This window comes from Sedimentitalea sp. (assembly GCF_039973035.1).
Classification (GTDB): Bacteria; Pseudomonadota; Alphaproteobacteria; order Rhodobacterales; family Rhodobacteraceae; genus Sedimentitalea.
This window is the reverse complement of sequence record NZ_JBDWLR010000077.1, coordinates 1-57,671: the sequence shown is the minus strand read 5'-3', so window position 1 is coordinate 57,671 and position 57,671 is coordinate 1. Positions and strand designations below refer to the sequence as shown.

The following is a 57,671-nucleotide window of genomic DNA, read 5'->3' as shown; positions in this document are numbered from 1 at the left end:
TATTGCCTTACATGCCGGGATCAAGGTCATCCAGGCCGCCAGCGAGATCGGCGCCGAACAGATCGTCGGCATCTTCGCCGCCCCCTGACGCACCACCCGCATCAACTGCGCAGGCGTCGGTGCCACAGGCATCGGTCTCGTCAGAGCCGCCATCGGCGCCACAGGCAAATCCGGCAGCAGGTGCAGGCTCGTCGCCTTCGTCACCCTCATTGCCTTCGTTACCTTCGGTCCCTTCATTGTCGGCTTCATTGCCTTCGTCGCCTTCGTCGAGGCCCGGCTCATCGCCTTCGTTGCCTTCGTTGCCTTCGTCGAGACCAGGTTCGTCACCCTCGTTACCCTCGTTACCTTCGTCGAGGCCGGGTTCGTTTCCTTCGTTGCCTTCGTTGCCTTCGTCGGTGGTGTCACCGGGCTCGTTGCCTTCGTTGCCCTCATTGCCTTCATCAGTGGTGTCGCCCGGCTCGTTGCCTTCGTCACCTTCATTGCCTTCGTCATTGACGCCACCGCCAGTTTCGTTGCCTTCGTTACCTTCGTCGGCGCCCGGCTCGTTGCCTTCGTTTCCTTCGTTACCTTCATCGGCGCCCGGCTCGTTACCTTCGTTGCCCTCATTGCCTTCATCGAGGCCCGGCTCATCGCCTTCGTTGCCCTCGTTACCTTCATCAAGGCCCGGCTCGTCGCCTTCGTTACCCTCGTTGCCTTCATCGAGGCCCGGCTCGTCGCCTTCGTTTCCTTCGTCGCCTTCATCGACGCTCGAGGCTTCGCTGCCCTCGTTGCCTTCGTTGGCTTCGTCACCTTCGTTACCTTCGTCGCCTTCATCGGCGCCTACGAGATCGGGATCGGACGGTTCGTTGCCCTCGTTGCCCTCGTCGAACAGATGAGGTTCGTTGCCTTCGTTGGCTTCGTCGCCTTCATTTCCTTCATCGCCCTCGTTACCGGAGAAATCGGGGTCAATCGGCTCGTTGCCCTCATTTCCCTCATCGAAGAGGTGCGGTTCGTTACCTTCGTTACCTTCGTTACCTTCATTTCCTTCGTCGTTCTCGTTTCCTTCATCGCCCTCGTCGTGGATTTCATTTCCTTCGTTGCCTTCATCGCCTTCGTTGTGCTCGTCGTGCTCGTCGTCTTCGTTGTCCTCGTCGCCTTCGTCGCCTTCGCCGCCTTCGTCGCCTTCGTTTCCTTCGTTGCTTTCGTTACCTTCGTCTTCGAAGTCAAAGATGCTTTCGTTGCCTTCGTTATCCTCGTCGCCTTCGTTGTGCTCGTCGCCTTCGTCGCTTTCGTTACCTTCGTTATTCTCGTTGCCTTCGTTGGCTTCGTTGCCTTCGTCGCGCTCGTTGCCTTCGTTACCTTCGTCGCCTCCCTCGTCGCCCTCGTCGCCTTCGTCGCCTTCGAACCCTTCGTTGTTTTCGTCGCCTTCGTCACCTTCGCCGCCTTCGTTTCCTTCGTTTCCTTCGTTGTTTTCGTTGCCTTCATCCTCGAAGTCGAAAAGGGATTCGTTGCCTTCGTTATCCTCGTCGCCTTCGTTGTGTTCGTCGCCTTCGTTATCTTCGTTTCCTTCGTTTCCTTCGACTCCCTCGTTCCCTTCGTTCCCTTCGTCGCCTTCGTTGCTTTCGTTACCTTCGTCGCCTTCGAACCCGTCGTCGTATTCGTCGCCTTCGTTTCCTTCATCACCTTCATTGCCGTTAAAGTCGGGGTCGATCGCCTCGTTTCCTTCGTTCCCTTCGTCGAACAGATGCGGTTCGTTTCCTTCGTTTCCTTCGTTACCCTCGTTGCCTTCGTCATTCTCGTTGCCAGCAAAGTCGGGGTCGGCTGGTTCGTTGCCTTCGTTACCTTCATCAAACAGATGCGGCTCGTTGCCTTCGTTGGCCTCGTTCCCTTCGTTTCCTTCGTCGTCTTCGTTGCCTTCATTGGCTTCGTCGCCCTCGTCACCTTCGTCGTAGGCCTGTGCAGGGTCTGGGGGTGGCATGCCGCCGATGACTGCAGTCGCTTCTGCCACGGTCAGTTCGATGATGTCCTCGGCTTCGGTCTCAAAACCAGCCGCAGTCGAACGCAGAAATGCAAAAAGTTTCATGATTTATTTCTCCAATATGGTTGATGAAACAACCCCCGTAGGGATCGCTCCGTTTCAAGCCAGACCTGAAATTGGTCCAGCCCGTCTCCTTCTGTGCGCCAAAGGTGTTTGCCTTCAGTGCATGATGGACACACCGACGGAATCCCACGTGTGATGGCTGCCCGTCAGCACTCCATCATCGTTGGTCGTTGGACTGTTTTTCTGATGTCAGCCGTCGTGAAAGACGAACCCCCACACCAAGGTGCAAGGAAACAGTTGCTCGGCCATATTAAATCCTAGTTCGGGCAGGGCAGACTTGTTGCCAGTCCCGATGCATAGCCAGTAGATCAATTTTCTGAAGAAACAGGCGCTGCAAATTGGCAGCTTATAGCTCGTCTAAATATAGCCATGGTTCCGAGTCCAATGTCCCAGGAACGGCCCAGTCCCTTCAGTTGTGTAGGCACTATAACATACACCCCCCCAATCGCGTAGGCATGGAATCCATGACCTCACGCGGAAAATCGCATGGCTCACGGGTTGGTCCCGGTACGCCATCAGGCTTGGTGTGAAGACAAGGCTGTTGCGAGGACTTGGGATCAGGGGGGGGGCGGAAATACGACGCAAATATTCTTTGCGTCTTGTTTGTTCATTTCGCGAGCGGTCGGTCCGGTGCGTGGGGTTTTCCAAAGGTCTGCCTTGCAGGCATGCGTCAGGCCAGTCTACGGTGCCTTATGACCAAGGACCGGACGTTTGAATCCGGCCTCGACAACGTGGGAGCTGACATGACTGATAAACTTCTGAAACGGACCGTTCTCGGAGCCGTGCTAGCCGCCGCCACTGCCAGCGCTGGCTGGGCTGGCAAGGCGGATGATACGCTGAACGTGGCCTTTACCAAGGAACTGGAAAACGTCGACAGCTATTTCAACTCGTCCCGCGAAGGTGTCGTGTTGCAACGGGCGGTTTGGGACGGGCTGGTCTATCGTGACCCCGAAACCAACGAATACATCGGCAACCTTGCCACCGATTGGGAGTGGATCGACGACACCACGATCGAATTCAAGCTGCGCGAAGGCGTCACGTTCCATAATGGCGAACCGTTCAATGCGGACGATGTGGTCTTTACGGTGAATTTCGTTGCCGACGAGGCCAATGGCGTCAAGACACAGCGTAATGTGAACTGGATGAAGTCCGCGGAAAAGATCGATGACTATACTGTACGGATCATGCTGAAAGAGGCATTTCCGGCCGCCATCGAATTCCTGTCTGGCCCAGTTTCGATGTATCCGAACGAATATTACGCCGAAGCCGGACCCAGCGGCATGGGGCTGAAACCGGTCGGCACCGGCCCTTACAAGGTTGTCGAGGTCGTCCCGGGCGCGCATTTCGTGCTGGAAAAGAACGAGAATTACCATGACAGCCCCAAGGGGCAGCCCGAAATCGGCAAGGTGGATATTCGCACCATCCCGGATGTGAACACCCAGATTGCCGAACTGTTCAACGGTACGCTGGACCTGATCTGGCAGACACCTGCGGATCAGGCCGAGAAACTGGCAACGATGGATAATTTCACCGTCGCCAATGAAAGCACCATGCGGATCGGGTATCTGACACTGGATGCCGCCGGACGCACCGGAGAGGCCAACCCGTTCACCAAGTTGGCGGTTCGTCAGGCTGTCGCACATGCCATCGACCGCGAGGCGCTGGTCGGCGCACTGCTCAAAGGCAAGAGCCAGGTTATTTCCTCGGCTTGTTTCCCGAGCCAGTTCGGCTGCGAGCAGGATGTGACCAGCTATGAGTACGACCCTGAAAAGGCCAAGGCGCTGTTGGCCGAGGCGGGATACCCGGATGGGTTCGCTACCGATTTCTATGCCTATCGGAACCGCGACTATGCCGAGGCGATTTCGTCCTTCCTGAACGCGGTAGGGATCGAAACCAACTTTAACATGCTGCAATACTCTGCGCTGCGGGAATTGCGGATGAAAGAAGGCACGCCGGTGTCGTTCCAGACATGGGGCAGCTACTCGATCAACGATACCTCGGCGATCACCAGCCAGTTCTTCAAACTCGGCTCACTGGATGATGCGCGCGATGAAGAAGTCAAGGAATGGCTCGATATTGCGGACAGTTCGACCGATCCCGAGACGCGCAAGGAATACTATTCCAAGGCGCTCAAGAAAATCGCTGATGAGGCATATTGGGTGCCGATGTTCAGCTACAACACCAACTACGTCTTTAACAACGATGTCACCTACACCCCGACACCTGACGAAGTGTTGCGGTTTACCACAATGCGCTGGAACTAGGGCGACCAAGCTTGTCAAAGGGCGTGATCGCGCCCTTTGACCCTCGCAAAAAGGGGCTGTGCGCGCGTGTTGCAATTCATCCTGAAACGTCTCGGATTGGCCTTGCTGGTGGCCCTGACCGTGTCGATCATCAGCTTTTCGCTGCTGTTTTTGTCGGGCGATCCGGCGGCGGCGCTGGCGGGGGAAACCGCCAGTGATCAGGACGTGGAAGCGATCCGCAGGCTCTATGGCTTTGATCGGCCGATGTTCGTGCAATACTGGGAGTGGCTGTCCGGTGCGCTGACCGGAGATCTGGGCGAAAGTTACTATTTCAAATTGCCGGTGGCCAGCCTCATCGCTGACAGGTTGCAGATCACCATGTTGCTGGGCGTCTGCGGCATCTCCTTTGCGCTGTTGACCGCTGTTCCGTTGGGCGTGGCGGCGGCAATCCGGCCCAATTCGATCATCGACCGGGTGGCGCTGTTCCTGTCGGTTGCGGGTCAGGCGATGCCGTCCTTTTGGTTTGGGCTGATCCTGATTGTGGTCTTTGCCATTCAGCTCGGCTGGCTGCCGCCATCGGGTACGGCAACATGGGCGCATTTCGTGATGCCGACCATCGTTCTGGGCTATTACGCGATGCCCGCGATCATGCGGTTGACGCGCGCCGGGATGCTGGACGTGCTATCATCCGATTACATCCGCACGGCACGGGCCAAGGGCGCATCCGAGGGTCGGGTGCTTTTCAAACATGCCCTGCGCAACGCGATCATCCCGGTGGTCAGCCTTGCCGCAGTGCAGATGGGTTTCATGCTTGGCGGCTCCATCGTGGTCGAGAGCATCTTTGCGTTGCACGGCGCGGGGTATCTGGCGTGGGAGAGCATTGCACGCAACGATTTGCCAACGGTGCAGGCGCTGATCCTCGTATTTTCTTTGTTCTACATCGTGTTTACCTTCCTGTCAGACGTGCTCAATGCATGGCTTGATCCACGCATGAGGGCTGGTTGACATGACCGATACCTCCTCTGATCCGCTTCTCGCTGAAATCACCGGCCCGACGCCCGGGCAGTTGTTGCGCAAGCGGGTGTTCGGGCATCAGGGTCTGCTGATCGGCGCGGTGGTCCTTGGGTTGTTGGTGCTGGTGGCGGTGTTTGCGCCGTGGCTTGCACCGCATAATCCTTATGCGCAGGACCTGTTGGCACGGATGCAACCGCCTGTGTTCATGGGCGGCACATGGAACCATCCACTGGGCACCGACCATCTGGGCCGGGACTACCTGTCGCGCCTGATCTACGGCGCGCGGGTGTCGCTGTTGATCGGCACGATTGCCGCTCTGATCTCGGGCGTGATCGGCACGGCGATGGGCGTGGCCGCCGGGTATTTCGGCGGCAAGGTCGATGCTGTCGTCACCTTTCTGATCAACGTGCGTCTGGCGATGCCGGTGGTGCTGGTGGCACTGGCGGTTGTTGCGATCATGGGTGGTTCGCTTGAGGTGGTGATTGTCGTGTTGGGCCTGTTGTTGTGGGACCGTTTTGCCGTGGTTATGCGCTCCAGCACGTTGCAGGTGCGGGGCCGCGAATATGTTGCTGCCGCACGCGCGGTGGGCTGTTCCACACCGCGAATTCTGATGTCGGAAATCATGCCCAACATCGTCAACAACCTGATCGTGGTGGTGACGCTGGAAATGGCCCACGCGATCCTGTTGGAGGCGGCGCTTTCCTTTCTGGGCCTTGGTGTTCAACCCCCGACGCCTAGCTGGGGGCTGATGGTGTCAGAAGGCAAGAACATGATGCTGTTTGAACCCTGGCTCGTGCTGATCCCCGGCGCGGTGCTGTTCATACTGGTCCTTGCGATCAACCTGATGGGCGATGGGCTGCGCGACGTGACCGCACCCGAGAACCGGTGAGAATGCTATGACTGAACCTCTTCTTTCCGTGCGCGGCCTGACAATCGACATTCCTGTCGGTGGTGGCACGTTAAACGCGGTGCGCGGGATCGATTTTGACCTGAATCGGGGCGAAACCCTTTGTATCGTCGGCGAAAGCGGCTCTGGAAAATCGCTGACCTCGCTGGCGCTGATGGGGTTGCTGGGTGGCAAGATCGACCGGCGGGCAACACGGATGGATTTTGACGGCACCGATCTGGGCAGTGCCGGGCGGCGGACCATGCGCGCCCTGCGCGGCGACCGGATGGCGATGATCTTTCAGGAACCGATGACTTCGCTCAACCCCGCCTACACGATTGGCGACCAGCTCGCCGAGGCACTGCTGTTGCATCGCAACGTTGGCAAGGAACAGGCAAGGGCGCGTGCGGTCGAGCTGTTGGAAAAGGTCGGGATCACCGCCGCTGCCAGCCGTCTGTCGCAATACCCGCACCAACTGTCCGGAGGGTTGCGACAGCGGGTGATGATCGCCATGGCGCTGATGTGTGAGCCGGAACTGATCATTGCGGATGAGCCGACAACCGCGCTGGACGTCACCATACAGGCGCAGATCCTGCGGCTGCTGGTCGATCTGGGGCGCGAGATGAATATGGCGATGATCCTCATCACCCACGATCTGGGGGTCGTTGCCCGCGTCGCGGACAAGGTGGCGGTAATGTACGCGGGCGAATTGGTGGAAACCGGCAGCGCGACGCAAGTGTTCAATGCGCCCATGCACCCCTATACGCGCGGCCTGCTGCGCTGCATTCCGCAACCGGGCAAGACCGAACGCGGTGCGAAACTGGGGACCATTCCCGGCATCGTGCCAAGCCTTGTCGGAGGTATCACAGGCTGCCCGTTCCGAACCCGCTGTGATCAGGCGGTTGCCGCCTGTCGCGCCGACATTCCGCAACGCACGTTAGACGAGGCACACCTGTTCCGATGCGTGCACGAAAGTGGGTATCGCGGCGCAACGGAGGTTCCCGCATGAACGCCCCGGTACTGGAACTGCGTGGCGTGACCAAGACCTATAGCGTCAAGCAGGGTCTCTTTGGCAAACCCAAACCGCTGACGGCGGTCAATGACGTGTCGCTGACCTTGGGCCGGGGCGAGGTCTTGGGTTTGGTCGGGGAATCCGGCTGTGGAAAATCCACGCTCGCTAAGATTCTGCTGGGACTGGAGGCACCGACGACCGGCGAGGTTCTGGTCGATGGCGAGCGGATCGAGGCGACCGACCGGCGCAAGCTGGCCCGGCGCATCCAGCCGATCTTTCAGGATCCCTATTCCTCGCTGAACCCGCGCAAGAGCATTGAGGATATCGTGTCGCTGCCGCTGCGGGTGCACAATGTCGGCGACGCAAGTAGCCAGAAAAAGGCGGTGCGCGATATTCTGGATATCGTCGGCTTGCCCGCGCGCGTGATGCAGACCTATCCCAACCAGATGTCCGGCGGCCAACGACAGCGTGTCGCCATCGCGCGCGCCCTGATCATGAAGCCCGAGATCGTGATCTGTGACGAGCCGACCTCGGCGCTGGACGTGTCGGTACAGAGCCAGATTTTGAACCTGTTGGGCGATTTGCGTGATGAATTTGGGCTGACCTATCTGTTTATCAGTCACGATCTGGCGGTGGTCGAACATCTCGCGACGCGCGTTGCGGTGATGTATCTCGGGCGCATCGTCGAAGAGGCCAGCGTCGGTGGGCTGTTTGACACGCCGCGGCACCCCTATTCGCAGGCCTTGCTGACTTCGGTTCTGACGCCTGATCCGGGACAGGGTGTGCCGGACACGCATCTTGGGATGGAGTACCCGAACCCGATTGCACCGCCACCGGGCTGTCATTTCCATCCGCGTTGTCCGCGCGCGATGATGCAATGTACACAGACCGCGCCGCTGCCGGTGGCAACTGATGACGGCCATGTTGAATGCCATTTGTTCGATACCGAACGCGGCATGGACACTGGCGCCCCCCTGAAACCGGAGACCACCGCGTGATCCCTAACTTGTCGAACTGCCAGCAGATCACCAAGACCGTGATTGAAACTGAATATGGCGTTGTTGCCGCACAACATTCCCGCGCGGCGCGCATCGGTGCCGAAGTGCTTGCAGCAGGCGGCGATGCGGTTGATGCGGCGACGGCGGTGTCCTTTGCCATTGGTGTGGTTGAACCGTGGATGAGCGGCCCGGCAGGTGGCGGCGGCATGATGCTCTGGCGTGCGGACGAGGGCCGCGCCTATGCATTGAACTACGGGATGCGCTCGCCAAAAGGGCTGAACCCGGATGATTATCCGCTGTCCGGTGCCGGTGTCGCGGGCGATCTGTTTCCGTGGGAGCAAGTGGTCGACGACCGCAACGTGCAGGGCGCGACAGCGATTGCTGTGCCGGGTTTGGTTGATGGGGTCGGGCAGGCCCATGCGCGGTTCGGGCGGATGCCTTGGGGTGACCTGCTGCAACCCGCTATCAATCTTGCGCGCGAGGGGCTGCATGTAGATTGGTATGCCGCGCTCATCATTGCATCGGCCACTCGCGTATTAGCGGCGGATCCGGATGCCGCCGCGTTGTTTCTGGAAGACGGACAGTGGCCGACAATCGCCGGGTGGACCAGTCTGTCGGACAAACGCATCGACATGGACGGGATGGCTACATCGCTCGCAGAACTGGCGGAAAAGGGCGCGCGCGAACTTTACGACGGGGATCTGGGGGCGGCGATGGCTGCCGATGTTCAGGCCAAGGGCGGCAGCCTGTCCCACGCCGACCTGCGTGCCTATGAGGCGTCCTTTGTTGATCCGCTTTCGTTCTCGCACGGGACAGGGCGTTTCCATGTGTTGCCAGGACTGACTGCAGGGCCGACCTTTCGCGACGCGATCACCCGACTGGATAGGCCGGGCGGAGGCACCCCCGACGCGCGGGCCTATGCTGCCTATGCAAAGGCTCTGAATGCGGCCTACGCGGCGCGCCTGTCCGGCATGGGCGATGACGGCGAAGCGCCGCAAAGCCCCGGGAGCACGACACATTTCTCGGTCGTGGATCGGCATGGCAACATGGTTTCGCAGACCCAGACCCTGCTATCGATCTTTGGAAGCCGGGTGGTGTCGCCTTCGACCGGTTTCCTGATGAACAACGGCATCATGTGGTTTGACCCGGTACAGGGGCGGCCCAACTCGCTGGCCCCGGACAAGACCTGTTTGATGAATGTCTGCCCGATTCTTGGTGAAACAGATGACGGCACGCGTTTTGCATTCGGCGCTTCGGGCGGGCGCAAGATCGTTTCGGCGATGGTCCAGATGGCGTCTTTCGTGGCGTACCATGGCATGGATGTCGGGGCGGCGTTTCACCAGCCGCGCATCGACGTATCCGGAGGGCCAAAACTCGTCGCCGATGACAGCCTGCCAGACGATGTGATCGCCGCGCTTGCGGCTGAGCATGACGTCGTGACCACGCGGCGTACGGTGTTTCCCTATGCCTTTGCCTGTCCTGCCGGTGTCATGCGGCGCGCGGGCAAGAATTCCGGTTGTACCGAAATCATGTCGCCCTGGGGCGACGCCATAAATGAGGACCAGATATGAGCCGCGACAGCGCCATAGATCGCGTTTCCGATTATTTCGACACCGGTAAATTCCAATCTGAACTTGCGGAACTGGTCGCCTATCCGACCGAAAGCCAGAAGTCCGATAGTGGCCCGGAACTGTACCGATACCTGCAAGAGGCGATGCAGCCACGGTTGGAAACGGCCGGGTTTGCCTGCGAAATCTTTGACAACCCCGCACCAAATGGCGGGCCGCTCCTTGTTGGCGAGCGGATCGAGGGCGATGATCTGCCGACCATCCTGACCTATGGGCATGGCGACGTGATCCGTGCGCAGACGGACCAGTGGCGCGATGGCCTGCACCCTTTCGAGTTGGTGGCAGAGGGGTATCGGCTGTATGGCCGGGGTACGGCAGACAACAAGGGCCAGCATTTGATCAACATTGCGGCGCTGGAAACGGTGTTGGCCGAACGCGGTCGTCTTGGTTTCAACGTCAAGATCGTGATCGAGATGAGCGAGGAAACCGGTTCTGCCGGGCTTCCGGAGTTTTTCACGCTGCAACGCGAGCGGCTGTCTGCGGATGTGCTGATCGCGTCCGACGGCCCGCGCCTGCAACCGGACACGCCAACCATGTTCATGGGGTCGCGTGGTGGCGTCAGTTTCGATCTGTCGCTCGATTTGCGCGACGGTGCGCATCATTCGGGAAACTGGGGCGGGCTGCTCGCCGATCCGGCAATGATCCTTGCCCATGCGCTGGCGACGATCACCGACGTGCGTGGCCAGATCCAGATCAAGGAATGGCGGCCAACCAGCCTGACCGATGATATCCGCGCGGCACTGAAAGATTTGCCGGTTTCCGAAGGCGATGGGCCCGAGGTGAACGAGGATTGGGGCGAAGAAGGACTTACCCCCGCCGAACGCGCCTATGGCTGGAACAGCTTTGCCGTTCTGGCGATGACCTCGGGTGTGCCTGATGCCCCGGTCAACGCGATCTCATCCAGCGCACGGGCGACGTGCCAGTTGCGATATGTGGTCGGCACCGAGCCCGAGGATATCCTGCCCGCGCTGCGCCGTCATCTGGATCGCCACGGATATGAAGCGGTTAAGATCACACCCCATGATCGGGGTTTCTTTCGCGCCACGCGGCTTAACCCGGACCATCCATGGGTAGGGTATGTGCGCGACAGCCTGACCCGCACCGCAGGCAAATCTCCGCATGTGCTGCCCAACCTCGCCGGGTCGCTGCCCAACGACAGCTTTGCCGACATTCTCGGCCTGCCGACAGTTTGGGTTCCGCACAGTTATCGCGGCTGTTCACAACATGCACCCAACGAACATGTTCTGCGCCCACTCTGCCGAGATGCGTTGCGGGTTATGGCAGGCCTGTTCTGGGATATCGGCGAGGTGCCGACGCCTGGTTGAACCGGGTGACAGGCAGAACGCGCTGGCCGAATGAGGCGTCCCAACCTATGCTGGGATAAATAAAACCGTTCGAGTTTTGATCTTGGTAATGAGTAGTGGGACGCCGGGGGAAATGATTGAAAATCGACCTTGCGTGCGGACCCATTGGCGAAGGTTCTTTCGCATCCTAAAAGTCCCTGCATATTTGGGCAGGTCTCTTTCCCAGTATATCATCGCATCCCTGTGGCTTGTCAGTGCTGCGCAGCAGGTAGCCGCAGAAAATGACTGCAACGCACACCTATCTGCATTGAATTGGGCTCTGGTTGATGGGGCATACTACGAGCTCGGCTGGAATCGCTCGGGCGCGACCCTGTCAGGCTTGGCTTGTGATGAAACAACCCTCACGAACTGGTTTGAGACGAGCGGATGGAAATTGACCAAAGCGGTCGATCTGACGGGCGGTCGCTACGGCAGCGCCGCAGATGGATACCGTGCCGATAGGGGGCTGGTTTTTTGTCTGCCCCGCGCGTTGCTCATGCGATGGCGAACCGGCGGATGTTCTGCATCGGCAAGTGTATTGATGTTTGAAGGCGAGATAACCTGGGTCACGGCGGGACCCACCAAGTAAAAACATAACGAGGACGTGTTTCATGCCAATTTATATTGAGTCCAAAGGTATCCAGTTTGACGGAAACATTTTTGCCCGACACGAGTACCTTGTGTACGTTCCACCCGGCGAAGAGCTGAACTACGCGGCCTGGACCACAATAGGGGCCTATCCCACATCGCTCGCGAATACTGGTGCCGGATCGCTCTTGAATGCTGAATTCGTCAACGACCCGCTTTCCGTCAGCAAAGATGCCTGGCTGACCAGCAATTTCGACGATGATCTTGGAATGACAGTCGAGGAACTGGTGGCCGCCGGACATGGCGACGAAGCTGCGCAGGATCGCCGGCGCGAACTGGTGTTTTCCGGGTCCGAAGAAGGAGCCGTATGGGCGGCGCTTCAGACGGCGGCAAACGCCCGCGATGACATCTTTATCTACAAGACCGTCGATATTCCCGGTGGTGACCTTTTCTGGGGGCCAACGGTCAATTCCAACTCGTTCGTGACCTCGATCCTGCGCAGTGTTTCAGAATCCGGTTATGATATTCTTGCCTTTGAAACCGCGCTGAACGAGCCGGGGAATCAAACCTGGATCGGCACTGCAAACGCCGATGCCATGAATGCCAGCACCGTTTTTGCCGCCGGAGATCAGGTGCACGCGCTCTATGGTGGTGAGGGTGCTGATAACCTTACAAATGCGTCCGGCAGCCACGATGTCGTCATCGTCGCGGGCGATGATTATGACAGGGACGTTGTTCTGGGCGGGACAGGCGACGACACGATCGCCGGCTACTATAACCAGAACGATCTGAGCCGGTCAGACAGCCTGTCTGGCGGTGGCGGAGATGACGTTTTCATCGTTGTCGATCCGTCGATCACGCTGGCAGGTGGCATTCCGGACCTTGATGCGGCCCGCGACGCTGCCGGTGGGGATTTCACCCATGACGGAACGGTCGTGGGCAGCGGCGGCCTGATCGATGGTGGCGACGGTTTCGACATCCTTGATTACCGTTACATCACCGGCCCGGTGCACCTGCTGCTGGACGGTAACCTCATCCAGAATGTCGAGCGGATCAATCTGACACAGTTTGAGAGCGACTATGTCGAGGTTGCGGCGCTTCAGGATGGGTTGGATGTATTGGTTCATGGGGGCTTTTTCGGCACCAACGTGTTTTCGATTGCCGAGTCCGCCGAAAGCATTTTCATCGCTCAGGAGTTCACCTCGACCCGGTCCTACCGGCTCGAAGATACTGGTGGCACCGGCCGAATGGTCTTGCAGAATTTCGAAGTCTATGAGTTGACTGAATTCGATGACGAGGCGTCCTATCATCTGATTGACGAGTCGGGGCAGGACCTCAAGAATATCCGGCTGTCGTCCTACAGTGCCGAGGGGGATGATACGATCACCGGCTCTGCCGCGCACGACGATCTGCATGGCGGCATCGGGAATGACACCATTAATGGCGGCGACGGAGCCGACTATCTTTACGACAACGGTGCCAGCGAACGGTTCAAGGAAGGCGAGGATTTTGAGGCCTATCTGAACCGGTTGTTGGCCTATGATACCGATGGCGACGACATGATCGAGGGCGGCGCCGGGTCAGATGTGTTCCTGCATTCAGGTGGCACCGACGTGTTCGAGGGCGGTGCCGGGCATGACACCTATCTGACAATCGGCGAGGTTCATGGCACCTATGATCAGCAGGACAATCTGACCATCGTTCTCTCCGAAGATGCCGGCGACAGCGAAACCTGGTTTGGCAATGACCTGATCATCGGCGACGGGCGCGGTGTTGATCTGGTGCGGTTTGAGGGTATCAATTCCAGCGAAGTCACGATTTCCTACCAGTACGAAGAGATCTTTCTGGGCAGCCAGGTGGTGGATTTCGATCCGTTCTTTTGGTGGACATTCGATTTTGAGCCGCAGACGGTGGATCACTACCAGACCGTTGGCTCCTACGAAATCCGGGTCAATGCGACCGGCTCCAGTATCGTCATCGAGAATGTGATCGGGTATCATACGCGCGGCGACAATCCGTCGGGGCTGGTTCAGATCGAAGCCTCGATGGCCGTCCCTTTCACAGTTCAGTTTGATGACGGGTACATGAGCTGGCCGGACAATGTGTTGGACGGGTCCAACGCGAATTACACGTTCGAGAACTCGGAACTGGGCGAAAATGCCTTTGCGGCGCGCGATGCTTTGCAGGAAGAGCGCGCGGTTCCGGAAACGCAGATTGATGGCGATGAGACCGACGAAGAACTGTATGGCTATAACAGTTCTGACCGTTTCAACGGTGGCGGCGGCGATGACGTTATTTATGCAGGTGGCGGCGACGATGAAATCGCTGGCGGCACTGGCGGCGATACCATGGATGGCGGGGCTGGCACTGACACGGCCAGCTATGCCGGCGCGACAGAGCGCGTGGGCATTCGGCTGCGCGATACCAGCTTTCAGAGCGGTGAGGCGTCAGGCGATGTACTGATCAACATCGAAAACCTGCGCGGATCTGATTTTGACGATTATCTGGGCGGGGATGACCAGCGAAACTTTATCTACGGTGGGGCGGGCAACGACCGGATTTACGGCTTTGGCGGCATCGACGAAATGCACGGCGAGGACGGGGATGATGAGCTTACCACATCCTATTGGCATGATGACCGGCTGTATGGCGGGGCCGGGAACGACGAGCTGAATGGCAGCAGCGGTGATGACTTTTTATACGGCGGCGCGGGCGATGACCGGCTGATCGCAGGATTTCAGGTCAACATCTATGGTGATCTGACTCCTGGTAATGATCTGTTCGATGGCGGGGATGGAAACGACACGGCGGAATTCTGGTGGTCGGATGACATTATGGTTGATCTGGGTGCTGGTCAGGCCGTCTATCAATCGCTGGGTGAAACGATCACGCTGATCAGCATCGAGAACGCGATAGGATCGCGTGCGAATGACCTCTTGGTGGGGAGCGACGCCGACAATCTTCTGGTTGGCGATGGCGGCGACGACACGCTTGTCGGTGGCGTGGGGAATGACACGCTGGTTGGCGATACCGAAAGTGGGTATTCCGACAACGTCGAGAACAATTTCCTCTACGGTGGCGTCGGCATCGACACCGCGCGTATTTCCGGTGACAGCACAAGTGCTGGCTATGCCTTTGTCGAGGGCGGAATCGCGATCACCACGGGCAACACCGTCGATACGGTTTATGACGATGTCGAATTCATCCAGTTCAACGATGTAACACTGACCTACGCCGAGGTCGCCGGGCCGCTGATCACCGAATTCGCCGTCATCGACGATTTCATCCGGGTTGCCGAGGCCGCCACTGTCACAATCGACCTGCTTGCCAATGATCTCGAGTATCAAGGCAACCCCATCAGCCTTGTCAGTATTGCGGGGCAGGCGGTCACACCCGGCCTCGTGGTGCGTCTTGCGTCCGGCGCAACGCTCACGGTTGAGGCGGATGGGAGCCTGACGCTGGATCAGGGTGGTGCCTATGCCTGGCTGGATGCCGGTGCATCGGCAAGCGAAACACTTGCCTATACCGCAACAGACGCCAGTGGTGTCATCAGGACTGGCACCGCAACGCTGATCATCGACGGCACCGATACCGCAACCGACCAGATCCATCTGGATCGCAATGCCTATGTCACCGAGACCGACGCCAACAATGCCGACGCGCTGCGTATCGGCAATTTTGACGTCGCGAAAACCGTATTGATCGTTGATGAGAAATACATCGATCCGAATGATGTGCCCGCTGGCGTGACCGTCGAAGAAATCAACGGTGATACCTTTGTCACCTATGGTGGCGATGACGCGGTCATCCTGAACGATGTTTCGCTGGAAACATGGCAATATGCCGCCGGACAGCAGACGCTTGGCTCTTCTTCGGGCGAAACGATCAACGGAACCGATGGCGTTGACGTCATTCAGGCGGGCGCCGGAAACGACACCGTAAATGCGGCCGCGGGCGATGATGTGGTCGTCGGCGGGGACGGTGATGACCGGCTCGAATTCTCAGATGGCGACAATATCGCCCTTGGCGGCGCGGGAGAGGACAGGATCATCGGCAATGGCTATGCTGCGAACCTGTTTTATGGCGGCGCGGACGATGACACTCTCTATGGTGCAGAACTTGGCGACACGCTGCATGGCGGGTCGGGCGATGACGTTCTGTTCGGGCGCGAAGGCGACGACATGCTCTATGGCGGGGCCGGTGATGACGATTTCTATGGCGGTGACGGCATCGACTTTTTCGATGGTGGTGACGGTTTTGACAGGCTCGAGCTTCAGAATGAATACCCGACAAGCTATAGTCCGGGGCTGATCGTTGACATGGCCAAGGGTTATTTTGGCTGGAAAGACAATTCCTACGGTATCGAGCGGTTCGAGAATATCGAATACGTGGTTGGTGGAAACGGCGACGATCTGATGCTGGGCAACGATCAGGACAACCGTCTGGATGGTGTGTCTGGTGACGACATTTCCTATGGCGGCGCGGGCAATGACACGTTGACCGACGGATACGGCAATAACGAATTCTACGGTGAGGCCGGCGACGACTATATCTACAGCTCAAGCACCGGTGACGATCTTTACGACGGTGGCGACGGGGACGACATCCTGGTCACACGCGGGGGGCAGGACACGTTCTTGGGCGGTGCTGGCAGCGACACGGTTCGGATCGGTTTCAGCATGGCTGCAACGGTCTTTGACTTCGTGAATGAAGAGATGCGCTTTGCCGGGCTTACGCTGACCATGCAGGGCATCGAAAATGCCGAGGGCGGTCGAAACAACGATACCTTCCTTGGCGACGGAGCGGCCAATTCCTTTCTTGGCGATGACGGCAACGATCTGCTGCAGGGCAATGGCGGCAATGACATCCTGAACGGCGAGGATGGCGACGATACCCACGAAGGCGGCGCAGGCGATGACATTCTGATCGGCAACCTTGGGCTTGATTCTTTTGACGGTGGCGATGGTGTCGATACGCTTGATTTCTCTTATCTAACGCAAGACGCGACCTACGATCTCGGGGCTGGCACAGTCACCTTTTCGGCGGGCGGTTCGGAGACCGCGATCAACCTCGAAAACGTCATCGGGGGTACGGGGCGTGATCAGATCACCGGCACATTGGCAGACAATATGCTGGATGGGCGCGCAGGGGATGATGTTTATACAACCGGAGCCGGTCATGATCTCGTTCGGATCGCATCAGGAACCGGTGCCGATGTTGTGACCGATTTCGACATCCACGCGGATCAGGTTGAAATCGATGGTGTGATTATCGAGCCGAACCAGACTTATGCGGGCGTTACAATTTCACAGACCGGCGCAGACTTGCTTATCGCATTCGGAAGCGGTGACAGTCTGACTCTGACCGGTGTTGACCTTGCTGAATGGCGAGCCGTGGGGCCGGACGGGATTGTGACCGGGACCAGTGGCGATGATGTGATCAACACCTCCTTTGTCGATGCTGGCGGTGACAGCATCAACGACAGCGGGCAGATCATCGAAGGTCTGGCGGGCGATGACAGGTTCTATGACGGGGCAGGTGACGACACCGTGTCCGGAGGCGCAGGCCGCGACCGCTTTTATGCAGGCGAGGGCGCGGACAGTTACGATGGCGGCTCAAACAATCTTGATGAAGTCTATTTCACGCGTTCGTCGGTCGGCCTTACGGTGGATTTGTCGGACACAGGCAACAACACTGGCATTGCGGCGGGCGACAGCTATTCCGGCATTGAGCGCCTGCAGGGGTCCAATCACGATGACGTTCTTGTTTCGGGTGGCGCGACCGTCACACTGAATGGGCGGTCAGGCGACGACGATTTCACCGACGATGCCGGCAGGGACAATTTCCGGGGCGGCGATGGGGCGGATACCTATCGGTTTGTCGCAGGTGACGGTGCGCAGGACCGCGTCTTTGATTTCCAGATTGGCGCAGACCATATTGATCTCAGCGCCTGGGGCGTGACTGATTTCAACGACCTGACGATCACCGAGGCAACGAACAGTTCAGGCAGCCTATTGGGCCGTCTGGTTGTCAGGTTCGGGTCCGAGAGTATTCGGCTGGATGGGCTGGAGACGGCGGACATTCCAAACCTTGATGCGACACATTTCACCGTTGCGCCAGACAGCGGCGATGGCGTCGTGAGCGGCACGGACGGCAACGACACGATCAAAGGGTCCTATTTCGACGCGGATGGCGACTATATCAACGGCCAGGGTCAGCTGATCCAGGGGTTGGATGGTGACGACCGCATCTATGACGGGGCCGGGAACGACACGGTTGAGGGCGGCGCGGGTCGCGATCGCTTTTTTGCTGGTGATGGGGCCGACAGCTATGACGGTGGCGATTCAAGCAATGACGAGGTGTTCTATTACCTGTCATCTTCCGGGCTAACGGTTGATGCCTCTGATACGGTTAACAGCACCGGCATCGCGGCGGGCGACAGCTATGTCAGCGTCGAACGGCTTCAGGGGTCGAATTTTGATGACATCCTGATAACAGGTGGGTCCGTGAGAGTCCTGAACGGACGCGCGGGTGACGACCAGTTCACCGACGATAGGGGCAAGGACCTGTTCGATGGGGGCAGTGGTGCGGACACTTTCCGGTTCATTTCTGGCGATGGGCAACAGGACCGGATCCTTGATTTCGAACTGGGTATCGACCTGATCGACATCAGCGACTGGGGTGCAACAGCGGTTGCCGACCTGACCTTCAGCGAACGTCTGAATGGGTCCGGCACGCCGCAAGGTGATCTGACCATTGATTATGGCAGCGAAAGCCTGCGGGTCGACGGTTTCAACGCGGCTCAGATCGCCAGCTTTGACGAAAACCAGTTCGTCTTTGCCTGATCGTTGAACGGCATCTAGACCAATATGCGACGAGCGCGCTGGGTCAGGCGTTCGTCGCAATCATTTTCAGTTGGTCGCGAAGCAATAGAAGAGGCCGTCACCTCCGGTTCCCTGAAGCGCTTCCATGCTGCATCCGCGTGACGGGTGTGCAGAGTTCCATGCGGTCGGGTGGTCGCCGCCGCCTGTGCGGTCATGGTGGCCGACCATGGCCGAGCCTTCGCCGCTTGAGGTCCAGTCGTCGCAGGCGTTGCCTTCGAGCATTCCATCAAGGTTTGACCCGGTCAGAATGTCGTGGCGGTTCGGGTTGTCTCCTCGCCCGTTGATGACGTCACCGGACTCGGAGATCGAGGTTTCCTTGGTGACGTTGTTGTTTTCGCTGTGCAGATCGTCAACGTTTACGGCCACAACGACACCATTGGCATTTGCCCAGGGTCCGGCTCCGATCCGGTTGCGGGCATTTTCGGCGCTGGATGACAGATATGCCGCCCAGGTTTTTCCGGATACCCCGGCGGCTTCGGCGAGCGAGGTGCAATAGGCATCCGCGCCTTCCAGTCCACCCAGATCAGCTCCGTTTCCCGGATTTGCGCTGGTGATGAAAAAGCTCATACCGGCATCTTGGGCCTGCGCGACGGACGCGCCTGTCAGGGACAGCGCTATGGCGAGTATTGCTCTGATCGTCATTGGACTTTTCCTTTTGCTGATGGGTGGAACTTGGTTCACGGTCTTGGCGGGCGGGATGTCGATGCTGATCCCATCGTGTCTTGGCTCCTACGGTCACGCAAGCGAAGCGGTCTGTTCCGAGAGGCCCACCGAAAGTGAGATGCGGCCTTCGTTGATCATCCATCTTCGCAAGGTATAGCTGCGCGCGCCGGCAACGTGCATCGGGTCTGCGTCAGCGAGGGCGCGTGCGTCTTCGAAGGATGCGGCGCGATAGATGATCAATCCCATCCCCTGCATCTGTGTGCCGGTTTCGTCGGACATCGGGCCAGCAAAGGCGAGCGACCCCTCACGTTCCAGCGTGTTCTGATACGCCAGATGATCCGGCAGGTTTTCCTTGATCGCTTCCGGCGCTGCTGCGGGCGTGCTGATCACGACAAAGAGTTCAAACGCAAGCGAGCCACGGGCCTGTGCCTCTGCCTTGTAGGTGTTCCATGAGGGCATATGGGTGATCCTCGATGATATGGTCAATAATATCGATTTTATTTGACACAATCACCTAATATCGCCAAATATGCAATGACCCAATCAGGAGATACACATGCGGTTCATCGTTGGTAAAACAGAAGAGACAACCTCTGTCTTTTTGATACGGGACAACGATGCCTATGATTTGACTGCGAATATACCCGAAGTTGGAAACGATCTCTCCGGCCTGGCCGCAGATCCTGCCCTTCGGAAAAAAGTTGCTGCGGCGACCGACCTGGGTGCGGTTGTTCCTCTCGGCAACATCATTCCGGCGCTTCCGCTGGCGCGACCGGGCAGCATCATTTGCCTTGGCCTCAACTATGTCGAGCACATCAAGGAAGGCGGCTATGACATTCCGGACTATCCGGCTTTGTTCATGCGGGGGCCAAATTCAATCATGCCTGCCGGTGCGCCGCTTGTGCGCCCGATCTGTTCGGAAAAGCTGGACTATGAGGCGGAATTGATGCTGATCATCGGCAAAGGCGGGCGCCATATCTCCGAGGCGGACGCACTGGATCACGTGTTCGGTTATACGGTCTTTAACGACGGTTCTGTTCGGGACTACCAGCGCAAGACCCATCAGTGGACGCCGGGCAAGAACTTTGACAATACTGGGGCGGTCGGGCCTGTTGTCGTGACCCCCGATGAACTGCCCGAGGGGGCAAAGGGGTTGAAGATCGAGAGCCGCATCGGCAGCGAAATCCTTCAGAGCTCCAACACGGGCAACATGATCTGGTCGGTGGCGCAGACCATCGCAACCATTTCCGAATACACGACGCTGGAATCCGGCGACATGATTGCAATGGGAACGCCTCCTGGTGTCGGACATGCCAAGAAACCGAACCCACGCTGGTTGAAGCCGGGTGAAACGGTCGACATCGAAATCGAGCAGATCGGGATTTGTTCAAGCCCAATTTTGGACGAAGCCGAGATTTCCGAAAGGCAAGCGGCAGAATGATGGCGGACGGAACCATCGATATCCAACGTGCAGATGCACAGCAGCGGGTGCGCGCGCTTCGCGAGCGTGTCGGGTCTCTGGATGACGAGGCAATCGATCTGATCCTGCGCGATGCACGGTCCCACTATGCCTGGACGGACCGCCCGGTCAGCGACGAAATGCTGCGAACTCTGTATGACATTGTCATCAATGGTCCGACCAGCATGAATACCTGCCCCGCGCGGTTCGTCTTTGTGCGCAGCGAGACGGCCAAGACCCGGTTGGCCAAGGCGATGAAGCCTGCGAATGTCGCCAAGATGATGGGTGCGCCGGTCACGGCCATCGTCGCGTGGGACCCAGAGTATTGGAAACGGCTGGATCTCCTGTTTCCCCATGATGACCGCAAGCCGCTGTTTGACGGCAAACCTGACTATGCGCATGATACGGCGTTCCGAAATTCCACCCTGCAGGGCGCTTACCTGATGATCGGTGCGCGCGCGATGGGGCTGGATGTTGGCGCGATGTCGGGTTTTGCCAACGCGGTGGTCGACAAGGAGTTCTTTGCCGAGAGCGGTTGGAAATCGAACTTTCTTTGCAATCTTGGGTATGCGGATGAAACCGCGCTCTTTCAGAAACTGCCCCGCTTTGCATTTGAAGACATTTGCGAGGTTCTGTGAGGTCAAATGGCGATCAGACAAAAGACCACGATCAAGATCAGGATGTCGGGCAAAGGCACCAGCCACGCGCGATCCGAGGCTTTGGTGAGGGATCTGTCCCATGTTATTGACGAACCTCTCGAACGTGGCGGTACAAACGAGGCGTTTTCGCCCACCGAAACCGCCTTTGCCGCGCTTATCGGGTGTACCAACGTGATCGGCCATAAATGTGCCGACAAGCTGGGCGTCGATATCGGGCATCTGACATTTGACATGGTGGTCGATTTCGATCGTCGGGGAGTGCTGTTGATGCAGGAGGTCGAGGTTCCGTTTGAGGCGATCGAACTGACCGTGACATCAGACGGACCGGCGAAAATCGAAGACCTTGAACGGGTCGGGGTCGAGACTGCGAAATACTGCCCGATTGCCAAACTTTATGAAAATTCGGGAACAAAACTGATGGTCAACTGGCAAAAGAACTGACCGCGCGAAACAACATAAACGGGAGGAACACATGACATTCTGGACGAGACGAATGACGCTCGGCGCGGTAATGGCCACCCTGACAGCCATGCCGGCCTTTGCAACCGAGACCATCAAGGCCGTGGTTATCGATGGCTATCCGGCACGTGCGCTGTGGGTGCAGGAATTTACCAACTTTTTCATCCCCGAAGTCGACAAGCGGCTGGCAGAAACCGGCAACTATGTCATGGACTGGCAGGAAAGCTATGGCGGCACGATCGTAAAGCCCAAAGGTGTGCTTGAGGGGATAGAACTGGGCTTGGGTGATATCGGAATCGTGACGACGATCTTTCATTCCTCCAAGCTTCCAAGTCAGGCAATCGCGGCCGTGACGCCCTTTGTTGCACCGGATTCACGCGCCGTGGCCAAGGCGGTAGATGAAATCGCCAAGGAATTCCCGGCGATGCAAAAGGAGTTCCTCAAACAGAACCAAGTCTATCTTGCGACGGGGGTGGTGCTGGATACCTATCAGGTGTTCAGCAAGGCGCCGATTTCCGGGCTTGCGGATCTTGAAGGCGCAAAGGTTGCCGGTGCGGGCATGAACCTGCGCTATATCGAAGGTATTGACGGTGCTGCAGGTGTGCGCGGTGGTTTGACCGATTTCTACAACATGCTGCAAACCGGGTTGGTGGATCATGCGATGTTGTGGCCCGAAGCGGCGGCGACTTTCAAGATTGCCGAAGTCGCACCCTATATGCTCAATGCCGATTTTGGCGCGGTGAATTCGAAGACTGTGACTGTCAACAAGGACTATTGGGATGGTTTGCCCGAAGAGGTGCAAGCGGTCCTGCAGGATGTCGCGGTCGATTATCGCGATCATGTCGCCGCGCTGACAATGGACAAGGCAGCGGAAAGCCTTGCCGCATTTGAAGCCGCGGGCGGTACTGTTGTGGAATTGTCTGCGGCGGATCGCAAGGCCTGGGCTGACGCAATGCCGGATATTGCGATGGAATGGGCGCAAGGACTGGATTCAGCTGGTGAAGACGGCACCGGAATGTTGAATGCCTACCTCGGGAAACTTGCGGATGCAGGATACACCGGGGTCCGCGATTGGTCGGCGGGGTTGGCCAACTAAGACACCACTCACCAAAGGCGAAGGGGCCGTGTGATGGCAAACGTTTTTCATACCTGGATCGCCGCGCTCACGCGCGTGGTCAGGACGGTATCAACCACTGCAAATGTCGTCGGAACGCTTGTCGTTCTGGGCCTGGTGGTGATCGTGAATTACGATGTTGTTGCACGCGGCCTCTTCAACCAGCCGTTTCGCGGTGCGGTAGAGGTGGTGCAGTTCTCGATGGTTCTGATCGTCTTTCTGCAGTTGCCGGATGTCGTGCGGGTTGATCGATTGACGCGATCCGATGGCCTGCTGTTTGTGATCGGTGACAAATACCCACGCGTAGCCGCCGCCATGCGCCGGGCAATTAACACCGGGTCCGCCATCATCATGGCGCTGATCGCGATTGCGATCTTTCCCGAGTTTACAGACATGTGGGAGACCAAGGATTTCTTTGGCATCCCCGGCGTGTTTACCGCGCCGTGGTGGCCCATCAAGCTGACCATCCTGTGCAGTGCCACGCTCTGTGCCCTGATCTTTATGCTCAAGGTCTTGTCCCGCGATGGATCGGACAAATCCGCATGACGCCTACTGAAATCGGCTGTCTGTCGGTCCTGGCCATCATCCTGTCGATCTATATCGGCGTTTACATTCCGATTGCGCTCATCAGCGTGTCGTTCGTCTCCATCTGGTTGATGCGTGACAATTTTGAGCTTGCGATGAATCTGCTCAAGATTGCGGTGGGCGACAGCGTGATGGAATACACCTTTGCCACGGTGCCGCTGTTCACCTTCATGGGGCTGATCGTGTCCAAGGCAGGGTTGGGCACCGATATCTATGACGTGATGAGCACCGGTTTTCGTAGGGTCAAAGGCGGCATCGGGATGGCAACTGTGGGCGCAAATGCGGCCTTTGCGGCGGTTACGGGGTCATCAATCGCTTCGGCGTCGGTGTTTTCCAAGGTGTCGGTGCCGCAAATGCTCCATTACGGCCACAACCCGCGATTTGCGGTTGGCGTGGTCGCGGGATCGTCGGTGCTGGGCATGATCATCCCGCCATCCGCGATGTTGATCATCTATTCCTTCGTCGCCGAGCAATCAGTTGGCGAGATGTTTCTAGCCGGTGTCATTCCCGGCCTGATGCTGGCCGTTGCCTATGTCGCTGCGATCTGGGCTATGGGGCGCTTTACCCCTAGTTTCATTGGTGGGCGCCCGGCTGAGGATTTCGAGCGGATGCCGTGGGGCATGATTGCGGGCAAGACATTGCCGACCGTTGGCCTGATTACCATCGTACTGGGCGGCATCTATACCGGCTGGCTGACACCCGTCGAGGCCGGCGCGGCGGGGGCGCTGGCCGGCTTGGTCATTGCGGCGCTGCGGGGCAAGATGACCCTGCGCGGATTTTGGGAAGCGTTGCTGGAAACCGGCCATATCACCGCGACCATTCTGTTTCTGGTCACAGCGGCTTCAATCTACAGCCGGATGTTGGGGCTGGCCGGGTTGCCAAACGAACTTGCGGATATTCTTGCCGGCAATCAGGCCAGTTTCTGGACCATCATGATCCTCTATGTGATCCTGATGCTGTTTCTGGGTACGCTGCTGGACACGGCGTCGATCATTCTGATCGTGGTTCCGCTGTTTCTGCCGCTTGTCGAACCAATGGGGTTGAGCCTTGTTTGGTTCGGTATCATCACAGTCGTCGGCGCCGAAATTGGATTGCTGACGCCGCCCTTGGGCATTTCGTGTTTTGTGATCAAGGCGACGCTGGATGACGACCGCATTTCGCTCAAGGACGTGTTCATGGGCGCGCTACCGTTTGCCGGTGTCATGCTGGTCGTGCTGATCCTGCTGATCGAGTTCCCGATCCTGAGCCTTGCCCTGCTGAACTGAGGAGATCGCCATGAGAAATGTGACCAAGGACAACATCACCGACGTGTTCATGGGCTATATGGGCGAAGACACCAACCCGCGCCTGCGAGAGGTGATGCAAAGCCTTGTCACGCATCTGCACGCCTTTGCAAAAGAGGTGAACCTGACCCACGCGGAATGGCAGATGGGGGTCGAATTCCTCGAACGCTCCGGCGCGATGTGTGACGCAGAGCGACACGAATTTGTCCTGCTGTCCGACGTGCTGGGCCTGTCATCACTTGTGGACATGATCAATTTCAAGCCCGGCGGCACGTCTTCCAGCGTTTTGGGCCCGTTTCACATCTCCGGGGCGCCGCCTTTGCCGATCGGGGGGGATTTGCGCGGTGATCTCGACGCGCCGGTACTGCTGGCGCAAGGCATCGTCAAAGACACCGACGGTCAGCCGATTGCCGGGGCCACAGTCGACATCTGGCAAACCGCGCCCAATGGACTCTATTCCAGTCAGGATCCGGAACAAGGCACCTATTCCTTTCACGGGATCCAGACGACGGGTGCCGATGGGCGGTATGCCTTTACCAGCGTAAAGCCTGTTGAATACGAAGTTCCCACTGACGGGCCGATCGGCGAGTTCTTTGAGGCCTGCGGTCGCCATGCATGGCGACCGTCGCATCTCCACTTTATCGTCAAGGCAGATGGCTTCCGACCCTTGGTGACCGAGGTGTTTCCCGACGATGATGCTTATCTGGATCAAGACACGGTGTTCGGCGTCCGCGAAGATTTGGTAATGTCCTACTGGCACATGCCAGCGGGGACGTTCCCTGACGGCTTTGCGCTTTCTGGCAGCGTAGATGGGCCATATTTGCAGGTCGATTTCGATTTGACGCTGGTTGAGGCATAGCCTTGCCACCTCAACACCACGTCAAAACGATCTAGGGCAGTTCTGCGGCCGCAATCGCATCGGCCAGAAACGCGCCTGTCTTGCGATAGTGCGAAAGAAGCTGAGCTGTCGCGCTCTCTGCGTCTCCGGAGATTGCAGCTCGCATGATCGCTTCGTGCTCGGAGGACACATCGCGCTTGGTATAGTTTAACGCACTGCCAGCCAGATATCGGTAGCGGATGTTCAGATCATACAGCTGCGAGCAGAATTTCATCAGGATCGGCGCGTCGCATTGCATGAGAAGCGCCATGTGAAATGCCTTGTGCAAGGCCTCGAACGTAGGATCGTTACTTTGCTTGGCACGGGTCATGCGGTGGTGGCAGAGAACGACGTATTCTTCCCATTGTTCGTTGCGATTTGCGATGCTCTTGCGCAACGCTCGGTCTTCAAGATCACAGCGCAGTTCGAGTATTTCTTCAAAGTTGCTCTGACTGGTGGGGGCAACTCGAAATCCGCGTTGATCGAGCCGTTCCACCAGATTGTCTGAGGTCAACAGGCTCAACGCCTCGCGGATTGGCGAAGCCCCGGTGCTCAGGCGTGCGCGCAGACCCTCGATTTTCAGTTTTTCACCTGGCTTTAGTGCACCTGTAACGATCAGGTTCTGGATGGCGAGATATGTCCGGTGCGTCGCCGATGTTTCGGATGCCGGTCGATCGGTCGCAATGATGGTCGAAGGGGACTGCATGCGTCCATAATATCGATTTTCTGGGCGGTTCAAAGCACTAAAGATGCAAGACTTGCTGCGTCACCGAATTGTTTGTTGGGTGGGGCTAACCGCTTCTGGAACGAGGTGATGGACCTCAGAACAGACCCGCTGCGCCTGAACTTTCTGGCGCGTGTCACACTGGATGCGGCGCAGGATACCTTCTTGAATTTCGAGAAATCGCGCATCCGGTCATCTGACGATGTAGTGTTGGTCAGAAAATCCGTCGAAGCGGTTTGCGCTCCGCATCTCAACAACGTCGACGTGGTCATGAATTTTGACGACCTCAGAAGAAACGATGAGGTTGCCGCCGCGTAGGCCACGATGGGTTCCGATTTGCAGGAGCGGTATTAACTGGAAGTATCACGCTATGCAGGTTCGGCCTTCATGCGCATGAAACTGAGCAAGGTCTTTCCCGAGAGCCGCATCCGTAATTATGAATCCGAAGAACAAGCCAATCGATACCTAGTCAGCAAGAAAGCAATCCAATGAAGATGCTCCGCCTCGACCATGTGAATGTCAGAACCACCAAACTGGATGAGATGGTGGGTTTTTATGAACAGATACTGGGCCTGACCACAGGCGCGAGGCCGGACTTTCCGTTTCCGGGTGCGTGGATCTATATCGGGGAACATCCGGTCATCCATCTTGTCGGAGTGGCAAAAGAATGCGCTTCGATAGAATCCAAGATTGAGCATTTCGCGATTCAGGCAGCGGGGCTTGCGGAATTGCTCGAAAGGTTGAAGGCGGCGGATATCCGTCATTCGGTTGATCAGGTGCCTGGCATGCCAATCGTTCAGGTGAATTTGGAAGACGTCGATGGCAACCATATTCATATCGATTTTCATACCGATGAGATGAGCGCCTCTGATTAACGAGACTGCGGCAAATCCCTGCGATACGCAGCCATTAGCGCCTAGTACGTAGTTCGCAGCCAGTACCCGATGCGCCGCAATAGGTTTGACCTCCGGATCGAGGCCGCGACATCATTGACAACGCCGGGACGAGTCGCAACTCTGGTGGCAAGTCGCGCCGCGCCCATTCTCTCCTTGCGTGCATGGCTCACCCAAATGTCAAAAGGAGGCGATCGTTGCGCGTTGCAGTTGCGAGTTTTGAGTATGAGGGCAACAGCCTTTCGCTTCGTGTTGAGCGGCGCGAAGATTTCGAGCGCAAGGGATTGTTGAAAGGCGATGCGATACTGGCGCACGTCAAAGGCAAGGAAACCGCGTTGTCTGGCGGAATCGGGGTTCTGGAGGAAGCGGGCTTTGACCCTATACCGACATTGGCTGCCAAAGGTGGGGCCGGTGGCCATGTCGAGGAAACGTTCTTTCAGGAGACGCTGGCAGACATTGCCGAACGCGTAAAGGAAGCCTTGCCACTGGATGGCGTTTTTCTGGCACTGCATGGCGCCATGATCTGCGGCGAAGAAAAAGACCCCGAAGGCGCGATTTTGACGCAGGTTCGCGAGATCGTGGGCCCTGATGTCCCCATTGCTGCAAGTCTTGACCTGCATGCGCACGTCACGGACCGAATGGTTGAAATGGCGGATATTCTCGTGGGGTACGAAACCTATCCGCATGTCGATGCGCTCGAGACGGGGCGCAATGCAGCCAAATTGTTGGTGCAGACCCTGCGAGGTGAGATCACTCCGGTCGTTAAGCTGCGCAAATACAACGCCATCGTGCCGGTGTTGGGCGGGGCAACGCTGGGCGATGCGCCCATGGCCGAAGTCGCGGCACGGGCGCGGGCGATGGAAGCAGACGGCCGGGCGCTGAGCCTCAGCTATTTTCCGGTTCAGCCGTGGCTGGACATGGCGGACGTGGGGATAACCGGCGTCGCTGTGACCGATGGCGATGTTGCAGGGGCGAGCGCTGCCGCGCAGGAGATTCTTGATGAAATGTGGCAGCGGCGGCGCGCGTTCGAACTTGACGCGCTGACGGCGGATGAAGCCGTGCCCGTGGCTTTGGAAATGGATGCAAAAACAGTTCTGTTGATTGATGCGCCCGACAGCATCGGTGGCGGGGCTGCCGGCGATTCTCCGACATTGCTTGCGGCAATCCTGAAACACGCACCCGATGTGCCGTCCGCGATCAGCATCTATGACCCGCATGCCGCGAAGCGGGCCTTTGATCTCGGCGAGGGAGCGGAGGCAGAGTTCAGCATCGGCGCATGGCTTGACACGCGTTGGGTGCCGCCGGTCAAGGTGACGGCGACGGTCCAGAGCCTGCATGACGGGCGCTTTGTGTATCGCGGTGGCCCGATTGGAAACACCGAAGTCTCGCTGGGACCTTCGGCGGTGCTTCGTGTTGGCGGCTTGCAATTGCTGGTCGCGAGCCACGCGCTGTACGAACATATGGACGAACATTATGCCGCCTGCGGGATCGACATTTCCGGCTGTCGTCTGGTTTCGTTCAAGAATCTGATGAATTTCCGCAAACTGCTGTCGGATGATGTGGATTTTATCGCATTGCATGGCCCCGGAGGCACGCCGCTCCGGTTGCAGGATATTGCATGGGAGAACCGCAAGCGCCCCAATTGGCCTGCTGACGATATGGAGACACCGCAACTGCTCTAGAAACGACAAGAAAGCGCGGCAAAGCCGCCAGCCACTTCAGAGAGGACATGCCACTATGAAACGCCGTACACTTTTGGGGGCCGCCGCAGCGACCCCATTCCTGTCGCTTCCCGCGCTTGGTCAATCGGGTGAAACGAAGGTACTGAAATATGTACCGGCGTCGAACCTGACGGTCCTTGACCCGATTTTCACCCCTGCGGCGGTTTCGGTGACGCATGGGTACTGTGTGTTCGACACGCTTTATGGTGTCGACGCCAACCAGACGCCGCGGCCACAGATGGCAGAAGGGCACACGGTGTCCGATGACGGGCTGGAGTGGCGGATTACGCTTCGCGACGGGCTGAAATTCCACGACGGCGAACCGGTGCGCGCGCAGGATTGCGCAGCAAGCCTTGCTCGCTGGGCACAGCGCGATCCTTTTGGTCAGGCCCTGAATGCGGCGACCGAGTCGTTTGGCCACGCGGATGACAAGACCATCGTGATAAAGCTGACCCGCCCCTTTGGCCCGCTGCTGAATGCGATTGGCAAGCCGCATTCACGCCCGGCCATGATGATGCCGGAACGGCTCGCAAAGACCGATCCGCAAACTCAGATCACCGAGATGGTCGGATCTGGCCCCTATCGGTTTCTGGCGGATGAATACGTCTCGGGTGACCGGGTGGTCTATGAAAAGTTCGCAGATTACGCTCCGCGCGAGGGCGCGGCGGAATGGACGTCGGGTGGCAAGCAGGTCAATTTTGACCGGCTGGAATGGCAGATCATCCCGGACGCCGCCACCGCAATTGCCGCGATTCAGGCGGGCGAGGTTGACTGGCTGGGCGCGGTCCTGACCGACCTGCAACCGATCCTCGAAGTGCATCCGGATGTGAACCTTCATCGCACTGACCCCTATGGCATCATGCATGTCATTCGGTTCAACCACCTGATTGCGCCGTTTGACAACGTCGAGCTGCGGCGGGTGGTGATGCAGGCGGTCGATCAGGTGCCGTTCCTGCAGTCCGTCGCCGCGAACGAGGCGGACCGCGAAGAATGTCTGGCGCTCTTTCCTTGTGGAACGCCGAATGTCGAGCAATTGGGCGAAGGCATCATCGGCAGTCTTGATATCGAGGCCGCAAAACAGGCCGTGATCGAGGCCGGGTACAAGGGCGAGCCGGTGGTCATTCTCAACCCGACAGACATCGCGTCGATCCACCCGCATGGTCTGTTGGCCGCCGATCTTCTGAGCAAAATCGGGTTTAACGTCGATCTGGTCGAGACCGATTGGGGCACCGTGGTGCAACGCCGCGTATCCAAGGAGACGGTCGAAAATGGGGGTTGGAATCTGGCCGCGACGAACTGGCCTGCAATCTCGATCAACAACCCGGCAACCAACGCGACGACACGCGGTCTGGGCGATTCCGGCTGGTGGGGCTGGTATGAGGATGCCGAGATGGAGCAGCTCGTCGTCGACTGGCTGGCGGCGGCTGACGAAGAGGCGGCGGCCAAGCTTTACCTTGACGTCCAGCAACGGGCGATCGACATGGTGCCGACACTGCCGCTGGGACTGTCCTATCGATCCGGTGCCGTGCGCGCAAACTTGCAAGGTGCACTGCAAGGGTCGGTCGACATGTTCTGGAATATCCGTCGATCGTGACCCGATTTGATAAACTGCAGCGTGGCCCCCGTGGCCGCGCACGGAAGGCATAGCACCGATGGCCAGCTACATCCTTCGCCGCATCCTCGCGACCATACCGGTGGTGCTGTTCGTGATGTTGTTTGTCTTCAGTCTGCTTTACATCACACCCGGCGATCCGGCGGCGATCCTGGCGGGCGATCAGGCCACGCAGGCAGAGATCGAGGCGATCCGCACTGATCTTGGTCTGGATCGCAGCTTTCCAGTGCGCTTTGTCGAATGGTCCACCGGCGTGATGCAGGGTGATTTTGGAACATCCATATTCACCCAACTGCCGGTCTCAAAAATGATCCTGCAGAGGGTCGAGCCGACATTGTCGTTGATGGTCGTGACCATGATTATCGCCATCGTGGTGGCCGTGCCATTGGGTGTTCTGGCGGCATGGAAACATGGCAGTATCCTTGATCGGGTGATCATGCTTTTTGCGGTGCTTGGGTTCTCGGTACCGGTGTTTGTGATCGGTTATGTGCTTGCCTGGACGCTTGCCCTGCAACTGGGTTGGCTGCCGGTGCAAGGCTATACGCCCTTCGCAGACGGGCTCTGGCCATGGCTGCGCAGCCTGCTGCTGCCTTCAATCACGCTCGCCACTTTTTACATTGCCATCATCGCGCGGATCACCCGTGCAACCATGTTGGAAATCATGCAGCAGGATTACATTCGCACCGCGCGGGGCAAGGGCGTGTCTGAAAGCGCGGTCCTGTTTGTGCATGCGCTCCGCAATGCCTCGGTGCCGATTGTGACGGTCGTCGGGATCGGCATAGCGCTGGTCATCAGTGGCGCGGTCGTGATCGAGAGCGTTTTTGCGCTGCCCGGTCTGGGGCGGCTGACGGTGGATTCGATCCTGCGACGTGACTATCCGGTGATACAGGCGGTGATCCTGATCTTCAGCTTTGTCTATGTCGTCATAAACCTGCTGATCGACCTGAGTTACACCGTTATCGACCCGAGGATCAGATATTGACCGATCTGCCCCACGAGACTGAAAAGTTCCCGGCGGCGCGCGTCATGCCCGCGATCCTTTCGGCACCAAAGCGACATTCAGGTGTGATCCGGTCGCTGCGCCGTCACCCCACGATGTGGCTGGGGGGTGCGCTGTTGGTGCTGGTCGTGCTGGTGGCAGTTTTTGCGCCCCTGATTGCGACGACTGATCCGGCGGCACTGAACCCGGCGTTGCGGGTGCGTGCGCCATCAGCCGAAGCGTTTTTCGGCACCGATATGCTCGGTCGGGATATCTTCTCGCGTTGCGTCTATGGTGCGAGGGTATCGCTGATCGTCGGGCTTGGCGTTGCGGTTCTGGCCTCTGCCGTCGGTATGGTGATCGGGCTGATCGCCGGCTTCACGCGTTGGGCCGACGGGGTGATCATGCGGGTCATGGACGGGATGATGTCGATCCCTGCGATCCTGTTGGCTATTGCCCTGATGACGCTGATGCGAGGCGGATCGGTATTCAATGTCATCCTTGCCATCACGCTGGCCGAAATTCCACGCGTTGCCCGGTTGACCCGCTCGGCGGTTCTGTCGGTGCGCGAACTGGCCTATGTCGAGGCGGCAGTAGCCTGCGGTACGTCAAAATTCGGGATCATCCGTCAGCATATCCTGCCTAACACCATTGCGCCCATCACGGTTCAGGCGACTTATATCTGCGCCTCGGCGATGATAACCGAGGCGATCCTGTCGTTCATTGGTGCGGGGCTGCCAACGTCCATCCCATCATGGGGAAACATCATGGCCGAAGGGCGGGCCCTTTGGCAGGTCAAACCGAACATCGTGTTCTTTCCGGCGATTTTCCTCTCGCTCACCGTGCTTGCTGTCAATTTGTTGGGCGACGGTTTGCGGGATGCCGTTGATCCGCGTTTGGCAAAGCGGATTTAATGGCGATGAAACTCTTGGAAGTCACAGACCTGCAGGTCCATTTTCAGACGGATCGAGGCGTCAACCGCGCGGTTGACGGGCTTTCCTTTGCCATTGATCAGGGTGAGGCGCTGGCCATCGTTGGCGAATCCGGATGCGGCAAATCCGTCACGTCGATGTCGATCCTGCGCCTACTTCCGACGCCACCCGGCAAGATCGCCGGTGACATCATGTTTCGCGGCAAGGACCTGTCGCAAAACTCCGAACGCGAGATGCGCCGCCTGCGCGGGGGTGAGATCAGCATGATCTTTCAGGAACCCATGTCCTCGCTGAATCCTGTCTACACCATCGGGAAACAGATCGGCGAAGCCGTGCGCCTGCATACCAGGGTCGGCACGCGCGAAGGTCGCAAACGCGCCATAGAGATGCTGACACTTGTTGGCATTCCATCGCCGGAGCAGCGGGTTGACGAGTACCCGCATCAACTCTCTGGCGGAATGCGTCAGCGCGCGATGATCGCGATGGCGCTGGCGTGCAATCCGGCATTGCTGATCGCAGACGAACCCACCACCGCTCTGGATGTGACCATTCAGGCGCAAATTCTCGATCTATTGCGTGACCTGCGCAAACGCACCGGAACCGCGATCCTGCTGATTACGCATGATCTGGGTGTGGTTGCCGAATTCGCGGAACGGGTGCTGGTGATGTATGCGGGGCGCAAGGTGGAAGAGGCGAGCGTGACGGACCTATTTGCCGATCCCCGGCATCCCTATACCAAAGGTCTGATTAATGCGGTGCCAAAACTGGGCCATGCGCGCAGCGGCGCGGGCCAGGGGCAATTGGCTGAAATACCCGGCCGTGTTCCGGACCTGACAGAACCAGTGCACGGGTGTGTCTTTGCCCCCCGCTGTCCTCGTGCCGAAGCAGTGTGCAGCCGTATCGACCCCGCACTTGAGCAAAAGGCGCAGGATCATTTCGCCGCCTGTCATTTCGCCTCGAAGGGGGAGTTGAACGCCAGTGTCTGACACCCGGCCAGATAACACTGCACTCGTCGAAGTGCGGGATATGAAGAAGTATTTTCCGATCCCCGGCGGATTGCTCGGCCGCGCGGTCAATCATGTCAAGGCGGTGGACGGGGTAAGCTTTGCAGTGCATCGGGGAGAGACGTTGTCGCTTGTGGGGGAATCCGGTTGTGGAAAATCCACTGTCGGGCGTTGTGTCGCGCGCCTGCTGGACCTGACATCGGGCGCGTTGATGCTTGACGGCAAACGGATCGACGGGCTGGCCGAAAGCAGCCTCAAACCCTTTCGCAAGCGGCTCAACATCGTTTTCCAGGATCCGTTTTCCAGCCTGAACCCCCGCATGACGGTTGAGGCGCTGGTATCAGAACCCTTACGCAGCCACGGGCTTGTATCATCGCGAGCCGAACGGCACGAGCGCGTGGCAGAACTGCTGGAAACGGTGGGCCTTTCGCCCGACATCATGGACCGGATGCCGCACCAGTTCTCGGGCGGGCAGCGACAGCGCCTGTGCATCGCGCGGGCGCTGGCGTCAGAACCCGAATTTATCATTTGTGATGAAGCCGTCTCTGCGCTGGATGTGTCGGTGCAGGCCCAGATCATCAACTTGCTGATGCGTTTGCAGCGCGATTTGGGCCTTGCGATCCTCTTTATCTCGCATGATCTGGCAGTGGTCGAACATCTGAGCGATCGCGTTGCTGTCATGTATCTGGGCCGGATCATGGAAATCGCGGACCGCGATACGCTGTTCACCGCGCCCTGCCATCCCTACACACAGGCGTTGCTGTCAGCCGTGCCATTGCCTGATCCAATGGCGCATCGCGACCGGGTGATCCTGAAGGGTGAAGTGCCAAGCCCGATCAACCCGCCCAGCGGTTGCCCGTTTCGCACGCGCTGTCCGATTGCAATGGAAATTTGTGCGCGCGAACGTCCAGAGTTGGTTGAATTCGCCCCCGGTCAGAGCGTTGCCTGCCATTATCCGAACACGGCCCGAGACTGACAGGTCGCTTAGTTCTTCAGCCCATAGGCTAACCGAATCGCCTTTTGCGTTCCGGGACCGAACTGTCCATCAATGGCGCCTGCATAGAATTCGAAATCCTTCAGTCGGGCCTGCAGCGCGCGACGGGTCTGAGGGCTGAACATATTGGGACGGGTTGTAAGCAGGTCAAGCACATCCGAACTCCCCGACCGCAGGGCGGAATAGAGATAGTCTGCGGCGTCGCCGGGGCCTTTGCTTTCAATCAGTCCGTCATCGATCAGGGCCGCAAAATTGAACAGGGCTTGCGGGTGTCGCAGGTCGGCGGCACGCTCAAACAGTTCCAGCGCCTTTTGCGGATTGGCAGGCAGGCCCAACCCGCCTTGATAATGCATGAAACCGAGATCGTTAATCGCATCCGCATAATCCTGCGCGGCCGAAGCTTGATAGAGTTCAAGCGCTCGTGCTTCATCGACCGGAACACCGGTGCCGCGCTCATAGATTTTGGCAAGTTCAAACTGCGCCTCGGCAGACCCGGCGGCAGACGCCTTTTCAAGGAATGCGACGGCCTGTTCCGGATCAAAGCGCCCTTCGTTGGGGTTGAGCCTCATATAGGCAAGGCCCAGCATCGAGCGGGTGTCGCCAAGTTCCGCAAGGGCGAGTAGCTGATCTTCCTGATCGGGTTTGATCGCGGCCCATGCGGCCTGACCGGCAATGCCCGAAACGTCGACTTGACCATCTGCAGCCCCGGCCAGATAAAATGGAATACCCGTTAGCGAGCCGTATGTATGCGGCTCTTGCAGGTTTTTGGTTTCCTGCAGAACCATGTCGCGCACCTGACGGAACATCAGGCTGATTTCCAATCCGGGCTCCGCCATCTTGGAAATCAGCGCCTGCGCATAGGGACTGTTTTCGCCGGTTCCGTCCAAGGCAACCTGACCGTCCCGCGCGGCGAATGCCACCAGAGTCCCGCGATCGGGGCGGGCCGGGGCCAGACCGCCTCCACCGCGGGTAGCCTGATCGGTGGTTTGAGTCGGGGCAGGTGCCGAAGCGGAGAGGTCGATTGCATCGCCTAGTGGATTGTCCCGGCAACTGTCGAGAATGACGATCCGCATCTTGCGGGCATGTTCGACCGAGGCGAGCAATTGCTTGAGAGAGATCGACTGGCGCTGCACATCCAGATTCGAGCCGATTTCTGCATCGACGGGGATCAGGAAGTTTTCACCCTGCACCTCGACCCCGTGACCGGCAAAATAGATCAGGGCAAGATCGGCCGTTTCAGATCGAAAGGCAAAATCGTCCATCAACTGGCGCAATTCGTCGCCGGTTGCGTCGAGCGACAGCGTGACGTCAAATCCGATGCCTTCCAGAGTTTGGGCAATGGCGCGGGCATCGCTGCGGGTGTTGTCGAGAGGTTCGATGGACTGATACGCGCCAAGGCCCAAGACCAAGGCAACCCGTTCGGTGGCCGCCACAGCGCCTCCGGCAATTGCACAAAACATGCAAACTGCGATAAATCTGATCGCCAAACCCATTTCGTTTCCTACCAAAGTATTCGCACCCGCAGGCGCTATCCTATCGCAATCGAACGGGAATTACAGGTCAGTTATTCGTGACCTTGGCCGCCATGTCGATGTCGCGAACAGGCAAGACAGTTGGCCAGCTGCGTACCCATCCTGCGACAAGAGGATGTGGAGCGCGAAGATGGCATCTTCGACCTTTAACCATTTGCTGGAGGAGGCCCGCAAGGTCCACGCCGCACACCCGGCCTTGCGTGATTTTTGCCCGTTTCCGGGTGATTTGCAACCGCAGCCTTTGACACCGCATCGCATCGGAGGGGCAGACCTGATGGCGCATGACCCCGGAACATCCGATGCGGACCTGATGCCGTTACGCGATGCATTTCTGGCCGGGGCGGATGATGCGACCTGGCGCGAAACCTATCGCGATACCAACATCGGTGACGATTTCCTGTCGCGGTTTGGCTGCTATTGCCTGATCGGTGAGGGCGGCGGGTGGAGTAGCGCGCAGATGGCAAGTTACGTGGTCTATATGCCGCCGGGGCTGTATTACCCTTGGCACCATCATCCGGCGGAAGAGCTGTATCTGGTGTTGTCCGGTCAGGCCCAATTCCATCGTGCCGGAGAGGGTTCTGAAGCCCTTGTATCAGGCGACAGTTCTTTTCATGGCTCAAACCAGTCTCATGCGATGCAAACTTTCGATCATCCGGTTATGGCCTATGTGCTTTGGCGTTCAAATCTGGACGTGCCGCCGGTTCTGACACAACCTGAAGCGTTCGCAGTGATCAACTGACGCCGGCAACGACCTTTTGCGCCGGACGCACCAGCCCGCCAAGCGCGATAATGTGATCCACGACCTTCTCCACGCCTTTGCCCGATTTGACCTCGGCAAACACGAACGGGCGGGAACCGCGCATCCGGGCGGCGTCCCTGTCCATCACGTCGAGAGAGGCCCCGACATGGGGGGCAAGATCAGTCTTGTTGATGATCAGCAGGTCGGATTTGGTGATCGCCGGGCCGCCCTTGCGGGGGATTTCTTCGCCGGCAGCGACGTCAATGACGTAAAGCGTGATATCCGCAAGTTCCGGGCTGAACGTGGCAGACAGGTTATCGCCGCCGGATTCGATCAGCACAATTTCCAGATCGGGAAACCGGTCCGACAATTCGGCAACCGCGGCGAGGTTGATCGACGCATCTTCGCGGATCGCCGTGTGAGGGCATCCGCCGGTTTCCACGCCCTTGATCCGCTCCAGCGGCAGAGCCTGCATGCGCATCAATGCTTCGGCGTCTTCCTGCGTATAAATGTCGTTGGTGATTGCCGCGATCGAGAAGTCATCGCGCAGCGCGCGGCAGAGAGCAGCGGTCAGGGTGGTTTTGCCAGCGCCCACGGGGCCGCCGATACCAATACGCAAGGGACCGTTCTGGGATGTCATGAGCGAAAGAGCCTCGAATATTGGGTTTCGTGTTTCATTGATGCAATGTCGGCGGCAAAGCAGCAACTGCCGATATCATCCAGTGTTTGGGTTTGCGCAGTTGTGGCAAGCGTTTCGCACAACGGCGCAACAGCGGCCAGCGCGGCCTGACCTTCGGTCTGACCCAATGGAACCAACCGGATTGCGGCAGAGGTCAGGTTGCCCGCAAAGGCATGCAGGTACATCGCCAGCGTTTCACCCAATGGCAGGCCAAGCATCCGCGCGGCGGCGCCTATGGCCACCGGATAGCAGAGATCCGAGAGCGGCGCGGGCCAGATGTCGGATGTCAGGCTGGAAAAGGCTGTGCCTTGCAGGGAGGTTTCCATCAACCGCTCTTGCGACGGGGCCAGCGCGCGGGCGGTTGCGTCGATCTCCGCTATGGTTGCCGCGTCCGATGCGCCATAGGCGGTGGCAAGCAGAATGGTATCGGACTGACCCGAGCCATGCGTCAGGATATCTGTCAGCCAGCCCTGAAACGACGGCGCATCAGAAACATCGCCGCATTCAACCGCCCATTCCAGCCCGTGTGAATAGCTGAACGCGCCGACCGGGTAGGACGGCGAAAGCCACTGGGCCAGCGTCAGCAGGGCGGCAGTGTCAGTGGGCATGGGAATGCGTTCGACCATGCCCATAGGCGCCGCCTTCGGGGGTGAAAGGTTCGGTGATTTCGCGGGTCTCGGCACCAACCTTGGCGAGCATGTCGCGAATGACGTGATCGCGCTGAATCAGCAGGCGGTCAGTCTCGATCTGGCAGGGTGTGTGCCGGTTGCCGATATGCCAGGCAATTCTTGCCAGATTGTCGCCGGTCACTTCGAGCAGGGGTTCAGGTGCCGCGAAAACATGGACCTCTTCGCCAGAGTCCAGAATCAGCGCAAATCCGTGTCCGAGAGATGTGGTTTTGGGGAGATCTACCAGCAGCGGCTGGCCGTCGTCCAGATACAGCACCTTGCGGCGGAGAAACCGTGCATCATAGTCCAGATGTACTGTGCCAAAGGGGACAGTGCTGTGGCAATGATCGCTATAGGTGTGGGCGGATATCGGGGGGGCGGTCATGACCGCCCCCCGATTGTTGTCAGGCCCAGAATACGTCGTGAAAGACGTGACGCGCGATTTCCGAACGTTTCAGTCCGCGCTCTTCCAGTTCTTCGTCGCTGAGACGTTGCAGCGCTTCGACCTGACGGACGCGCGCATTCGACGTGCTCATGGCAACCAGCGCATTTCCTATAGCGGAAAAAAAGCGGCTGATCGGATTGCCCGCAGGGGCAAACGCTTGGTGGGTTGCAGTATAGTGTGACATTGGAAACAATTCCGGTCGTGTTGTGGTCTCCTCCCGTGCCACAGAGGTAGGACTCGGGCGGACCATCTTCTAGGCGTATTTTCGAATAGCCGCTGTGCATTCTGGGCATGGCTGGGCGCGTTGCCGCCCGCAGCCTATCCCACTTGGACCATCCGAATACCTGCCTTAGATGTGCAGCAGGTCGCGATACACGTGATGCACGATATAGTCGCGTTTCACACCGATCTCGGCGAGTTCTTCGTCGGTCATGGCGTTCAGTCTGTTGATTTGGTCCATCCGCGAGCGTCGCTCGGCATAGCTGATGAAGCCGCGCTTCAGGGCCTCGCCAAAGCTGCGCAGACGCGATGAGACGTGGGACGCTGTTTGGTTGGAGATTGAAAGTGCAGTCATTGGAAACCTCGATCATATTTGTTTCAGGTTTCCTCCCTTGTATATATGGATAGCATCTGGGGCTTACTGTGACCAATGCCGATGCCGAATGGTCGCTATGCACGTGCAGCATTTCTTGTCTAACCTTTTGCATCAGAACAGGAAATATCGCTGCGCCATTGGCAGAACTTCGGCGGGTTGGCAGGTCAAAAGCTCGCCATCGGCCCGAACTTCGTAGGTTTCCGGGTTCACATCGATCACCGGCGTTGCGTCGTTCAGGATCAGGTCCTTCTTGCCAATGTTGCGCGTATTCCTCACGGCGGCGGTGTTCTTGGCGAGGCCAAGTGACGCCCCGATCCCATCGGCCTGCGCCGCGTCAGAGACAAAGATGATGGCCGAACGTTCGACCGAACGCCCGTAGGCTCCGAACATTGGCCGGGAATAGACCGGCTGCGGGGTCGGGATCGACGCGTTGGGGTCGCCCATCTGCGCACAGGCGATGGTGCCGCCCAACAGGACCATTTCCGGCTTTACCCCGAAAAATGCCGGATCCCACAGGACGAGGTCGGCGCGCTTGCCTTCTTCGATGCTTCCGATCTCGTGGCTCATGCCGTGGGCTATTGCGGGGTTGATGGTGTATTTGGCGATGTATCGACGGACGCGCAGATTGTCGTTGTCGCCCTTTTCGTCGGGCAGCGCGCCACGCTGTTTCTTCATTTTGTCAGCGGTTTGCCAGGTTCGGATGAGGACTTCGCCCACCCGGCCCATCGCCTGACTGTCCGACGCGATGATCGAAAACGCGCCCATATCGTGCAGAATATCCTCGGCAGCGATGGTTTCGCGCCGGATGCGGCTTTCGGCAAAGGCGACGTCTTCCGGGATGGACTTGTCGAGGTGGTGACAGACCATCAGCATGTCAAGATGTTCTTCCAGCGTGTTCACCGTAAAGGGGCGCGTCGGGTTGGTCGACGAGGGCAAAACATGATCTTCGCCGCAGATCTTGATGATGTCGGGGGCATGGCCGCCACCCGCACCTTCGGTATGAAAGGCGTGAATGGTGCGACCCTTCATGGCCGCGACGGTGTTTTCCACAAAGCCGCTTTCGTTCAGGGTGTCGGTGTGGATCATCACCTGCACATCCATGTCGTCAGCGACTGACAGACAACAATCGATCGCAGCGGGGGTTGTGCCCCAATCTTCGTGCAGCTTCATCGCGCAGGCACCCGCATTGACCATCTCGACCAGGGCAGCGGGCTGGCTGGCGTTGCCCTTGCAGGACAGGCCAAAATTCATCGGAAAGGCGTCAAGCGCCTGCATCATCCGCCCGATATGCCAGGGTCCCGGTGTGCAAGTCGTGGCCAACGTACCATGCGCCGGCCCGGTGCCGCCGCCCAGCATGGTGGTGACGCCGGAGTGCAGCGCGTCCTCAATCTGTTGCGGGCAGATGAAATGGATATGGCTGTCAAAGGCACCTGCTGTCAGGATGCGACCTTCGCCGGCAATGGCCTCGGTGCCGGGGCCGACGATGATGTCCACACCGGGTTGCGTATCGGGGTTGCCCGCCTTGCCGATCTTGTGAATGCGCCCATCCTTCAGGCCGACATCCGCCTTATAGATACCCGAATGATCGACGATCAGCGCGTTGGTAATGACAGTGTCCACCGCGCCACCGGCCCGCGTGACCTGAGACTGGCCCATGCCGTCGCGGATCACCTTGCCGCCACCAAATTTGACCTCTTCGCCATAGGTGGTGAGGTCGCGCTCGACCTCGATGATCAGGTCGGTATCGGCCAGCCTGACCCGGTCCCCGGTGGTGGGGCCAAACATGGCGGCATAGTCGGCACGGGCGATGGTGGCGGGCATAGGTGCTCCTGTTCAAAGGATGTTGTTGACGAAAAGCCAGAAGGCGGCAGAGGCAAGGCATGCGAACACCCAATAGGCACCCGACGTCACCTCGATGGCCCGGCGCAGGGGGGCGCGCTGAACATCCAGCCGGTTGAACCCGATCTCGGGTGTGGCAAGCAGCGTCTGTTCGACGGTCTTCAGATGATCGACCGAGCTGAAGATCACGAAATACAGCGTCAGGCAGCGCAGACCGGCCAGCGATACGATGATGAAGGGAATTGCGCTGACGTAGATCTGCGCCCGCTCAATGCCCTCGGTCAGCCCGGAGATCGAAAACGAAGCAAAGGCCGCAGCGCCTGCGATGGCGAACCGTTCGGTTGCGGTGACAAGCGACACATAATGCCGAATTGCGGATCCGAGTTCGCGATACTCGGCCAGTGCGAAATCCTTCTCGAACTCCGGTGTGGACAAGGCCGAATTCATGCCTCGTCCGCCTGAAACACCGCGTCCACCGGCGTCTGCAACCCGGTCACAAGCGCGTTGGTTTGCGCAGCCATGCCGATCACCGCGAGCAATTCGGCATGCATTTCGGGTGTCATGCCCTTGGCCGTGGCGGCTGCGGTGTGGGAATGCACGCAGTATGAACAGCCATTAGCGGTCGAAACTGCGACATAGATCATTTCCTTGACCAACGGATCGAGCGCGCCGGGCGCCATCACTACCTTGAGCCGGTCCCAGGTGGCGCGCAGCAGCGCCGGGTCATTGGCAAGCGAACGCCAGAAATTGTTGATGAAATCCGTCTGGCGGACCGCGCGGATTTCATTGAAGACAGCCAGCGCCTCGGCGCTGACCTCTTCGTCTGACAAGAGAGAAACGGTTCCCATCAGATCATCGCAAAGATGCGGGCCTGGCCGCCGGTGCCGCCAACAACCTTGGGTGCGCCGACCACAAGCGTGGCGCCGGTTGCAGGCATCTGGTCCAGCCCGGCAAGGCACTCGATGCCATAGCGGTTCGACGGCAACCATGCGTAATGCGTCGCGAAATCCTGGCTGGCCCCGTGATCCAGTGAAAGCGTGTCCACCGCAATTGATACAGCGCCGGTATTTTCCATCAGCATCTGCGCCGCCTCGACGTGAAAGCCGGGATAATGCTGTATCCCGTCGGCATCGGCATTGCGGAAATCCGAGCCCGGCGCTTTGGGTGCCCATCCCGAATGCATTGCAACGCAAGCTCCGTCGGGGATCTCGCCATTGGCTGAAATCCATGCCGTTAGATCGTCGGGCGTGACCATCGTATCAGCATCCTCTGCCGCGCGCGCCGCAATATCGACCACGCAGAGCGGGCAGATCAAGTTGCTGACAGGAATTTCGTCGACTGAGCTTCCATCGGCCGAGAAATGCAGCGGTGCGTCGATATGGGTGCCAGCGTGTTCATTGGTCGTCAGATTGTAGAGATTGAAGCCGTCCTTGGCGAAATCAAAAGCCTTGTCATAGGAAATACCCGGCGCGCCGTCCCAGGTCGGAAAGCCCGCGTCAAAGGCATGGGTCATATCCACCACGCCGCCGTGCCCGGCCGCCATCGCTGGTGTCGTTGCGCCACCGGTCAGTGCTGCAGCCGCCGTTGCCACCGCGCCCGCCTTGAAGAAAGAGCGGCGGGACAGCATCTTGTCCTTGACCGCGTTCATCACACATACATCACACATGGTTCGTCTCCCTGACTTTGTTGTGTTTGGCGAGAGCCGCCGGTTCTCAGCCTAGCACGACAATTGCGTGATCAGTCCAGCATTCCCATGACCGCTTGATTGAAGCCAAAGACCTTGCGGTCACCGGCCAGCGGCATCAGATTCACCTCGCGGCGCTGGCCGGGTTCAAACCGCACCGCCGTGCCCGCCGCAATATCAAGCCGGCAGCCACGGGCGGCGTCCCGGTCAAAATCGAGCGCGGCGTTGGCTTCGGCAAAATGATAATGTGACCCGACCTGAACTGGGCGATCGCCAGAATTGGCCACCATCAGTGTAATCGCCGGGCGATCCGCATTCAGGGTCAATTCACCCTCTGCGACAAGGACCTCTCCGGGGATCACTTGTTACGATTCCGGATGGCCACCGCAGCGGCGAGCGCACTGACGATCAGCGTCAAACCCATGATGAGAGTCATGTGGTCGGTCTCATGGACATGGATTTCGCGGGCTGGATGCGCCAGCGCGGGACTGGACATCAAGGCAAGCAGCACGAGTGGGAGGCGGATCATGGGAATACTCCGGTTCTTTGGGTCAACGGATAGGGTCGTGGACGGTCACCAGTTTGGTGCCATCAGGAAAGGTCGCTTCGACCTGAACTTCGTGGATCATTTCGGGGATGCCGGACATGCACTGATCGCGGGTGATGATCTCGGCGCCGGCCTGCATCATCTCGGCCACGCTGCGCCCGTCGCGGGCGCCCTCGACAACGGCATCGGTGATCAGGGCAATCGCTTCGGGATAGTTCAGTAGGACGCCGCGCGCCAACCGCTTGCGCGCGACTTCGGCGGCCATGGCGACCAGCAGTTTGTCTTTTTCCCGTGGGGTCAGTTGCATGTCAGAGTATCCATGTTCGGGGAAGGTCAGAAACGCCGAGATGGCGCAAAAGCGGGATCAACGACCGGCGCAGTGTAAAACCATCCGAGGCCAGCAATCGTGCATAGAGCAGACCGTCGCGGATCAGGCTGATACCACCGGTTTCGGGCAAGAGATCACGTGCAGATGTGAGGTAACGGTCGGCATCCGGTGTGGCGAGAACGATGCTCGCCATTGCGCCACAGCCACCGCCGGTCGCGGTGCCTTTCAGGATCGCCTCGGCATCACCGTTCAGCGTCGTGCGGTCGGAAAACAGCGTTTCACCATCGCGGATCACGTCAATCCGATCACAAAACCGCAAGTTTCGCACGCGCTCACCCATTGCGGCACGACCAAAGATCACCGGCTCGACCAGTAACGCGTGCGCATCTGCAGCAATCTCGACGGTCAGGCGCCGGATCAGGGCGGCACCATCATAAAGAATGGTCTCTTGCGGCAGCCAGTCACAGCGCCCGCCAGCCTCGATCTTGATGTGGTTTTTGATATGCCCGATCTCCCCGGGTTGCGCGCGATAGGCGCGCTCAGCCGCTTGCGTTGTAAGGACCAGCTGAGCACCGGACTCTACGTGCGCATCCAGATCGAACCGATCGCCACCGGTGACGCCGCCCGCCGTATTCAGGATCACACCGGTCTTGTCGGTGCGCCCATACCCGCGCGGGAACAAGAGCTTTAGCGACCCCTTTTGATGCAATCCTCGCAAAACGCTGACATCCCCACGCGTGCCGATGCGAACCTGCGCGGCGCCAATGGCGCGCGGCTGGGTCGAAGGAGTGGCGATATTTGCGGCGGTATTGATCGGAAACTCCTGAAAGTCTCGGCAGTGGGGGCAGTTCTTGGACGATTTGCAGGCATTTCAGAGGGCGAGTCAGCGAAAATCGCTAATTCGGGCACCAATCGCCCCGGTAATTGTGCGAAAAATAGGCAAATTGAACGGGGGTGATCAATTTTTGCGCTATCGCGCGGCTTTACTTGCCCAAACCCCGCCAAACGCTTGCCTGAACTGTGCGGGATTGGGTTGATGCGGGCATCCAAGCCTGCCGCGACCTGCGTGTCTGGCGTTGGGTGTGTGACGGCCCACGACGTGGAAATCAGGAAGGCCGCCACACGTTTGCAACACTTATGTTGCAGGGCATAACTAGGCCTCCCTTGGCTGCCGTTCAAGGAGTGTCGCCTTCGCCCTGCATGGAGGAATCCATGAACTATAAATCCACTGCTTTGGCCGCGACATTTGCCCTGGGGGCCCTATCTGCTCCGGCCTTTGCCGAAGATCCGATCAAGGTTGGCGTGCTGCATTCGCTGTCCGGCACGATGGCGATCTCGGAAACCACCCTCAAAGACACCATGCTGATGCTCATCGACGAGCAGAACAAGAAAGGCGGCATTCTGGGTCGCCCAATCGAAGCCGTGGTGGTCGATCCGGCCTCTGACTGGCCGCTGTTTGCCGAAAAGGCCCGCGAATTGCTGAGCGTTGAGGACGTTGACGTGATCTTTGGCAGTTGGACGTCGGTCAGCCGCAAATCCGCGCTTCCGGTTCTTGAGGAACTGAACGGCCTGATGTTCTATCCGGTCCAGTACGAAGGCGAAGAAAGCTCCAAGAACGTATTCTATACCGGCGCCGCGCCCAACCAGCAGGCGATCCCGGCAACCGACTATTTCCTTGATGAATTGGGTGTCGAAAAATTCGCGCTGTTGGGCACAGACTATGTCTATCCGCGCACGACCAACAATATTCTTGAAAGCTATCTCAAGGGCAAAGGCATCGCGGAATCCGATATCTTTGTGAACTATACGCCATTCGGTCATTCCGACTGGTCCAAGATTGTTGCCGACGTTGTGGCACTGGGCGCGGACGGCAAAAAGGTCGGCGTGATCAGCACCATCAACGGTGACGCCAATATCGGGTTCTATAAAGAACTCGCTGCTGCTGGCGTTTCTGCCGATGATATTCCCGTCGTGGCCTTCTCGGTCGGTGAAGAAGAACTCTCTGGCCTGGACACCACGAACCTTGTCGGCCATCTCGCCGCCTGGAACTACTTTCAGTCCGCCGACAGCGAGCTGAACGATGAATTCATAGAAAAATGGAAAGCCTTTGCCGGTGAAGAGCGCGTGACAAACGACCCGATGGAAGCCCATGTCATCGGCTTCAACATGTACGTCAAGGCGGTCGAAGCTGCAGGCACCACCGATGTGGATGCCGTGCGCGAGGCGATGTACGGGCTCGAAGTGCCGAACCTGACCGGCGGTACAGCTGTAATGCTGCCGAACCACCATCTGGCCAAGCCGGTTCTGATCGGTGAAATCCAGGATGACGGGCAATTCGACATCATCAGCCAGACCACAGAAGTTCCGGGCGATGCATGGACCGACTTCCTGCCGGAATCGGCTGTACTCAAATCCGATTGGCAAGAGCTGGATTGCGGTATGTACAACACCGAGACAGAGACCTGCGTGCAGACCCTGTCTAACTACTGATCCGGTATCAACACGCGAGAGGGGGGCAACCCCCTCTCAAAAAAGGCTTTTCTCAAATGCGCAAACTATGTTTGGCCCTCATCGGGGTGTTTCTGCTTGGCTCGGCGCTTGTGGCGCAAGAGACGCCCGAACCTCTAAGTATAGGGCCGGTGCAGTCGCTGCTTCAGGCGCACGAGGCGCAGATCGCAAAAAGCTCGCGCAAAACCATTCAGCCGGTGATCGACACGCTGGTCGCCAGCGGCTTGCCCGAGATCGAGACCGTTCTTGCCACATGGCAAGCGCGCGAGATCTGGCAGCGCAAGGATGATGGGCTGTTCTTCGCGGGCACCGAAACTGAAAAGCGCATCTATCAACTAACCGACTTTGATACGGGCGAATCGATCGGCGAATTTCCCAAATCTGAGTTGCGGCAGGTTAAACCCAACAGCGGTGTGCAGGGTTTGATCGGGACCGCGCTGGTTCAATTCCAGTTAAACAGCCCTGACCCTGCCACGCGAATTGGCGCGCTGGATGCCTTGGCCCGCGCGACAGAGGAATCGCTGCTGGCCCCCTTACGGGCCTCGATCGACCCAGAGCCTGATCCCGAGATCAAGGCGCGTAAGGAGCGGTTGGCGACGCTGTTGACGATCGCCTATGACAGCGACGAGGCCACCCGCATTGCGGCGATTACCGAGGTGTCGGACGATCTGTCTGTCGATGTGCGTGCCACGCTCAACCCGCTCCTAACAACGCGATTGGCCTTAGCGGAAACGCTCCCGCAGGATCAGAACATTGCGCGCGTGCTGACGGTTGGTTCTGATATTCCCGAAGATGAGGCCTATGCCCTGCTGGTTGCGGGTGATGCGGCACCGGCCCTGATCACCGACAGTGAAATCCGCGCGGCACTGGCCGATAACATCGCCGAAGGCCGCGTTGGCGGGGTGCCGTTGGCCGCGTTGTCGGATCCCGAGGCCCGGTACCGCGCCTATGACGCGCTTGCCGAGGCGGGAATTGTCCCGCCAAGAACCGGCACCGCCGAACAGGAAACGCTGCTAGCCTCGAACGTCTTTTACAACGTTTATGACGAACCCTCGGCCGCGATCACCGATGCCGCATCCGAGGCGCTGTCGTCGATTGAAACCCGTGTGCAGGTCAACCAGGCGCTTGATCTGGGTCTTGATGCGCTGTCTCTGGCGTCGATCTATTTCCTCGCCGCCATCGGGTTGGCGATCACCTTTGGTGTGATGGGCGTGATCAACATGGCGCATGGCGAGTTCATCATGATGGGCGCCTATACCGGTTATGTCGTGCAACAGGTGATCCCGGACTACACCGTGTCGATCCTTGTGGCCCTGCCGCTGGCCTTTGCGGTCACATTCGCCGCCGGGGTCGCGATGGAGCGGTTGGTAATCCGTCATCTCTATCATCGTCCGTTGGAAACGCTGCTGGCGACATTCGGCATCTCGATCGCATTGCAACAGATCGCCAAGAACATCTTTGGCACACAGGCGCGGCCACTGACCTCGCCCGGCTGGCTGGATGGGGCGTGGGTGCTGAATGACGTGGTGTCGATCAGCTATATCCGCATCGCGATCTTTGTGTTGGCGCTGATCTTTCTTGCGCTGTTCCTGTTCATCATGCGGCACACGCGTCTGGGTCTGGAAACCCGCGCGGTCACGCAGAATCCGCGCATGGCGGCCAGCATGGGCATCAATCCGGACCGGGTGAATATGCTCAGCTTTGGCCTTGGGTCGGGCATTGCCGGTGTCGCCGGTGTCGCCATCGGGCTCTATGCCAAGGTGACCTCGGAACTGGGCAGCGACTACATCGTGCAAAGTTTCATGACCGTTGTGGTTGGCGGCGTCGGCAATATCTGGGGCACGCTTCTGGGCGCCACCATGATCGGTTCGCTTCAAAAGAGCATTGAATGGCTGAACCCGTCCAACACGCTGGCGGCACAGACTTACATGATCGTCTTCATCATCATCTTTATCCAGTTCCGTCCGCGCGGCATCATCGCGCTGAAGGGCCGGGCGGCGGGGGATTAAGCCGATGCAACGCAGTTTCCTCTTTCGCAATCCGTCGGTATTGGTGTTCATCGCCTGTCTCGGCCTCTTTACCCTGCTGGTCACCGTCCTGTCCGAGGGGTTGGGTATCGGGGTCATCTCGACCTCGTTCGTCAAGACACTGGGCAAGACCCTGTGCCTGTGCCTGATCGCTATCGCGATGGACCTCGTCTGGGGTTATGCGGGCATCCTCAGCCTCGGCCATTTCGCCTTCTTTGGGCTGGGCGGCTATATGATCGGCATGTGGCTGATGTACGAGCGCACACGCGATATCGTGGTAAACTCGCTGGCCGACGTAGAAATCCCGCCAACAGCGCAAGAAATCAGCGACGCCATCGGCAATCAGATTTTCGGCGTCGTGGGCAGTTCGGATTTTCCGGCGATCTGGGCCTTTGCCCCCAGCCTGCCGGGGCAATTGTTGTTGGTGGTTCTGGTGCCGGGCTTGTTGGCGCTGATCTTTGGCTGGCTTGCGTTCCGCAGCCGCGTCACCGGTGTTTACCTGTCGATCCTAACGCAAGCGATGACTCTGGCACTTGCGCTCTACCTGTTTCAAAACGACAGCGGGTTGCGCGGCAACAATGGTCTTTCCGGTCTGCAAAACCTGCCGGGTGCCGAGGGTGTCCCGCAATCGCTTATCTCCATCTGGTTCCTGTGGGGGTCGGCGCTGGCGCTTGGCTTAGGGTACATCCTGCTGGCTTGGGTTGTTTCAGGCAAATTCGGCAGCGTCATTCGCGGCATTCGCGATGACGAGGCACGGGTGCGGTTCCTTGGTTATTCGGTCGAAGGTTACAAGCTGTTTGTCTTTGTGCTGACCGCAGTCATCGCGGGCATCGCCGGGGCGCTCTACTACCCGCAAGCAGGCATCATTAACCCCGCAGAATTGGCTCCGATTGCCTCGATCTACCTGGCAGTTTGGGTGGCGATCGGCGGGCGCGGACGGCTTTATGGCGCGGTCATCGGCGCCGGGTTGGTCTCGCTCATCTCCACATGGTTCACGTCAGGGCAGGTGCCACCGATCAACCTGGGCTTTTACACCATCAACTGGGTGGACTGGTGGCAGGTCGTTCTGGGACTCAGCTTTGTCCTGGTCACGCTCTATGCGCCCAAAGGCATTGGCGGTCTCTTTGACATCATCTCAGGCGCATTGCCCCCCCGTCGTCACGGGGCCGATCTTGGCCCGGATGACGGTGCCTTGCGCGAACGGGAGGCCGAGCAATGAGTACGCTTCTCGAAGTATCCGGCGTCACGGTCTCGTTTGACGGATTCCGTGCGATCAACAACCTGTCATTCCAGATCGGCAAGGCCGAAATGCGGGCCATCATCGGCCCCAACGGCGCGGGCAAGACCACGTTCATGGATATCGTCACGGGCAAGACGCGGCCTGATACTGGTCGGGTCATCTGGGGCGACAAATCGGTGTCGCTGTTAAAAATGTCCGAGGCTCAAATAGCCCGAGCAGGGGTGGGGCGCAAATTCCAACGCCCGACGGTGTTCGAAGATCAAAGTGTGTTTGATAATCTGCTGCTGGCGCTCAAAAAGGATCGCGGGCCGTTATCGGTGCTGCTCTACCGGCAGGGTGCGCGCGATCAGGAGCGTGTGCGCGAACTTGCCAAAGAGATCGGGCTTGCCGATCAGCTCCCGCGCAAATCCGGCGAACTCAGCCATGGGCAGAAACAATGGCTCGAGATTGGCATGTTGCTGGCGCAGGACCCGCAATTGCTGCTGGTTGATGAACCGGCAGCGGGCATGACACTGGAAGAGCGCGAACATACCACCGCGCTGCTGGTTCAGGCCGCCAAGACCCGTGCGGTCGTGGTGGTGGAGCATGACATGGAATTTGTGCGCCGCCTGAATTGTAAGGTGACAGTCCTGCACGAAGGCGCGGTTCTGGCCGAGGGCAGCCTTGACCATGTCACCGCAAACAAGGACGTCATCGACGTCTATCTGGGACGCTAGAGATATGCTGAAGACCGACAATCTCTCACTGCATTATGGCGGATCGCAGATCCTCTATGACATCAACATGACCGCCGATGTCGGGCAGGTCACCTGTGTTATGGGCACCAATGGTGTCGGCAAGACCAGCTTGCTCAAGGCCATTTCAGGCACCCATCCGCGTTCTTCGGGAAACGTCGAACTGGATGGTGAGACACTTGGTGTCTTGCCCGGGCACGCGATGGCACGGCATGGCGTTGGCTATGTGCCGCAGGGGCGCGACATCTTTCAGCTTTTGACCGTGAAAGAAAATTTGGAAACCGGATTTGCCTGCCTGCCGCGGTCCGAGCACAAGGTGCCTGACGAAATCTATGAGCTGTTTCCGGTCCTCAGCGATATGTCCACGCGGCGCGGCGGCGATCTGTCGGGCGGACAACAGCAACAACTTGCCATCGCGCGGGCTCTTATCACCCGTCCCAAGTTGTTGCTGTTGGACGAGCCGACCGAGGGCATTCAGCCAAACATCATCCAGCAGATCGGGCGAGTCATCGAACACCTGCGCGACAAGGGCGACATGGCGATCGTGCTGGTTGAGCAATATTTTGATTTTGCCTATGACCATGCGGATCGTTTTGTGATCCTGCGGCGCGGCGCGGTGATTCAGGAAGGCACCAAGGACACTCTGTCCCGCGAAGATCTGGTTGCCGCCGTCTCGGTCTGATCCACATTATTCATTTCTTTTGACGCGAGCATAAGCTGCACGTCCGGTTTGACCGGGCGTGCTTTGCCGTGGCTGACTGAATTCGGCGTCTGGCCACTTGAAATTTTGTGGAATAGAGTTCCGCACAGTGAAATCCACAGATTCGCCTTCCGTACGCCGCGTAACTTTGATGACGTGATGTTCGGGATTGATCCAGACGCCGCATTCGCACATCTTGCGGTCAGATAGTCTAACGGGGGGAGCCGCATGACAGACGCCATTGGTTACGAGCTGGATGGAGACATTGCCATCCTGAAGGCGCAGAATCCGCCGGTCAACGCCTTGGGGCACGCCGTAAGAGTCGGTTTGGTTGACGGAATCGAACGCGCCGAACAGGACGGGGCCAAGGCAGTTCTGATCTACGGTGACGGCTCAACCTACTTCGCCGGGGCCGACATTCGCGAATTTGGCAAGAAACCGCTGGAACCAGGGTTGCCCGGCGTCTGTGACCGCATCGAAGCCAGTCCGCTGTTGGTGGTGTCGGCGATGCACGGCACGGCATTGGGCGGCGGGCTTGAGGTGGCGTTGTCCACCCACTACCGCATCGCCGTGCCTTCGGCCAAAGTTGGTTTGCCTGAGGTTCTGCTGGGTATCCTGCCGGGTGCTGGCGGCACGCAGCGGCTGCCACGGGTGGCCGGGGTCGAGGCGGCGCTCGACCTGATCACCACGGGGCGGCATATCAAGGCGGACGAGGCGCTGAAGCTTGGCATCATCGACAAGATCGAGTCGGGCGAGCCGCGTGAAATAGGGCTGGCCTATGTGCGCGAGCTGATCGACACAGGTGCGACGCGCCGCCCGGTCAGCGAAATGGCCGCTCCCGAACCGGTGGAATTCGATGCGGTCTATGACGCGGTGTTGAAAAAAGGCCGGGGGCAAGTGTCACCGGCAACGGCCGTGCGGGCGGTTCAGGCGGCCTGCGAATTGCCGTTCAAGCAGGGCATGGCCCGCGAACGCGAATTGTTTATGGAGCTGATGAATACAGATCAGCGCGAAGGTTTGATCCACGCGTTCTTTTCCGAGCGCGCAGTGTCCAAACTGCCGGAGCTCAAGGGCGTTGAGCCGCGTCCTCTGAACGCGATCGGCGTCATCGGTGGCGGCACCATGGGGGCGGGCATCGCCACCGCTGCGTTGCTGTCTGGTCTGACTGTGACCATGCTGGAGATGTCGCCAGAGGCCGCCGAGGCCGCGAAAGGTCGGATTTCTGGCAATCTTCAAGGCGCCCTGAAGCGCGGTAAGATCAGCGCCGAACAGTTCGAAGCCCTGACCGAAAAGGCGCTGACGCTGGCGACCGATTATGATGCGCTGAAAGACGCGGATCTGGTAATCGAAGCGGTGTTTGAAGAGATGGAAGTGAAGAAGAAGGTCTTCTCCCAGCTTGATGCCGTGTGCAAACCGGGGGCGGTATTGGCCACCAACACCTCCTATCTGGATGTGAACGAAATCGCGGCCATGACCTCGCGCCCCGCCGATGTGATCGGGCTGCACTTCTTCTCGCCCGCGCATGTGATGAAACTGCTTGAGGTGGTCGTGGCGGACAAGACCGCGCCAGATGTGGTGGCAACCGGTTTTGCGCTTGGCAAACGCCTTCGCAAGATTAGCGTGCGCGCCGGGGTTTGCGACGGGTTCATCGGCAACCGTATCCTGTCGACTTATCGCACCTGCGCCGATCATATGATTCTGGATGGGGCCAGCCCCTATCAGATCGATCAGGCGCTTGAAGCGTTCGGGTTTGCGATGGGGCCGTTCGCGGTCGCCGATCTTGCAGGGCTTGATATCGGCTGGGCTGTGCGCAAACGCAAACGGGCAGAGGGGCTGGACCCTCGGGCACGCGACAGTTCCTATGCAGACAAGTTGTGTGAAGATGGGCATTTCGGGCAAAAGACTGGCAAGGGCTATTACGACTATGCCGCCGGGCCACGGTCGCGGGTGCCGAACCCCGACGTTTTGCCACTGATCGAGGCCGAACGCGCTGCGCAGGGGATCACCCCGCGTGAATTCAGCGACGAAGAAATCGTGCGCCGCTACATGGCGTCGATGGTCAACGAGGCCGCCAAGGTCGTGGGCGAAGGCATCGCGCGCCGTCCGCTGGATGTCGATATGACGTTGCTCTTTGGCTACGGGTTCCCACGCTATCGCGGCGGGCCGTTGAAGTGGGCGGATCTGGAAGGGCTTCCGGAGCTTTTGGCTGATATCCAGTCATGGTCCGAGGAAGACCCCTATTTCTGGCAGCCCGCGCCGCTTTTGGAAAAACTGGTGGCAGAAGGCCGCAAATTTGATGATCTGAACAAGGACGCCTCGTGATGAAACAAGCCGTAATCGTATCCACCGCCCGCACGGGATTGGCCAAATCCTTCCGCGGCTCTTTCAACCAGACCCACGGCGCGACCATGGGTGGCCATGCCGTCCAGTCTGCGGTGGAGCGCGCAGGACTCGAGGGCAGCGACATCGAAGATTGCGTCATCGGATGTGGATTGCCCGAGGGCGAGACAGGGGGCAACATCGGTCGCCAGATCGCCATTCGTGCCGGGTTGCCGGTGACGGCATCGGGCATGACAGTGAACCGGTTCTGTTCTTCGGGCCTGCAATCCATCGCCATTGCGGCGAATGCGATCACCCAGGAAGGTGCTGGACCGATGGTCGCTGGAGGTGTCGAGAGCATTTCGATGGTGCAATCCAAAATGCGTCCGGCGCCGGACCCATGGCTGCTGGAGCACAAGCCGGCGATTTACATGACCATGATCGAGACCGCAGACATCGTGGCGAAACGATATGATCTGAGCCGGGAATATCAGGACGAATATGCGCTGCGCAGCCAACAGCGCATGGCCGAAGCACAGCAGACCGGCAAATTCGACCACGAGATCGTTCCAATGAACGCGACCATGGCAGTCAAGGACAAGGAAACCGGCGAAATTTCGCATAACGAGGTTGTCGTTGATCGGGACGAGTGCAACCGTCCCGGGACCACGCTGGAAGGATTGGCCGGGCTGGACCCGGTGCGCGGGCCGGGCAATTTCGTGACCGCAGGCAACGCCTCGCAGCTCTCTGATGGTGCGGCGGCCGTGGTGTTGATGGAGGCGGCAGAGGCCGAGAAACGCGGGCTGGAACCGCTCGGCGCGTTCAAGGGGTTTGCCGTCGCTGGCTGTGAACCCGACGAAATGGGCATCGGTCCGGTATTTGCCGTGCCGCGCCTGCTGGAACGCCACGGGCTGAGTGTCGATGATATCGACCTGTGGGAATTAAACGAAGCCTTTGCCAGTCAGTGTCTCTATAGCCGCGATCGGCTGGGCATCGACCCGGAGAAATACAACGTGAACGGAGGCTCGATCGCGATCGGTCATCCGTTCGGGATGACGGGCACGCGGGTGACCGGCCATCTGTTGCTGGAAGGCAAGCGGCGCGGCGCCAAGCTGGGTGTGGTGACCATGTGCATCGGCGGCGGAATGGGCGCGGCAGGCCTGTTCGAAATCTACTGACGCCAGCGGCGTGCACCCGCCCCATCGAGGGCCGGGTGCGCGCGGTCCGGCACGGTGTGCCGGACTCCCCCGGACGGACGTGCTGTGAAAAGAGGAGAGCACCCATGGACCTGAGCTATTCCCGCGAAGACATCGCCTTTCGTGACGAGGTTCTAGCGTTTCTGGACGAGAAGCTGCCAAAGGACCTTGCCGAGAAACTGCGCCTTGGCGGAAATCCGGACAAGGCGGAACAGGAAAACTGGCACGCGATTCTGAACGAGCGCGGCTGGCTTGCGCCGAACTGGCCCAAAGAATACGGCGGCTGCGAATGGAACGCCGTGCAGCGACATATCTTTGAGGAAGAATGTGCCTTTGCCAACGCCCCGCGCGTTGTGCCCTTTGGGTTGTCGATGTTGGCCCCTGTGCTGATGAAATTCGGCAGCAAGGAACAATGCGATCATTTCCTGCCCCGTATCCTTGATGGAACAAACTGGTGGTGCCAGGGCTATTCCGAACCGGGTGCAGGCTCGGATCTGGCCAGCCTGAAAACCCGTGCGGTGCGTGATGGCGACCACTATATCGTCAACGGTCAAAAGACATGGACGACACTGGGTCAGCATGCCGACTGGATTTTCTGCCTTGTGCGCACCGACCCGGATGTAAAGCAGCAGGAAGGTATCTCGTTCCTTTTGATCGATATGAATACACCGGGTATCGAGGTGCGCCCGATCATCCTGTTGGATGGCACGCACGAGGTGAACGAGGTGTTTTTCGACGACGTCAAGGTGCCTGTCGGGAACCTTGTGGGCGAAGAGAACAAGGGCTGGACCTATGCCAAGTACCTGCTGACACATGAGCGGACCAACATCGCTGGTGTCGGTTTTTCCCGAGCAGGGCTTGCGGGGGTCAAGCGCATGGCGCGGGCCGAAAAATCTGGCGGTCGCCCATTGATCGAGAACCCGCATTTTCAGGCCCGCGTTGCCAAGGTCGAAATGGACCTGATGGCCATGGCCACAACGAACCTGCGGATCATCTCAAAGGCGGCGGTCGGACAGGCGCCGGGGGTTGAAGCGTCGATGCTCAAGGTGAAGGGCACGATCATCCGGCAAGAGATCAACGATCTCGCGCGTCGCGCCGCTGGTCCATATGCCATGCCTTTTGTGTCCGAGGCGATTGAGGGTGATAACGACCCGGTCGGACCCGATTATGCAGGGCATCTGGCAGCGGAGTATTTCAACTATCGCAAGCTGTCGATCTTTGGCGGGTCTAACGAAATCCAGCGCGGCATCATTGCCAAAGTCAAGATGGGGGGCTGAGCCATGAACTTTGACCTGACAGAAGAGCGGCAGATGTTGCAGGATACCCTGCGCCGGTTTCTCGCGGATCGGTACACCACCGAAACCCGCAACAAGATCATCGAGTCTGACTCTGGTATGAGCGAGGACATCTGGTCCAGTTTGGCCGAGCTCGGCGTGATCGGTGCGTTGTTCACCGAAGCTCAGGGTGGTTTTGGCGGTGCCGGCTTTGATATCACGACGGTTTTTGAGGAACTTGGCCGTGCCGGTGTGGTCGAACCTTTTCTCGAGACTGCCGTCTTGGGCGGTGGTTTGATCGCGGCACTTGGCACCGAGGATCAACAGACCCTGATCGAAGATGTGATCGGCGGCGGCCTGCATCTGGCCCTCGCCCATGGCGAACCGATCAGTCGATACGACCTGACACGGGTCGAGACTACGGCAAAAACCGAAGGTCATGATATCGTCCTGAACGGGCGCAAGGCCGTTGTCGCCAATGCCGAGGCAGCGAGCCAGATCATCGTGTCTGCCCGCGAGAGCGGGGCGGCGGATGACGCCGATGGCATCTCGCTGTTTCTCGTTCCCGCAGATAGCAGCGGTCTGACGTTGCGCGGTTATCCGATGCTTGCGGGTGGGCGCGCTGCTGAGGTCACGCTCGACAATGTCCGCGTTGACGCATCCGCCCGGTTGGGTGCCGCCGGGGCGGCATGGTCCGCGATTGCAAAGCAGGTGGCCGTTGCCAACGTCGCGATTGCGGCCGAGACGCTGGGCGCGATGGAAACCGCCACCGAACTGACGCGCGAGTATCTGATGACACGCAAACAGTTTGGCCGCCCGATTGGCACCTTCCAGGCGTTGGCGCATCGTTTTTCCGACATGCTGATCGAACTGGAGCAGGCCCGATCTGCCGTGATCAACGCCGCGGGACACCTTGAGGATCCGGACCGCGACCGACAGATTGCTGCCGCGCGCAGCCTGATCGGGCGGGTGGGCCGACTGATTGCCGAGGAAACGATCCAGATGCATGGCGGCATCGCAATGACGCAGGAATATGAACTGGCCCATATCGCCAAGCGGATTGTGATGAACGACCATCGGTTAGGCGATACGGACTATCATTTGGAACAGTTCATTGCCCTCAGCGCCGCCTGAAACCAGCAGTCACACACCGGTCGCGCCGACCAGCGGCGCGCACCTGTTGATCGGCTATGAGGTCGATCTGTGTGATGACGGTACGGCCCGGGTCACGCTCGACGTTCTGCCCAAGCATCTCAACCGGAATGAGACGTTGCATGGCGGTATCATCGCGATGATGCTCGACGCCAGTGCCGGATTTGCCGCGTCGCTGGTGCGAGGCGGCGATTTGAGCCCGGTGTTGACCGTGGCGCTGAACACGCAGTTTCTCGCCGCGGCCCGACAGGGGCGGGTGGTTGCCACGGGAACGGTCAAGCGCGCGGGGCGGTCGATCTGTTATGCAGATGCTGAAATGCGCGATGCCGATGGCACCCTGCTCGCCACCGGCAATGGTGTCTTCAAATACTTACAAAGGGAGCCTGCATCGTGACGTTGGCAAGACTGGATGATCTCGGCGACCGGTTGGTTGTCGTCAACAGGAACACCACGCGGCGCGGCGCACTTTCGCCCGAACTCTACGCGACCATCATGGAGGCAATGCATCAGGCCACCGCCCCGCGCATTCGCGCGGTGATCCTCACGGCCGAAGGCGGTTTTTTCTGTGCTGGCGGTGATCTCAACGTTTTGATCGAACGGCGCACCCTGTCCGAGGCCGAACGCCGCGACAAGATTGATGACCTTCACGACCTGATCCGGGTCATCCGCAGTTGCCCGGTTCCGGTGATTGCGTCGGTCGAGGGCGGTGCGGCAGGGGCGGGCGCATCGCTGGCGTTAGCTTGTGATCTGATCGTTGCAGCCAAAGGGGCCAAGTTCACCGCTGCCTATGTCAAGGCAGGGTTGGTGCCCGATGGCGGGCTGACCTCGGCG

The 57,671-nt window shown here is 58.9% G+C and carries 53 protein-coding genes; 35 read left to right on the top strand and 18 right to left on the bottom strand.

Translation table 11 applies throughout. The features are described 5' to 3' along the window. Window positions 1-7 precede the first annotated feature (7 nt). Window positions 8-2,062 (bottom strand): hypothetical protein, encoded by a 2,055-nt coding sequence (locus ABJO75_RS18275; protein WP_348133461.1) that lies wholly within the window; start codon window positions 2,060-2,062, stop codon window positions 8-10. Window positions 2,063-2,823: 761 nt separating this feature from the next. On the opposite strand from ABJO75_RS18275, the gene ABJO75_RS18270 reads away from it, so the two are divergent. From ABJO75_RS18270 to ABJO75_RS18235, 8 genes are all read left to right on the top strand, one after another. Then, entirely contained in the window at window positions 2,824-4,344 is a 1,521-nt protein-coding gene (locus ABJO75_RS18270) for an ABC transporter substrate-binding protein (RefSeq protein ID WP_348133464.1), read from the top strand. A gap of 66 nt (window positions 4,345-4,410) precedes the next feature. Further along, the gene (locus ABJO75_RS18265) at window positions 4,411-5,328 is read left to right on the top strand and encodes an ABC transporter permease (protein WP_348133466.1); all 918 of its coding nucleotides are present in this window, start codon (window positions 4,411-4,413) and stop codon (window positions 5,326-5,328) included. Window position 5,329: 1 nt separating this feature from the next. Further along, window positions 5,330-6,226: an ABC transporter permease gene (locus ABJO75_RS18260; RefSeq protein WP_348133467.1), complete on the top strand. Its 897-nt coding sequence runs from the start codon at window positions 5,330-5,332 to the stop codon at window positions 6,224-6,226. 7 nt (window positions 6,227-6,233) lie between these two features. Next, window positions 6,234-7,232: an ABC transporter ATP-binding protein gene (locus ABJO75_RS18255; RefSeq protein WP_348133470.1), complete on the top strand. Its 999-nt coding sequence runs from the start codon at window positions 6,234-6,236 to the stop codon at window positions 7,230-7,232. Next, a complete protein-coding gene (locus ABJO75_RS18250; RefSeq protein WP_348133473.1) occupies window positions 7,229-8,233 on the top strand; it encodes an oligopeptide/dipeptide ABC transporter ATP-binding protein in 1,005 nt (334 codons plus the stop codon). Before ABJO75_RS18255 ends, ABJO75_RS18250 begins: the two co-directional genes overlap by 4 nt. Then, entirely contained in the window at window positions 8,233-9,804 is a 1,572-nt protein-coding gene (locus ABJO75_RS18245; RefSeq protein ID WP_348133969.1) for a gamma-glutamyltransferase, read from the top strand. The genes ABJO75_RS18250 and ABJO75_RS18245 overlap by 1 nt, the downstream gene beginning before the upstream one ends. Next, complete coding sequence (locus tag ABJO75_RS18240) at window positions 9,801-11,186, top strand: M20 family metallopeptidase (protein WP_348133476.1); 1,386 nt, start codon at window positions 9,801-9,803, stop codon at window positions 11,184-11,186. The genes ABJO75_RS18245 and ABJO75_RS18240 overlap by 4 nt, the downstream gene beginning before the upstream one ends. A gap of 629 nt (window positions 11,187-11,815) precedes the next feature. After that, window positions 11,816-18,637 (top strand): M10 family metallopeptidase C-terminal domain-containing protein, encoded by a 6,822-nt coding sequence (locus ABJO75_RS18235; protein WP_348133479.1) that lies wholly within the window; start codon window positions 11,816-11,818, stop codon window positions 18,635-18,637. Window positions 18,638-18,703: 66 nt separating this feature from the next. Here the strand turns inward: ABJO75_RS18235 and ABJO75_RS18230 are convergent, their stop codons facing one another. Next, on the bottom strand, window positions 18,704-19,318 hold the full coding sequence (locus ABJO75_RS18230; protein ID WP_348133481.1) for a hypothetical protein: 615 nt from the start codon (window positions 19,316-19,318) through the stop codon (window positions 18,704-18,706). Between the two features lie 93 nt (window positions 19,319-19,411). Further along, a complete protein-coding gene (locus tag ABJO75_RS18225; protein WP_348133483.1) occupies window positions 19,412-19,798 on the bottom strand; it encodes a YciI family protein in 387 nt (128 codons plus the stop codon). A gap of 97 nt (window positions 19,799-19,895) precedes the next feature. Here ABJO75_RS18225 and ABJO75_RS18220 point away from each other — a divergent pair, with 97 nt between their 5' ends. Genes ABJO75_RS18220 through ABJO75_RS18190 form a run of 7 tightly spaced genes read left to right on the top strand, consistent with a single transcriptional unit; the run spans window position 19,896 to window position 25,757 of the window. Then, window positions 19,896-20,780, top strand: coding sequence for a fumarylacetoacetate hydrolase family protein (locus ABJO75_RS18220; protein WP_348133486.1), 885 nt, complete (start codon window positions 19,896-19,898; stop codon window positions 20,778-20,780). Beyond that, a complete protein-coding gene (locus ABJO75_RS18215; RefSeq protein WP_348133489.1) occupies window positions 20,777-21,436 on the top strand; it encodes a malonic semialdehyde reductase in 660 nt (219 codons plus the stop codon). The genes ABJO75_RS18220 and ABJO75_RS18215 overlap by 4 nt, the downstream gene beginning before the upstream one ends. Before the next feature lie 6 nt (window positions 21,437-21,442). Further along, the gene (locus ABJO75_RS18210; RefSeq protein WP_348133491.1) at window positions 21,443-21,898 is read left to right on the top strand and encodes an OsmC family protein; all 456 of its coding nucleotides are present in this window, start codon (window positions 21,443-21,445) and stop codon (window positions 21,896-21,898) included. Window positions 21,899-21,929: 31 nt separating this feature from the next. Continuing rightward, a complete protein-coding gene (locus tag ABJO75_RS18205; RefSeq protein ID WP_348133494.1) occupies window positions 21,930-23,012 on the top strand; it encodes a C4-dicarboxylate TRAP transporter substrate-binding protein in 1,083 nt (360 codons plus the stop codon). Between the two features lie 33 nt (window positions 23,013-23,045). Then, window positions 23,046-23,576: a TRAP transporter small permease subunit gene (locus ABJO75_RS18200; RefSeq protein ID WP_348133497.1), complete on the top strand. Its 531-nt coding sequence runs from the start codon at window positions 23,046-23,048 to the stop codon at window positions 23,574-23,576. After that, window positions 23,573-24,880 (top strand): TRAP transporter large permease, encoded by a 1,308-nt coding sequence (locus ABJO75_RS18195; protein ID WP_348133500.1) that lies wholly within the window; start codon window positions 23,573-23,575, stop codon window positions 24,878-24,880. The genes ABJO75_RS18200 and ABJO75_RS18195 overlap by 4 nt, the downstream gene beginning before the upstream one ends. 10 nt (window positions 24,881-24,890) lie before the next feature. Beyond that, window positions 24,891-25,757 (top strand): dioxygenase, encoded by an 867-nt coding sequence (locus ABJO75_RS18190; protein ID WP_348133502.1) that lies wholly within the window; start codon window positions 24,891-24,893, stop codon window positions 25,755-25,757. A gap of 31 nt (window positions 25,758-25,788) precedes the next feature. Here the strand turns inward: ABJO75_RS18190 and ABJO75_RS18185 are convergent, their stop codons facing one another. Further along, the gene (locus ABJO75_RS18185; protein ID WP_348133504.1) at window positions 25,789-26,481 is read right to left on the bottom strand and encodes a GntR family transcriptional regulator; all 693 of its coding nucleotides are present in this window, start codon (window positions 26,479-26,481) and stop codon (window positions 25,789-25,791) included. Window positions 26,482-26,589: 108 nt separating this feature from the next. Here ABJO75_RS18185 and ABJO75_RS18180 point away from each other — a divergent pair, with 108 nt between their 5' ends. The 8 genes from ABJO75_RS18180 to ABJO75_RS18145 all read left to right on the top strand — a co-directional run bounded on the left by ABJO75_RS18180 (window position 26,590) and on the right by ABJO75_RS18145 (window position 34,616). Beyond that, window positions 26,590-26,817, top strand: a complete 228-nt coding sequence (locus ABJO75_RS18180; protein ID WP_348133507.1) for a hypothetical protein — start codon at window positions 26,590-26,592, stop codon at window positions 26,815-26,817. A 170-nt stretch (window positions 26,818-26,987) separates the two neighbouring features. Next, window positions 26,988-27,374, top strand: a complete 387-nt coding sequence (locus ABJO75_RS18175) for a VOC family protein (RefSeq protein ID WP_348133509.1) — start codon at window positions 26,988-26,990, stop codon at window positions 27,372-27,374. Window positions 27,375-27,589: 215 nt separating this feature from the next. Continuing rightward, the gene (locus tag ABJO75_RS18170) at window positions 27,590-29,074 is read left to right on the top strand and encodes a M81 family metallopeptidase (protein WP_348133512.1); all 1,485 of its coding nucleotides are present in this window, start codon (window positions 27,590-27,592) and stop codon (window positions 29,072-29,074) included. A gap of 55 nt (window positions 29,075-29,129) precedes the next feature. Beyond that, window positions 29,130-30,707: an ABC transporter substrate-binding protein gene (locus ABJO75_RS18165; RefSeq protein WP_348133514.1), complete on the top strand. Its 1,578-nt coding sequence runs from the start codon at window positions 29,130-29,132 to the stop codon at window positions 30,705-30,707. Between the two features lie 58 nt (window positions 30,708-30,765). Further along, a complete protein-coding gene (locus tag ABJO75_RS18160) occupies window positions 30,766-31,707 on the top strand; it encodes an ABC transporter permease (protein ID WP_348133516.1) in 942 nt (313 codons plus the stop codon). Continuing rightward, window positions 31,704-32,618: an ABC transporter permease gene (locus tag ABJO75_RS18155; protein WP_348133519.1), complete on the top strand. Its 915-nt coding sequence runs from the start codon at window positions 31,704-31,706 to the stop codon at window positions 32,616-32,618. Before ABJO75_RS18160 ends, ABJO75_RS18155 begins: the two co-directional genes overlap by 4 nt. Window positions 32,619-32,623: 5 nt before the next feature. Beyond that, window positions 32,624-33,622: an ABC transporter ATP-binding protein gene (locus ABJO75_RS18150; RefSeq protein ID WP_348133521.1), complete on the top strand. Its 999-nt coding sequence runs from the start codon at window positions 32,624-32,626 to the stop codon at window positions 33,620-33,622. A gap of 40 nt (window positions 33,623-33,662) precedes the next feature. Continuing rightward, window positions 33,663-34,616 (top strand): oligopeptide/dipeptide ABC transporter ATP-binding protein, encoded by a 954-nt coding sequence (locus ABJO75_RS18145; protein ID WP_348133970.1) that lies wholly within the window; start codon window positions 33,663-33,665, stop codon window positions 34,614-34,616. 8 nt (window positions 34,617-34,624) lie between these two features. On the opposite strand, the gene ABJO75_RS18140 is transcribed toward ABJO75_RS18145, so the two are convergent. Then, on the bottom strand, window positions 34,625-36,067 hold the full coding sequence (locus ABJO75_RS18140; RefSeq protein ID WP_348133524.1) for a caspase family protein: 1,443 nt from the start codon (window positions 36,065-36,067) through the stop codon (window positions 34,625-34,627). Window positions 36,068-36,296: 229 nt separating this feature from the next. Between ABJO75_RS18140 and ABJO75_RS18135 the strand changes: the two genes are divergently transcribed. Continuing rightward, a complete protein-coding gene (locus ABJO75_RS18135) occupies window positions 36,297-36,905 on the top strand; it encodes a dimethylsulfonioproprionate lyase family protein (RefSeq protein ID WP_348133527.1) in 609 nt (202 codons plus the stop codon). Here the strand turns inward: ABJO75_RS18135 and ureG are convergent. The 13 genes from ureG to ABJO75_RS18070 all read right to left on the bottom strand — a co-directional run bounded on the left by ureG (window position 36,898) and on the right by ABJO75_RS18070 (window position 44,408). After that, window positions 36,898-37,545, bottom strand: a complete 648-nt coding sequence (ureG, locus tag ABJO75_RS18130) for an urease accessory protein UreG (protein WP_348133530.1) — start codon at window positions 37,543-37,545, stop codon at window positions 36,898-36,900. The two genes, ABJO75_RS18135 and ureG, sit on opposite strands and share 8 nt — an antisense overlap. Further along, on the bottom strand, window positions 37,542-38,216 hold the full coding sequence (locus ABJO75_RS18125) for an urease accessory protein UreF (RefSeq protein WP_348133533.1): 675 nt from the start codon (window positions 38,214-38,216) through the stop codon (window positions 37,542-37,544). Before ABJO75_RS18125 ends, ureG begins: the two co-directional genes overlap by 4 nt. Beyond that, window positions 38,182-38,637 (bottom strand): urease accessory protein UreE, encoded by a 456-nt coding sequence (locus tag ABJO75_RS18120; RefSeq protein ID WP_348133536.1) that lies wholly within the window; start codon window positions 38,635-38,637, stop codon window positions 38,182-38,184. Before ABJO75_RS18120 ends, ABJO75_RS18125 begins: the two co-directional genes overlap by 35 nt. Window positions 38,638-38,656: 19 nt before the next feature. Further along, a complete protein-coding gene (locus ABJO75_RS18115; RefSeq protein WP_348133538.1) occupies window positions 38,657-38,881 on the bottom strand; it encodes a DUF1127 domain-containing protein in 225 nt (74 codons plus the stop codon). A gap of 165 nt (window positions 38,882-39,046) precedes the next feature. Continuing rightward, on the bottom strand, window positions 39,047-39,271 hold the full coding sequence (locus ABJO75_RS18110) for a hypothetical protein (protein WP_348133541.1): 225 nt from the start codon (window positions 39,269-39,271) through the stop codon (window positions 39,047-39,049). A gap of 132 nt (window positions 39,272-39,403) precedes the next feature. Then, window positions 39,404-41,113: an urease subunit alpha gene (gene ureC, locus ABJO75_RS18105; protein WP_348133543.1), complete on the bottom strand. Its 1,710-nt coding sequence runs from the start codon at window positions 41,111-41,113 to the stop codon at window positions 39,404-39,406. Between the two features lie 12 nt (window positions 41,114-41,125). Next, a complete protein-coding gene (locus ABJO75_RS18100) occupies window positions 41,126-41,578 on the bottom strand; it encodes a hypothetical protein (protein ID WP_348133546.1) in 453 nt (150 codons plus the stop codon). Further along, the gene (locus ABJO75_RS18095) at window positions 41,575-41,979 is read right to left on the bottom strand and encodes a carboxymuconolactone decarboxylase family protein (protein WP_348133549.1); all 405 of its coding nucleotides are present in this window, start codon (window positions 41,977-41,979) and stop codon (window positions 41,575-41,577) included. The genes ABJO75_RS18100 and ABJO75_RS18095 overlap by 4 nt, the downstream gene beginning before the upstream one ends. Further along, complete coding sequence (locus ABJO75_RS18090; protein WP_348133552.1) at window positions 41,979-42,797, bottom strand: cyclase family protein; 819 nt, start codon at window positions 42,795-42,797, stop codon at window positions 41,979-41,981. The genes ABJO75_RS18095 and ABJO75_RS18090 overlap by 1 nt, the downstream gene beginning before the upstream one ends. Window positions 42,798-42,868: 71 nt before the next feature. Continuing rightward, window positions 42,869-43,177, bottom strand: a complete 309-nt coding sequence (locus ABJO75_RS18085; protein WP_348133554.1) for an urease subunit beta — start codon at window positions 43,175-43,177, stop codon at window positions 42,869-42,871. Next, on the bottom strand, window positions 43,174-43,344 hold the full coding sequence (locus tag ABJO75_RS18080; RefSeq protein WP_348133557.1) for a hypothetical protein: 171 nt from the start codon (window positions 43,342-43,344) through the stop codon (window positions 43,174-43,176). The genes ABJO75_RS18085 and ABJO75_RS18080 overlap by 4 nt, the downstream gene beginning before the upstream one ends. A gap of 22 nt (window positions 43,345-43,366) precedes the next feature. Further along, complete coding sequence (locus ABJO75_RS18075; RefSeq protein ID WP_348133560.1) at window positions 43,367-43,669, bottom strand: urease subunit gamma; 303 nt, start codon at window positions 43,667-43,669, stop codon at window positions 43,367-43,369. 1 nt (window position 43,670) lies between these two features. Further along, window positions 43,671-44,408, bottom strand: a complete 738-nt coding sequence (locus ABJO75_RS18070; RefSeq protein ID WP_348133562.1) for an urease accessory protein UreD — start codon at window positions 44,406-44,408, stop codon at window positions 43,671-43,673. A 494-nt stretch (window positions 44,409-44,902) separates the two neighbouring features. Between ABJO75_RS18070 and urtA the strand changes: the two genes are divergently transcribed. The 11 genes from urtA to ABJO75_RS18015 form a co-directional block, all read left to right on the top strand. After that, window positions 44,903-46,180, top strand: a complete 1,278-nt coding sequence (gene urtA, locus ABJO75_RS18065; RefSeq protein ID WP_348133565.1) for an urea ABC transporter substrate-binding protein — start codon at window positions 44,903-44,905, stop codon at window positions 46,178-46,180. A 56-nt stretch (window positions 46,181-46,236) separates the two neighbouring features. Continuing rightward, the gene (gene urtB, locus ABJO75_RS18060; protein WP_348133567.1) at window positions 46,237-48,207 is read left to right on the top strand and encodes an urea ABC transporter permease subunit UrtB; all 1,971 of its coding nucleotides are present in this window, start codon (window positions 46,237-46,239) and stop codon (window positions 48,205-48,207) included. A 4-nt stretch (window positions 48,208-48,211) separates the two neighbouring features. Further along, complete coding sequence (gene urtC / locus ABJO75_RS18055) at window positions 48,212-49,444, top strand: urea ABC transporter permease subunit UrtC (RefSeq protein WP_348133570.1); 1,233 nt, start codon at window positions 48,212-48,214, stop codon at window positions 49,442-49,444. After that, window positions 49,441-50,181 carry an urea ABC transporter ATP-binding protein UrtD gene (gene urtD, locus ABJO75_RS18050; protein WP_348133572.1) on the top strand — a complete coding sequence of 247 codons (741 nt, stop codon included), beginning with the start codon at window positions 49,441-49,443 and terminating at the stop codon, window positions 50,179-50,181. Before urtC ends, urtD begins: the two co-directional genes overlap by 4 nt. A gap of 4 nt (window positions 50,182-50,185) precedes the next feature. Beyond that, window positions 50,186-50,881, top strand: a complete 696-nt coding sequence (gene urtE, locus ABJO75_RS18045) for an urea ABC transporter ATP-binding subunit UrtE (protein ID WP_348133575.1) — start codon at window positions 50,186-50,188, stop codon at window positions 50,879-50,881. 246 nt (window positions 50,882-51,127) lie between these two features. Beyond that, window positions 51,128-53,221 carry an FAD-dependent oxidoreductase gene (locus ABJO75_RS18040; RefSeq protein WP_348133576.1) on the top strand — a complete coding sequence of 698 codons (2,094 nt, stop codon included), beginning with the start codon at window positions 51,128-51,130 and terminating at the stop codon, window positions 53,219-53,221. Further along, the gene (locus ABJO75_RS18035; protein WP_348133579.1) at window positions 53,221-54,396 is read left to right on the top strand and encodes an acetyl-CoA C-acyltransferase; all 1,176 of its coding nucleotides are present in this window, start codon (window positions 53,221-53,223) and stop codon (window positions 54,394-54,396) included. Before ABJO75_RS18040 ends, ABJO75_RS18035 begins: the two co-directional genes overlap by 1 nt. A 104-nt stretch (window positions 54,397-54,500) precedes the next feature. Next, window positions 54,501-55,691 (top strand): acyl-CoA dehydrogenase family protein, encoded by a 1,191-nt coding sequence (locus tag ABJO75_RS18030; RefSeq protein ID WP_348133582.1) that lies wholly within the window; start codon window positions 54,501-54,503, stop codon window positions 55,689-55,691. A 3-nt stretch (window positions 55,692-55,694) separates the two neighbouring features. Further along, entirely contained in the window at window positions 55,695-56,822 is a 1,128-nt protein-coding gene (locus ABJO75_RS18025) for an acyl-CoA dehydrogenase (RefSeq protein ID WP_348133585.1), read from the top strand. Beyond that, window positions 56,803-57,234, top strand: a complete 432-nt coding sequence (locus tag ABJO75_RS18020) for a PaaI family thioesterase (protein WP_348133588.1) — start codon at window positions 56,803-56,805, stop codon at window positions 57,232-57,234. Before ABJO75_RS18025 ends, ABJO75_RS18020 begins: the two co-directional genes overlap by 20 nt. After that, window positions 57,228-57,671: enoyl-CoA hydratase-related protein (locus ABJO75_RS18015; RefSeq protein WP_348432527.1), on the top strand; the 444-nt coding region annotated here is incomplete at its 3' end. The genes ABJO75_RS18020 and ABJO75_RS18015, both read left to right, overlap by 7 nt.

Excerpts from the sequence above, each read along its gene's own strand:
- ABJO75_RS18275 (WP_348133461.1), bottom strand. The coding sequence starts at position 2,062 with ATGAAACTTTTTGCATTTCTGCGTTCGACTGCGGCTGGTTTTGAGACC.
- ABJO75_RS18270 (WP_348133464.1), top strand. The coding sequence starts at position 2,824 with ATGACTGATAAACTTCTGAAACGGACCGTTCTCGGAGCCGTGCTAGCC.
- ABJO75_RS18260 (WP_348133467.1), top strand. The coding sequence starts at position 5,330 with ATGACCGATACCTCCTCTGATCCGCTTCTCGCTGAAATCACCGGCCCG.
- ABJO75_RS18255 (WP_348133470.1), top strand. The coding sequence starts at position 6,234 with ATGACTGAACCTCTTCTTTCCGTGCGCGGCCTGACAATCGACATTCCT.
- ABJO75_RS18250 (WP_348133473.1), top strand. The coding sequence starts at position 7,229 with ATGAACGCCCCGGTACTGGAACTGCGTGGCGTGACCAAGACCTATAGC.
- ABJO75_RS18240 (WP_348133476.1), top strand. The coding sequence starts at position 9,801 with ATGAGCCGCGACAGCGCCATAGATCGCGTTTCCGATTATTTCGACACC.
- ABJO75_RS18235 (WP_348133479.1), top strand. The coding sequence starts at position 11,816 with ATGCCAATTTATATTGAGTCCAAAGGTATCCAGTTTGACGGAAACATT.
- ABJO75_RS18230 (WP_348133481.1), bottom strand. The coding sequence starts at position 19,318 with ATGACGATCAGAGCAATACTCGCCATAGCGCTGTCCCTGACAGGCGCG.
- ABJO75_RS18225 (WP_348133483.1), bottom strand. The coding sequence starts at position 19,798 with ATGCCCTCATGGAACACCTACAAGGCAGAGGCACAGGCCCGTGGCTCG.
- ABJO75_RS18220 (WP_348133486.1), top strand. The coding sequence starts at position 19,896 with ATGCGGTTCATCGTTGGTAAAACAGAAGAGACAACCTCTGTCTTTTTG.
- ABJO75_RS18215 (WP_348133489.1), top strand. The coding sequence starts at position 20,777 with ATGATGGCGGACGGAACCATCGATATCCAACGTGCAGATGCACAGCAG.
- ABJO75_RS18210 (WP_348133491.1), top strand. The coding sequence starts at position 21,443 with ATGGCGATCAGACAAAAGACCACGATCAAGATCAGGATGTCGGGCAAA.
- ABJO75_RS18205 (WP_348133494.1), top strand. The coding sequence starts at position 21,930 with ATGACATTCTGGACGAGACGAATGACGCTCGGCGCGGTAATGGCCACC.
- ABJO75_RS18200 (WP_348133497.1), top strand. The coding sequence starts at position 23,046 with ATGGCAAACGTTTTTCATACCTGGATCGCCGCGCTCACGCGCGTGGTC.
- ABJO75_RS18195 (WP_348133500.1), top strand. The coding sequence starts at position 23,573 with ATGACGCCTACTGAAATCGGCTGTCTGTCGGTCCTGGCCATCATCCTG.
- ABJO75_RS18190 (WP_348133502.1), top strand. The coding sequence starts at position 24,891 with ATGAGAAATGTGACCAAGGACAACATCACCGACGTGTTCATGGGCTAT.
- ABJO75_RS18185 (WP_348133504.1), bottom strand. The coding sequence starts at position 26,481 with ATGCAGTCCCCTTCGACCATCATTGCGACCGATCGACCGGCATCCGAA.
- ABJO75_RS18180 (WP_348133507.1), top strand. The coding sequence starts at position 26,590 with ATGGACCTCAGAACAGACCCGCTGCGCCTGAACTTTCTGGCGCGTGTC.
- ABJO75_RS18175 (WP_348133509.1), top strand. The coding sequence starts at position 26,988 with ATGAAGATGCTCCGCCTCGACCATGTGAATGTCAGAACCACCAAACTG.
- ABJO75_RS18165 (WP_348133514.1), top strand. The coding sequence starts at position 29,130 with ATGAAACGCCGTACACTTTTGGGGGCCGCCGCAGCGACCCCATTCCTG.
- ABJO75_RS18160 (WP_348133516.1), top strand. The coding sequence starts at position 30,766 with ATGGCCAGCTACATCCTTCGCCGCATCCTCGCGACCATACCGGTGGTG.
- ABJO75_RS18150 (WP_348133521.1), top strand. The coding sequence starts at position 32,624 with ATGAAACTCTTGGAAGTCACAGACCTGCAGGTCCATTTTCAGACGGAT.
- ABJO75_RS18145 (WP_348133970.1), top strand. The coding sequence starts at position 33,663 with ATGAAGAAGTATTTTCCGATCCCCGGCGGATTGCTCGGCCGCGCGGTC.
- ABJO75_RS18135 (WP_348133527.1), top strand. The coding sequence starts at position 36,297 with ATGGCATCTTCGACCTTTAACCATTTGCTGGAGGAGGCCCGCAAGGTC.
- ureG (WP_348133530.1), bottom strand. The coding sequence starts at position 37,545 with ATGACATCCCAGAACGGTCCCTTGCGTATTGGTATCGGCGGCCCCGTG.
- ABJO75_RS18125 (WP_348133533.1), bottom strand. The coding sequence starts at position 38,216 with ATGGGCATGGTCGAACGCATTCCCATGCCCACTGACACTGCCGCCCTG.
- ABJO75_RS18120 (WP_348133536.1), bottom strand. The coding sequence starts at position 38,637 with ATGACCGCCCCCCCGATATCCGCCCACACCTATAGCGATCATTGCCAC.
- ABJO75_RS18115 (WP_348133538.1), bottom strand. The coding sequence starts at position 38,881 with ATGTCACACTATACTGCAACCCACCAAGCGTTTGCCCCTGCGGGCAAT.
- ABJO75_RS18110 (WP_348133541.1), bottom strand. The coding sequence starts at position 39,271 with ATGACTGCACTTTCAATCTCCAACCAAACAGCGTCCCACGTCTCATCG.
- ureC (WP_348133543.1), bottom strand. The coding sequence starts at position 41,113 with ATGCCCGCCACCATCGCCCGTGCCGACTATGCCGCCATGTTTGGCCCC.
- ABJO75_RS18100 (WP_348133546.1), bottom strand. The coding sequence starts at position 41,578 with ATGAATTCGGCCTTGTCCACACCGGAGTTCGAGAAGGATTTCGCACTG.
- ABJO75_RS18095 (WP_348133549.1), bottom strand. The coding sequence starts at position 41,979 with ATGGGAACCGTTTCTCTCTTGTCAGACGAAGAGGTCAGCGCCGAGGCG.
- ABJO75_RS18090 (WP_348133552.1), bottom strand. The coding sequence starts at position 42,797 with ATGTGTGATGTATGTGTGATGAACGCGGTCAAGGACAAGATGCTGTCC.
- ABJO75_RS18080 (WP_348133557.1), bottom strand. The coding sequence starts at position 43,344 with ATGATCCGCCTCCCACTCGTGCTGCTTGCCTTGATGTCCAGTCCCGCG.
- ABJO75_RS18075 (WP_348133560.1), bottom strand. The coding sequence starts at position 43,669 with ATGCAACTGACCCCACGGGAAAAAGACAAACTGCTGGTCGCCATGGCC.
- urtA (WP_348133565.1), top strand. The coding sequence starts at position 44,903 with ATGAACTATAAATCCACTGCTTTGGCCGCGACATTTGCCCTGGGGGCC.
- urtB (WP_348133567.1), top strand. The coding sequence starts at position 46,237 with ATGCGCAAACTATGTTTGGCCCTCATCGGGGTGTTTCTGCTTGGCTCG.
- urtC (WP_348133570.1), top strand. The coding sequence starts at position 48,212 with ATGCAACGCAGTTTCCTCTTTCGCAATCCGTCGGTATTGGTGTTCATC.
- urtD (WP_348133572.1), top strand. The coding sequence starts at position 49,441 with ATGAGTACGCTTCTCGAAGTATCCGGCGTCACGGTCTCGTTTGACGGA.
- urtE (WP_348133575.1), top strand. The coding sequence starts at position 50,186 with ATGCTGAAGACCGACAATCTCTCACTGCATTATGGCGGATCGCAGATC.
- ABJO75_RS18040 (WP_348133576.1), top strand. The coding sequence starts at position 51,128 with ATGACAGACGCCATTGGTTACGAGCTGGATGGAGACATTGCCATCCTG.
- ABJO75_RS18035 (WP_348133579.1), top strand. The coding sequence starts at position 53,221 with ATGAAACAAGCCGTAATCGTATCCACCGCCCGCACGGGATTGGCCAAA.
- ABJO75_RS18030 (WP_348133582.1), top strand. The coding sequence starts at position 54,501 with ATGGACCTGAGCTATTCCCGCGAAGACATCGCCTTTCGTGACGAGGTT.
- ABJO75_RS18025 (WP_348133585.1), top strand. The coding sequence starts at position 55,695 with ATGAACTTTGACCTGACAGAAGAGCGGCAGATGTTGCAGGATACCCTG.